The following is a 51506-nucleotide window of genomic DNA, read 5'->3' on the forward strand; positions in this document are numbered from 1 at the left end:
CGTGTCGGCGACCTTGTCGAGATCCACACCGTGCTCGATCCCCAGCCCGTCGAGCATCCAGAGCAGGTCCTCGGTGGCCAGGTTGCCGGTCGCACTCTTGGCGTACGGACAGCCGCCCAGGCCACCCGCACTGGCGTCGTAGGTGGTCACGCCGCACTGGAGCCCGGCGAGGGTGTTGGCCAGCGCCTGGCCGTACGTGTCGTGGAAGTGCAGCGCGAGGCGCTCGGTCGGGACGCCTTCTTCCTCGAATGCCTTGATCAGCGCCTTCACGTGACCTGCGGTCGCGACCCCGATCGTGTCGCCGAGGCTGAGCTCGTCGGCCCCGAGGTCGAGGAGCCGCTTGCCCGCCTCGACCACCTTCGCGATCTCGACCTGGCCCTCCCAGGGGTCACCGAAACACATCGAGAGGTAGCCGCGGACGGTCATGTTCGCGTCCTTGGCCCGGGTCATCGTCGGCTCGAACATCGCCCACTGCCCATCGAAGGTCTGGTTGAGGTTCTTGTTGGCGAACGTCTCCGTCGCGCTGCCGAAGACCGCGATGTGCCGCAGGCCCAGCTCCAGGGCGCGGTCGAGACCCTTCTCGTTGGGCACGAGCACCGGGAGCTCTCGCGCCCGGTCGCCGAGCCGGTCGACCAGCTCCTCCATGAGCTGCTTCGCGTCGGCCAGCTGCGGCACCCACTTCGGGTGCACGAAGCTCGTCGCCTCCACCGGGCTCAGCCCGGCGTCGAGCAGCCGGGTGATCAGGTCCGCCTTGACGCCGGTGTCGATCGCCGTCTTCTCGTTCTGGAGGCCGTCACGCGCACCGACCTCGTAGATCGTGATCCTGCTGGGCAGGTCGTCGTGGCGTACGACTGCGGGGAGGCGGTGTCCCGAGCCTGTCGAAGGGTCACTCATGCTTGCCAACCTAATCCTCGTCGATCTGACAGATACGAGACAGAGATCTGAGAGCGCCTTGCGAGACCGTCGATCCGACGCTCGGACAGCCAGGTCCGAGCCTGGTCGATAGGCAGGTCCTCACATGACGAACCCGACTCTCACCATGTTGCGGACGCATCGTCCGCATCGTTCTGCGGCTGTTCTCCTGGCCGCTGTGGTCACGACGATCGTCACCGCCGCCGGGCTGATCGCAGGCTTCGCCACGCCGGCGTCGGCCGCCACCCAGACCTACAAGAACCAGGCGACCGGCCTGTGCCTGGAGGACACCACGACCGAGCCGCGCACCGCGGCCTGCGCCGGCGTGTCCACGCAGCAGTGGATCGTGACGGCCTGGAACGACGGCACCCGTCGTTTCCAGAACGGCAAGACCGGCGAGTGCCTGCACGCCCAGCTCGGCACCGGCACCGGCGTCATCTTCCTGCGCAGCCTGCCCTGCAACGACAGCGAGGAGCAGAGCTGGTGGATCAAGCGCTGGGCGGACGGCACCATCAGGTTCCAGAACGAGGCCTACGGCTGGTGCATCCAGGATCCGTACGTCGGCGGCCTGGCCGAGTGCGACAGCAGCACGAACCAGAGCTGGTACTGACGGATCACTCCCCATCGGGCGACACCACGAACAGCTCCGCCCCCAGAGGCACCTGCGAGCCGGCACCAGCACCGACCACGGTGACGGTGCCGGCGAACGGGGCCTTGAGGGAGACCTCCATCTTCATCGCCTCCATGACACCGAGGACCTGGCCCTCCTCGACGGTGTCGCCGACCCGGACGCGGACGTCGATGACGGTGCCCGGCATCTTGGCCTCGACGGCTCCGTCGCTGTGGTGGGCGGCGGCGCCGGCGACGCGGTCGGGCGGCGAGAAGTCGAAGCGGTGTCCTTGGTGGACGATCTCGGCGAGACCGGGCTGGACGTTGACGACCGCCCGGTGACGTACGCCGTCGACGACGGCCACGAGGACGTGGTCGGCCGCGCTGAGCTGCCGGACGAGGTGAGTGGCGACATCGCTGGACACGCGGCCGGAGGGGCGGTCGACGGTGACGCTCCGGTCGAGATCGACGATGGTCGGGGCCGGGGAGCCGGAGAGCCGCCAGCCGTCGGCGCGGAACGGCGTCGTGGTGTCCGAGACTGCCGAGAGCATCGCGCTCACCCAGGCGACGAGCGTGCGCGGCACGTCGGAGTCCGGGACGGGCACCTCGTTGCGGTCGAGCCAGGCGGTGTCGATCTCGGCGTCGCGGAAGGCGTCGGAGGCGGCCAGCACGCGGAGGAAGCCGGTGTTGGTGGTCAGCCCGAGGACGGCGGTCGAGTCGAGCGCCTCGACCATCGCCGCCCGGGCCTCCTCACGATCGGCACCGTGGACGATGACCTTGGCGAGCATCGGGTCGTAGGCGGTGCTGACCACCTGGTCGCTCTCCAGCGCGTGCTCGACGCGTGCGCCTTCGGGCCAGCGCACGATGCTCGTCCGGCCGGCCTGCGGCAGGAAGCCCTCGAAGGCGTCCTCCGCGTAGACCCGGACCTCGATGGCGTGGCCGTCGATGCGTACGTCCTCCTGGGCGATGCCCAGCGGCTCGCCGGCAGCGACCCGGAGCTGCAGGGCGACGAGGTCGGCGGCGGCGCCGTCGATGCGCACCGCCTCCTCGGTGACCGGGTGCTCGACCTGGAGGCGGGTGTTCATCTCCAGGAAGTAGGCCTCGCCGGAGGCCTCGTCGAGGAGGAACTCGACGGTGCCGGCACCGGTGTAGTCGACCTGGCGGGCGAGCGCGACGGCGCTGGTCAGGACCAGGTTCCGCTGCTCGTCGGTCAGCGTCGGGGCGGGCGCCTCCTCGATCACCTTCTGGTGGCGGCGCTGCACGGAGCAGTCGCGCTCGAAGAGGTGGATGACGTTGCCGTGGGTGTCGCCGAAGACCTGCACCTCGATGTGACGGCCACGCTCGACGTACTTCTCGATCAGGAGGGTCTCGTCGCCGAACGCGCTCAGCGCCTCGCGGGCTGCCGCGGCGCGGGCCTCGTCCAGCTCCTCCGGCGAGCGGACGATGCGCATGCCCTTGCCGCCACCGCCGGCCGCGGCCTTGACCAGCAGCGGATAGGGGCTGTCCTCGCCCCGCGGAACGACGGGTACGCCGGCAGCGACCGCGATCTCACGGGCAGCGTCCTTGCGGCCCATCTGCTCGATGACCTCGGGCGTGGGGCCGACCCAGGTCAGCCCCGCCTTCGCCACCGCGCGTGCGAACTCGGCCCGCTCGGAGAGGAAGCCGTAGCCCGGGTGGATCGCCTCGGCACCTGCCTCGGCGGCCGCGCTGACCACCGCGTCCGCGTCGAGGTAGGACGCCACCTCGACGGCTTCGTCGGCGTCGCGTACGTGGGGTGCGTCCGCGTCGAGCGCGGTGTAGATGGCGATCGTCCGGATGCCGAGCTCGCGGCAGGTCCGGAAGACGCGGCGCGCGATCTCGCCACGGTTGGCGACCAGAACACTCTCGAACACGGCCATCACATCCTGAAGATTCCGTAGTTGGGCTCGGGCGTGGGCGCGTTCGCCGCGACCGCGAGCCCCATCGCCAGCACCCGTCGGGTATCGGCGGGGTCGATGATGCCGTCGTCCCACAGCCGCGCGGTGGCGTAGTAGGGGGAGCCCTGGGTCTCGTACTGGTCCCGGATCGGCGTCTTGAACTCCTCGTCGTCCGGCTTGCCGGCGACGGTCGCGAGAACCGATGCGGCCTGCTCGCCGCCCATGACGGAGATGCGCGCGTTGGGCCACATCCACAGGAACCGCGGGTCGTAGGCCCGCCCGCACATGCCATAGTTGCCGGCGCCGTAGGAGCCGCCGATGACGACGGTGAACTTCGGGACCACCGAGCAGGCGACGGCCGTGACGAGCTTGGCGCCGTCACGAGCGATGCCCTTGTTCTCGTACTCCTTGCCCACCATGAACCCGGTGATGTTCTGCAGGAACACCAGCGGGATGCCGCGCTGGTTGCACAGCTCCACGAAGTGAGCGCCCTTGAGCGCCGACTCGGAGAAGAGGATGCCGTTGTTGGCGACGATGCCGACCGGCTGCCCCTCGATCCGGGCGAACCCGCAGACCAGCGTCTCGCCGTAGAGCTGCTTGAACTCCTGCAGCTTCGACCCGTCGACGATGCGGCGGATCACCTCGCGGACGTCGTAGGGCGTCCGGGTGTCGGCAGGAACCACGTCGACGAGCGTCTCGGGGGACTCGGCCGGCTCGTCGTAGCCGGTCCCGGTGGTCGAGCTTGTCGAGACCTCCTGCTCCGGCAGCGTCGAGACGATGCCCCGGACGATCTCGAGGGCGTGCTTGTCGTCGTCGGCGAGGTGGTCGACCACACCGGACTTCGTGGCGTGGACGAGCCCGCCGCCGAGCTCCTCGGCGGTGACCTCCTCGCCCGTGGCCGCCTTCACCAGCGGCGGCCCGCCGAGGAAGATCGTGCCCTGGTCGCGCACGATCACGGTCTCGTCGCTCATCGCCGGCACGTACGCACCGCCCGCGGTGCACGAACCCATGACCGAGGCGATCTGCGGGATGCCCTTCGCGGACATGTTGGCCTGGTTGAAGAAGATCCGGCCGAAGTGCTCGCGGTCGGGGAAGACCTCGTCCTGCTTCGGCAGGAACGCGCCACCGGAGTCGACGAGGTAGATGCACGGGAGGCTGTTCTCCGCGGCGATCGTCTGCGCCCGGAGATGCTTCTTGACGGTCAGCGGGTAGTAGGTGCCGCCCTTCACGGTCGCGTCGTTCGCGACGATCATGCACTTGCGGCCGCTCACCAGCCCGATGCCTGCGATCACCCCCGCCGACGGCACCGCCCACTCGTCGCCGTCGTCGTACATCCCGTACGCCGCCAGCGGAGCCACCTCCAGGAACGGTGACCCGGGGTCGAGGAGTCCGTCCACCCGGTCGCGCGGGAGCAGCTTCCCGCGGTCGGTGTGCCGTTGCCGGGAGCGTTCGCTCCCTCCTTGCCGTACGCGCTCGAGCCGCTCTCGCAGCTCGAGGGTCAGCTCGCGCAGATTCGCCGCCATGGAAGGAGGTTAACGTTCATTAACCTCGTGTGACAAGCCCCACGGCGATCCCGCCCGGGCTGGCGCTACTCGGCGAGGGCCGCTCGGGCCATCTTGGTGAGCACCTGGCGCGTGGATTCCTCCGGCAGGACCCGGTTGTGCGGGGTGGAGTTGATGAGCCCGAAGACGGCGTGGGCCATGGCGCGGGCGTTGTCGCGCGTCAGCGACGGGTCGCGGTCGCGGAGCTGGTCGGCCCAGAGGTCGACGTACTTCCGCTGCAGGGTGCGCACCTGCTCGCGCGCCTCGTGCGGGAGCGACTGCCAGTCACGCTCCTGGACGACGATGAGGGCCCGGTCGCGCAGGGCGAAGTCGACGTGCCAGTCGATCAGTGCCTCGATGGCCTCGGCGGTGCCCGAGGCCCCCTTCACCCGGGCGCGTCCTTCGCGGAGCAGCTCCTGCGAGATCGAGACGAGCATCTCGGCGAGCATCGCGTCCTTGCTCGGGAAGTGCTTGTAGAGCGCCGGGCCGGAGATGCCACAGGCAGCGCCGAGCTCGGAGACGGAGACACCGTGGAAGCCGCGGGCCGCGAAGAGCTCGGCCGCGGTGTCCAGGATCTGCTCGCGCCTGGTCTTCGTCGTGGCCGAGGTCATTGCATGAGGTTATCGCGTGATCACCACAGGCATCTCACTCCTCGAGCAGGTGGCGTGCCCGGAGCACCGCGTCGAGCGCGATCTCGACGTCGTCGACCTGGTCTCGGGTCGCCTCGCCGGGCGCAGCGTTCTCGACCGCTGCGGGCCCGTCGTCGCGGTCCCCGGGAAGCTGCCTCCGCAGCCGGCCCAGCAGCTCCTCACGCTCCGCCCCACGCAGATGGAGCAGGGCGGACGCGTCGCGATCGAGCGTCCAGCAGAGCTGGTGGAGCACCGCGAGCGAGTGGCCGCACACCGCATGCCAGTGCCCGCACGTGCAGGTCACCGCGAGCTCCTCGCCGTAGGGGACCAGCTCGACCCCGGCCTCCTCGGCGTGCTCGGCCACATCCAGCGGAAGCTCGCCGACGAGGAGCGCCTCGGCCCGGGCGGCCGAGGCACCGAGGACCTCCGAGAGCGCGGCGACGTCGTCCGCGCTCAACACCGGAACCGTGCCGGCCACCGTCCACAGCCCGCGCTCGTCGTCGACCGCGGCCGCGAACCGGCCGGCCTCGACGACCAGGCCTCCGATCCGCCCCGAGCGGGCGAGCGAGCGGGCCCCGGAGAGCTGGTTGTCGTCGTAGGCCAGCTCCTCGATCGCCCGCAGGAACGCCCGCCCCCACCACGACTCGACCTTCACCATCCCGCGCCGGTGCGGCTCGCGGGCGAAGGTCAGGACGTTGCTCATGAGGCGATCCGGCGGCGTTTCCGGCGCTTCTGGGGACCGAGCTTGACCAGCTCGCGGAGCTCGGCGTTGGACAGCTCGGTGAAGGCGGCCTCGCCGGCCCCGAGGACCGCGTCCGCCAGGACCCGCTTGCGCTGCAACAGCTCGGCGACGCGCTCCTCGACGGTGCCCTGGGTGATGAGCCGGTGCACCTGGACCGTACGCGTCTGGCCGATGCGATGGGCCCGGTCGGTGGCTTGGTCCTCGACCGCCGGGTTCCACCATCGGTCGACGTGGATCACGTGGTCGGCCCGAGTCAGGTTGAGCCCGACCCCGCCGGCCTTGAGCGAGAGCAGGAAGACCGGCACCTCGCCGTCCTGGAAGCGCTCGACCATGCGCGAGCGCTCCGTCACCGGGGTGCCGCCGTGGAGGAACTGGTGCTCCACACCGGACGCGGCCCAGTGGGCCTCGAGGAGACGGGCCATCGCGACGTACTGGGTGAAGACGAGCACCGCCCCCGACTCCGCGAGCACGGTCGAGACCAGCTCGTCGAGGAGCTCGATCTTCTGCGACCGCCCGGTGATCCGGCCGCCCTCCTGCTTGAGGAACTGCGCCGGGTGGTTGCAGATCTGCTTGAGCCCGGTGAGCAGGCTCAGGACCAGACCGCGCCGCTGCGGGTCGTCGGCATCGAGCCGCTCGATCCGCGCCATCGCGTCGCGCACGTACGCCTCGTACAACACGGCCTGCTCCCGGGTCAGCGACAGCAGGTGGTCGGTCTCGGTCTTGGGCGGCAGCTCGGGAGCGACCCCGGGGTCCGACTTGCGGCGGCGGAGCAGGAACGGGCCGACCAGCGCGGCGAACTCCTTCGCCTTCCCGACGTCCGCACCGGCCTCGATCTGGCTCGCCCAGGCCCTCCGGAAGGCGAGCCGGCTGCCGAGCAGACCCGGCACGCACCAGTCGAGCAGGGCCCACAGCTCGGTCAGGTTGTTCTCCACCGGGGTGCCGGTCAGCGCCACCCGGGCGTGCGACGGGATCTCGCGGAGCGCCTTCGCGGTCGCCGAGGCGGCGTTCTTCACGTGTTGAGCCTCGTCGGCCACGACGAGCCCCCACGACATCGCGGAGAGCAGCTCGACGTCGCGCCGCATCGTCCCGTACGTCGTCAGCACGACACCCGTCGCCCCGTCGAGGTCGCGCTCGGACCCGTGATGGCGGCGCACCTCCACCTCGGGCGCGAACCGGGCGAGCTCGGCCTCCCAGTTGCCCAGCAGGCTGGCCGGGCACACCACCAACGTCGGCCCGGCGTGCTCCTTCTGGCGATGCAGGTGGAGCGCGATCGTCATCAGCGTCTTGCCGAGACCCATGTCGTCGGCCAGGCACCCGCCCAGGCCGAGCGAGGTGATCCCGGCCAGCCAGGTCAGCCCCTCGACCTGATAGCCCCGCAGCGTGGCCTGCAGCTCTGGTGGCACGTCGACCGCCGCACCGGACGTCGCCGCGATCACCTCGTCGCGCAGCCGCGCGATCGAGGCCCCGATGATCACCTTCTCGCCCGGCGCCGCCTCGGCGACCTCCGCCGGCACCTGGCCGGTCAGCGCGACCGCGAGCGCCTCGCCGCCGGTGATCCGCTTGAGCAGCCGCTTGCGCGCCCGGCGGAGCACCGAGGGATGGACGACCGCCCAGGCCCCTCGCAGCCGCAGCACCGGCCCCGCGGCAGCCGCCAACGCGTCCATCTCGGCAGCGTCGAGCGGCTCGCCGCCGAGCGCCACCTGCCACTGGAAGGCGAAGAGCCCCTTCTCTCCGAGCGGTGACTCGCGCATCAGGTCCTCGCGCGCCGCAGCGGACGTCGAAGGTGTCCGGTCGACCGCCACCGACGTCGTCAGGTCGCGCGACAGCGAGCGCGGCCAGAGCACGTCGACACCGCGCTCCTTGAGCCACTCGACCCCGTCCTCGAGGAGCCCCACGACCTCGTCGCTCGACAGCGTCAGCGACGAGGGCACCGGCAGGTCGAGCAGCCGGTCGAGCACCGGCCACGCCTCCGCGGCGCCGCGAAGAGCGACCTGCGCGTGCGTACGCGCCCGGGGGCCGAAGCCGTGATCGTCGCCCTCCGCCCACAACCGAGCCGCATCGGCCACGTGCAGCGGGTCGGCCTCGTCGTGCACCTGCGGCACCAACGTCAGCGACCCGGCGAGCAGATCCTCCTCGGGCGCCTCGACGCGGAAGGAGAGCCGCACCAACGACGGCAACGCGGCCGTCACCGGCCCCTCGTCTGTCCGATAGCGCGCCAGCCTGGTCTGCAGGGACTCCCGGAAGGCGCCCGACCCGGCCGCCTTCGGCGCCGAGGTGGGCACCGCGTCCGCCACCGCGGCCACGATCTCCCGCACCAGCTGCTCGGCCGCCTCGCCGTCGAGGTCGTCGTAGGCCCGCGACTCGGCCAGCAGCCGCACCCGCTCCTCGTCCTCGGGCTTGTAGCGGACCGCCCACGAACCATCGGCGGGCTCCAGCTGCCCCGCGGCCACGAACCGGAGACCGAGATGGGCTGCCGACGCGACCAGAGCGACCGAGGGATGCAGGTCGGAGGCTGCGTACGCCTTCTTCAGGACGGGCAGCGCGGCCCGCATCGGCAACGACACCGACCGCCGGGAGTCGACGAACTCCACGGCCGAGTCCCGCGGCGGCTGCGCCGGCCGGAAGACGGCGCGGCCGGTGACGGGTACGAAGGACATGGACACGACCGTAGCCGCCACCACCGACGGTTTCTCATCCTCGAGGATGAGAGGTTCGCTCCTCAGGGTTGAGGTGCGCCGTGCAGTCGCGCTGCCACGGTGGCTGACATGACCGCGACCACCCACCCACGCGCCGCTCTCCCGCCAGGGCAGCGGCGGATCGACTTCTTCCCGCGCTTCGGGCGACGTGTCGCCGAGCCCCCGCCGACCGTGCCCGCACACCCGACGGTCGTCTTCGACGGAGCGCTCGCGGCGCCGATCGAGATCGCCGTCGCCGAGCTCGTCGGCACCGCTCGCCGCGAGCTCCGCGCCGACTTCCACTGCGTCGCCGGCTGGTCGGTGACCGGCCTCATCTGGGAGGGCGTCGCCTTCGCCGACATCTACCACCGGTACGTCGCCCCGGCCGTCGCCCCCGGGACGATCGTGACTCACGTGATCGTCCGTGGCCTCGACGGCGAACGGTTCGTGGCCCAGCTGGACGACCTCCTGGCCGACGACGTCCTGCTCGCCGACCGCCTCGGCGGCCGGCCGCTCGACGGTGCTCACGGCGCACCGCTGCGACTGGTCAACCCGGCGCAGTACGGGTACGCCAACATCAAGCACGTGTGCCGCATCGACGTGCTCGCGGGCGCCCCGGAAGCAGGCCCACCGGCGCTGCTCGACCGGCTCCTGCAGTCCCACCCGCGGGCGCGGGTCTGGGAGGAGGAGCGCCACGGGACGCTGCCCGGTTGGCTGGTCCGGCCGATCTACCGGGCGATCAAGACCGTCATGCTCTCCGCAGCCGTGCGCCGCGGTGAGTCAGGTCACTATTCAAATGTAAATAATGGCTAGGGGACCTATCAATTCACACGTAGGCTGTCAACCCGTGACAGACATTTCTGCCAAGCCTGAGAAGGCGCCCGACGACCACCTCGACAAGAGCGTGCTGATCGTCGCCGGCGTCGTTGTGCTCGGATCGATCATGTCGATCCTCGACATCACCGTTGTCTCCGTCGCACTGGAGACCTTCCAGCGCGAGTTCGACGCCACCTCTGCCGAGGTCGCCTGGACGATGACCGGCTACACCCTCGCCCTGGCGACGGTGATCCCGCTGACCGGTTGGGCCGCCGACCGGTTCGGCACCAAACGTCTCTACATGACCGCGATCGTGCTCTTCGCGCTCGGCTCGGCGCTGTGCGCGCTGGCCACGAGCCTGCCGATGCTGGTCGGCTTCCGCGTCATCCAGGGGCTCGGTGGCGGCATGCTGATGCCGCTCGGCATGACGATCCTGACCCGCGCCGCCGGCCCCGATCGGGTCGGTCGGGTGATGGCGATCCTCGGCGTACCCATGCTCCTCGGCCCGATCCTCGGTCCCATCATCGGTGGCGCCCTGATCGACTCCGCTTCGTGGCACTGGATCTTCCTGATCAACATCCCGATCGGCGTCATCGCCCTGGTCTACGCCTGGCGCGCGCTCCCCAAGGACCACGTCGAGCCGTCGCAGTCCTTCGACTTCCTCGGCATGGTGCTGCTGTCCCCGGGTCTGGCGCTGTTCCTCTACGGGGTCTCCTCGATCCCCGAGGCCGGCACGATCCTGGACACCAAGGTGCTCTCGTTCATGGTCGCCGGCCTGGTGCTGATCGCCGCGTTCATCCCGTGGGCGCTCTCGGCTCGCAACGACCACCCGCTGATCGACGTACGCCTCTTCGGCAACAAGGAGCTCACCGTCGCGGTGATCACCCTGTCGATCTTCGCGATGGCGTTCTTCGGCGCCTCGCTGCTCTTCCCGCTCTACTACCAGCAGGTACGCGGCGAGGACGCCCTCCACGCCGGCCTGCTGCTGGCTCCGCAGGGTCTGGGCGCGATGGTCACGATGCCGCTCGCCGGCATGCTCGCCGACCGCACCGGCCCGGGCAAGATCGTGCTCAGCGGTCTCACCACGATCTCGGTGGGCATGTTCATGTTCTCGCGGCTCGACGACACCACGCCCTACTGGTATCTCCTCGTGTCGCTGTTCATCATGGGCCTCGGTATGGGCGCGACGATGATGCCGACCTTCGCCGCCGCCCAGGCGACGCTGCGCGAGCACACGATCGCCCGCGGCACGACGCTGGTGAACATCGTCCAGCAGGTCGCCGCCTCCGCGGGCACTGCGCTGTTCTCAGTGCTGCTGACCAACGCCCTGTCCGGCAAGGAGTCGATCTCCGCGGCCGGTGACCTGGCCGACAAGCTCGGGGTCTCCTCGGACGGTCTGCCGAAGTTCATGGCCGACCCGGCCAACCAGCAGAAGGTCGGCGAGGCGGCAGCGTCGCTGGGTCTCGACCCCACCAAGCTGCCGGACCTCTTCAAGGCGATCCCGGTCGAGATGGCCGAGGCCTTCTCCGCCACCTTCGTGATCGCCGCGATCCTGGTGCTCGCCACGCTCATCCCCGCGTGGTTCCTGCCCAAGAGCAAGGCCGAGCACGGAGCCGCCGCTCCGACGGTTCTCCACTGATCCGCTCGCGCGCACGTACGCAGGGCCGGGCTGCCATCGGCAGCCCGGCCCTCGTAGCACTTGCCGGGTTCGCGTTGGTCGCCTGCGGGTCCGCCACGTCACCGGCTGCGGACGTGACGCCCGATCTGCCGCCCATTGACGGCGTCTTCGACTATCAGCTCGGCGCGACCGCCGATGAGCTGTCTGACGGCACCCGGATCGACGTGGTCGCCCGCGACTCCACCGCCGCGCCCCTCGAGGGCGCCTACAACGTCTGCTACGTCAACGGCTTCCAGACCCAGCCCGGCGCCGACTGGTCCGAGCATCCCTCCGCCTTGCTGCGTGACGCCTCAGGCGATCCCGTACGCGACCCCGACTGGCCCGACGAGATCGTCCTCGACCCCTCCACCGCCTCGGCACGGGAGGCGATCCTCGAGATGGTCGGTCCGGCCATCGAAGGCTGCGCCGACGACGGCTTCGACGCCATCGAGATCGACAACCTCGACACCTGGACCCGCTTCGACTCGATCTCCCGAGAAGGCGCCGTCGCCTTGGCCTCGGCCTACGTGACCGCCGCTCACGACCTCGGCCTGGCGATCGCCCAGAAGAACGCCGCCGAAGCCGCTTCTACGGCTCACGACGACCTCGGCTTCGACTTCGCCGTCGTCGAAGAATGCGGCACCTATTCCGAGTGCGCCGCCTACACCGACGTCTACGGCCCGCACGTGCTCCAGATCGAGTACCCCGACTCCCTCGCCGAAGCCAGCCTCTCCTTCGCCGACGTCTGCGCCGACCCCGACCGCTCCCCGCTCACCATCCTCCGCGACCGCGACCTCGTCGGGCAGGAGGACGCGGCGTACGTCTTTGAGGCCTGCTGAGCTCTTCCTCACCGCATGCTGAGAAGTGGTGTGCTGTCCCCTGTGACCGATCAGAGCATGCCTCCTGTCGCGCACAACCTGTTCGCGCGTGTCCAGCAGGCAGCGGCAGACACTCCGTGCAAAGTGGTCCCAACTGCAAGGGGATTCGACGTGGAGTTGGACGTAGCTGATTCGACCTGGTTCGGCCTCTTCAACAAGGCAGGGCTCAAGCACGCCTTTATCCATCACGTCTCCATTCCAGAGACCGGCACCTACTCGGTAACAGACGACGCGAGAACAGTTGAGTGGATTGCTGGGACTCCCAGAATCCCTTACGAGGCCGGTAGAGAGGTCGGACGCATCAAGAAGGTCTCCTTCAATCGAACATATGCGTTCCAAGAACAGGGCAAGTTCGGCAAGGTCATCGACTTCACGTTCATTTCCGAGGAGGGCCGCGCGCTGATTGATTCCGCCGCAGCGGACCTCGGTTACCGGCAAGTGCGAGGCTCGATCGAGAAGATCGGTCTCCTCATCGGCCTAGGGACCCTTGCCCTGCTCGTATTGATGGGCGTGATCATCGGGGCTGTGATGCTGACCCGTTGAGGTCGGCAGACCATTTCAGTGCACGCTCACCGCAGGGTCGAACGAGCTGGCGGCACGGAGTTCGCGCCTCGGACAGTAGGGTCCCGCGCCGGCGTCGCGTTCGTATGAACCTCACAGCCGTGTCGCGACTGGGGCTGGAAGTGGCTGCCTCAGTCTCGCTTATCGTCGTCGGCTCGGGTCGCGTCCGGCGCCCAGCCGCGGGATGCGTTGGGGTCCAAGACGTCGCTTGCGGTCTCGGTCCAGTCGTCGGTGTAGTCGGCTTCCCACTCTTGGTTCTGGCTGCCGTTCTGGTCCCGCTTCTTGGCGCCACGACCGCCGGCCGCACCGGCTCCGCGGCCACCAGCGCCGCGACCGCCAGCTCCCCGGCCGCCGGCACCGCGCGCGCCGGCTCCCGTGCCACGACCACCAGCGCCGCGAGCACCGGCAGCGGATCCCGCGCGGGCCCCTGCACGGGCTGATGTAGACCTGGCCGCGGCCGACCTGGAGGTGGCGCCGGCCGTGGCTGCCTTCGCCGAGGCACCGGCTCCGAACCTGCTCGCGATCGCCTTCGCGATGCCTGCGCCGAGCAGCGCCCCACCAGCACCCACGGCAAGCGCGGTGGCACCGCCGGTTCCACCGCTGAGCGGGGCGAGGCCGTCCGCCGTCTCGACCATCGCGTACGACGTTGCGGGAGCAGGCGAACCATCAGCGTTGATCCACTGGCCGTTGTTGTTGTCCCACTCCGGACGGTTCTCGGCCTGGTACTCCTTGATCTTGGCGTCCTCGGCCGCAATCTTTTCGTAGCCCCAGCCGTCAGGGTAGGTGGCGTTGGCGTTGATCTTCGACTTCCGCGTCTGCGCCGCGGCAATGTCGCTGTAGGAGCCAGGGACCGAAGGCGAGCCCGACGGGCGCTCCTCGCGGGTGTTGTCCGGGTCGACCAGGGCGCGGACCTTCGGATCCGCATCGATCACGGCAGCATCGACCGCCTGTACCTTCGCGGCTGCCTTGCGCTCAGCGTCAGCGATAGCCGCCTCACGAGCGGCGTATTCAGCCCGGGCATCCGCCAGCGCTGACTCGTTCTCCTCAGCCTGGCGCTTACCGACCTGCTTCGCATCGGTTGGAAAGTCTGCTGGGTCAACACCTGGGTGGGAGTCAGGAAGCGAACTGTCGATCTCCGCCTTGGCGATCATCGCTTCCTTGAGGCGGAGTTGCACCACGCCCAGCGCATCTTCTGCATCTCGGATCTTGTCGCGCTTCTCGTGGGCGAACTTCGAGGAGGACACCAGGCTGTTCTTCATCGCAGCACCGGATTCCATCGTTTCTGAGAACCCGTTGCTCGCCTTGTTGGCGTTGTCGGCCATAGTCGTACCAGCACTGCCGAACGCTCGACGACCACCGTTCCAACCGTCGGTCATCGTTGTGATCGCAACTGGGTCGGCCCCGCGGACGTAGTCATCGAGCCTGAGCGCCCAGAAACCCTTGACTGACATGTAGACCCTCCCGAAGACGATGGGGGTCTCCCCGACCCCGCCTGAGTACGGTACCCAACATCGATGACGGATCTGGCCAGAGTTCGCCAACAACCGTGCTCTAGTCTCGACGCATGATGACCTCTCGGCCCCTTGCGATCGCAGCCCTGGCCATTACAACGGCCATGACGGCAGCAGCGTGCTCATCGTCGAACGACAAGCCCGCAGAGGACCCGACCTCCGCTTCGGCAAGCCCATCACCAACGACGGAGCCTAGCGCGCCAACTGTGCCTTCGGACTGGCAGACGGTGCCGCTCGAAGATGTGGCCGAGATTTCTGTCCCTCCCGATTGGAGCGTCAAGTCCAGCACCGACGCTTTGGACACGCTGTCGGCTCCGAAGGATGCGATTGGTTTCCCGCCCGGTTCAGCCACCGTTGGTGTCGGAAACCTCGCCGGGGGCAACCAAGCGGAGGAACTCGAGTGGGTGGCCAAGCATGCTATGGAAAATGACTACTCGGGATACGCCAATCTCAAGCGCCTCCCGAATGAGACCATCAACGGGACGCCCTTCTACCGGTTCCAGTACGAATCCGATGCCTACTGGTTTGATGCGTACGGCACCGTCACTCCCGACGGCGAATACAACATCGTGTTCGAATGGCAGTTCGACAAGACCATCAGCCGAAAGCAGGCAGAGGCCATCTGGCGTCCCGTGATGCCGACGTTCAAGATGCTCTGAGACAAGAGCGGTTTGCAGGTTCAGATCGGAAGGTTGCGGACCTTCGCGAGGGTGTCCTTGTTGAAGAGCACCAATGGGTTGCTCATGATCTGAGTGGCTTCCACGAACTTCCGAATCACCAAGGCCGCCGCCTCAGCCTGGGCATCGGCGCCTTCCAGCTCCTTGACCGCCACCTCGATGCCCTCATCCATCCTGGTCATCGCGGTCTCGGACTCTTTCAATGCGTCAGCGATGGCCTTATGACCGTCCTTGACCAGCCCGAACAGGTACGTACCATTCGCCGAGTCACCGAACATGCCAGCAGCTGGCGCAATCAGCGCGGCCCTCGCTGCGACCACGTTCTCCTTCTCAGCGTTCAGGTCCTTACGGACCTGGCCGAGAGCGATGTAGTCGACCGCGATCTCTTCGCCGTCACCCTTACCCATGGTCTGCCCTCCCGAGGCTTCCGATCGCACCCCCGGCGGGTGCCTCAGTAGGAGTAGTACACCACGGCTCACAGGGCGACTGGCAGGGATGCGTAGCCGCGGAGGATGCGGGTGGGGCGGCGTACGGCTTCGCCTGTGACTCGCAGGGACGGGTAGCGCTCGAACAGCAGGCGGAGACCGACGCGGGCCTCGAGGCGGGCGAGGCTGGCGCCGAGGCAGAAGTGGGCGCCGGCGGAGAAGGAGAGGTGCTGGTCGGCGTTGACCCGGGTGATGTCGTACGTGTCGGGGTCCTCGAACACGGACGGGTCGCGGTTGGCGCCGCCGAGGACGACGGCGACGGCGGTGCCCTTGACGACGTCCACGCCGGCCACGCTCGTCGCCGCGTAGGCCTGGCGGACGGTGGCCATGACGGGCGGGTCCCAGCGGAGGGTCTCCTCGACGACACCGTCGACCAGCGACGGATCAGCGAGCAGGAGAGCGCGTTGGGAAGGATGGGCATCGAGCGCCGCGACGGCGTTGCCGAGCAGGTTGACGGTGGTCTCGAAGCCCGCCGCCAGGACCAGGAGCCCGAGGGCGTGGAGCTCGATGTCGTCGAGGTCCCCGGCGATCACCAGGGCGCTGAGCAGGTCGTCGCCGGGGTCGGAGCGGAGGTGGCGTACGTGGTTCTCGAACCAGTGGTGGAGGGACCTCATCGCGGCCTCGACCCGGGAGTAGTCCCGCCACGACAACCCCGGATCGAGGATCGCGGCGGCCTGGTCGCCCCAGCGCAGGATGTCGGCCCGATCCGCCTCAGGCACCCCGAGCAGCTCGGCGATGACGGCGATGGGGAGCTTCGCGGCGTACCTCTCGATGATGTCGACCTGCCCCTCGCGCGGGTCGATCTCATCGAGGAGGTCGCCGGCGACCGCGGTCACCATCTCGGCCATCGAGCCGATCCGGCGGGCGGTGAACGCCTTCGACACGTGCTTGCGATAGCGGGTGTGGAGCGGCGGGTCGACGGCCAGCATCGACGGCGGGTCGACCGGACCCAGGGCGTCGGGCGCGCTCACCTTACCGAGCAGCCACCGCAGCGGCGCGGGCAGCTCGCCCTGGCCGTCGCCGACGCCGAAGTCGCTGCTGCGCAGGATCTCGTTGGCGGCGGCATAGGAGACGGTGCCGGCCATGAACGGGTTCGTGTGGATCGGGCCGCGCGCTCGCAGCCGGCCGTAGTCCGGCAGGTCGCGCGACCACATCAGCTCGGCGAGCGGGTCGCCGCGCCTCGACGCATAGCTCAGGACGGCGCGGTTGAGGCCCTGGGAGAGCGCCCAGCGGGCGTACGACCTCGCCCTCTCGGACGGCGCCAGCTCACGCCGAGGCATCGGCCAGCTCCTCGCTGAACTCATGGGTGCCGATCCGGCCCATCAGCGGCGCCAGATCGGCGAGCAGGTCGGCGAAGGTCGCCTCGTAGTCCTCCTGCGACAGCGTCGGGTCGAGCTGCGCCTGGAAGCGGATCCGCCACCGATGACGCAGGGCCTGAGCCAGGCGCTCGGGGGTGCCGAAGGCCTCGGCGTACGCCGGCGACCACGGCAGCCTGTGCGCGAGGCCGGCACGCAGCTCGGCCTCCGCGTCGTTCAGCAGCCGGTAGCGCTCATGGGTCTGGTTCCACGTCATCGTCCTCACCGTCTCCGTCGTCGTTGGGACCGTTGTCGATGACGCTACGGATCGGCGGCCCGGGACACATCGGACGCTGGCAGGCACCTGCGTTCCTACCCTGGTAGGAGTCCGGCCGCCTGCCACGGTCGGATGCGACCCGGGTCACGTCTTTCTAGACTGGGCGGCATGAGTGTCCAGGACTCCGCTCGCGATGTGCGTGACTTCCTGGAACGACGCTGTCGCAGCAAGGACCTCGACATCCCCTGGTGGGCGCCGCTGCTGTCGGCCTTCGGGCTCGTCGCGATGGTCACCGTGGCGGTGGTCCAGCGAAACGCCACCCTCGAGGTGATCGTGGCGGGTCTGGTCATCGTGGTCCCTTCGTTGAGCATCTTCTTCATCCCGACCACCGGTGACTGGCTCAAGAACCACATGTGGGCCGTCGACCTGCTGCCCACCCTGGCCGGCTCGGCCTGGCTGATGTCGGAGCCCGCGACGGCGTTCTGGTCCCAGCACGACTTCGCACCGGCGGTGCTGGTCCCGCTCACCCTCGAGATGGTCGTCCGCGAAGGATTCAAGACCGGCACGCTCTATGGGATCGCCTCGGCCGTGGCGATGTGGGTCTTCGCCGAGGACACACCCAGCGGCATCGGGGTCCAGTTCCTGCTGCTCGCCGTCGGCTGGATCCTCGGGCTGCTGATCCTCGCGCAGATGCGCGCCCTGCGCGCGGAGCGACAGGCGCGCGAGCAGGAGCACTCCCGCGCCACCGAGGCCGAGCGCACCCGGATCGCCCGCGAGATCCACGACCTGGTGGGGCACTCGCTCTCCATCACCCTGCTCCACCTCACCGCGGCGCGACGCTCCGTCGCCGAGGGGGACGACCCGGACGAGGCGGTCTCTGCCCTCACCGAGGCCGAGGCCGTCGGGCGCCGGGCGATGGCCGAGATCCGCCGTACGATCGGGGTGCTGTCTACCTCTGGGGCCGGAACGGCCCCGCTCCCCGGCGCCGCCGACGTGGTCCGGCTCGTGGAGGAGGGCCGCAGCGCCGGGCAGGCGATCACGTTCTCCTCCTCCGGCGACCTCTCCCGCATCGACGCCGGCGTCGGGCTGGGGATCTACCGGATCCTGCAGGAGTCGCTCGCCAACGCCATCCGGCATGCTCCCGGCGCACCGGTCTCGGTCTCATTGGCGGTCGCGGACGGCGTACGCCTCTCCGTGGAGAACCCGCTCGTCGGCACCCGGCGCGGGGTCGGCGAGGGGTCCGGACTGGCCGGCATGGCCACCCGCGCCGAGCAGCTCCGGGGCCGGTTGTCGGCCGGGGCCGAGGAATCGATGTGGAAGGTCGATCTGGTGATTCCGTCCCACTGTCTCGTACGCAAGGCCCTCGCGTGACGCCGGTCAACCCCGCCGCCGGCAACACAGCCGCGCCGATCCGGGTGATCGTGGTCGACGACCAGGAGCTCGTACGCAGCGGCCTGCGCCGCATTCTGCGCCGGCGCGACGGGCTGGAGATCGTCGCCGAGTGCGCGGACGGCTCGGAGGTGGTCGCGGCGCTCGAGGCCAACCCGGCCGATGTCGTGGTCATGGACCTGCGGATGCGCCAGGTCGACGGGATCACGGCGACCGGCCTGCTGCGGGCGCTGCCGTCGGCGCCGCCGGTACTGGTGCTGACCACGTTCGACGAGGACGAGCTCGTCTCCGGGGCCCTGCGCGCCGGGGCCGCCGGCTTCATCCTCAAGGACTCGCCGGCCGAGGAGCTGGTCATGGCCGTACGCTCCGTGGCCCTCGGCGACGCCTGGCTCGATCCCGCCATCACCGGCCGGGTCCTGGCCACCTACCGCTCCGCGGTCGCACCGTCGGCATCGGACGCCGTCGAGGTCTCCGAGCTCACGGATCGCGAGCTCGAGGTCCTCCGCGGCCTCGCCTCGGGCTGGACCAACTCCGAGATCGCCGAGCGCCTCGTCATCTCCGAGCTCACCGTCAAGTCCCACATCGGCCGCATCTTCGCCAAGCTCGACCTGCGCGACCGCGCCGCCGCCATCGTCTTCGCGTACGACCACGGCATCGTCCGGCCGGCGGTCTGATCCCTGCCGAGACGGGGGTCAGGTGGTGGTCGCGAGGACGAGGGGGTGGACGGTGGCGGCGCCGGCATCGAGGAGGGCGCGGGCGGCGAGGGTGATAGTCCAGCCGGTCGCGATGCGGTCGTCGATGAGGAGTACGTCGACACCCGGTGGCACTTCGGCGTGGAGCGAAAAGCGCCGACCGACGGCGGCGACGCGCTGGGCGGAGTTGGAGGCGCCCTGGCCAGGGCCGACGTCGGGGTCGACGATGGCCCACGAACCGAGAACAGGGATGCGGAGATAGCGCGACAGCCCTTCGGCGAAGTCGCGGGTCAGCGTGGGACGCGTCGACGACTCGACGTAGACGATGCCGCCGACCGCGGGGCGCCAGTCGCCCAGGACCTCGACGACCGCCTTCACCAGCGGCACCGGGACCGGGCCGTCCTGAGCGGGCTCGCGGAAGAGGTCACGCAGGGCTTGGCCGTAGCCGAGGTCGGTCAGTCGCGCGACCGCGCGGCCCTCCAGCGGACCCTCCTTGATCTTGCCCTTAAGCGAGATGCCGAGCCGGTCGAGGCCGGTGGGCCACATCTTCTTCGGCTCCACGACGACCCCGGGCCGCGACAACCGCGCCGAAGCCTCCTCGACCGCGCCTTCGGAGACCGACGAGGTCACCGCGAAGCCACCGCAGTTGTCGCACCGACCACAGTCGACGGCGCCGGGATCGTCGAGCTGCTCGCGCAGGAACCGCATCCGGCACTGGTCGGTCGAGATGTAGGCGAGCATGGCGTCCTGCTCGCGGCGACGAGCCTCCGCGACCCGTGCATACCGCTCCGCGTCGTAGTCCCAGGGGACCCCGGTCGCCTCCCAGCCACCACCGACCCGGCGCGCGGCACCGTCGACGTCGAGCACCTTGAGCATCTGCTCGAGGCGTGACCTCGACAGGTCGACGTACGTCTCCAGCGCCTGCGTCGACAACGCCCGCCCCGCCTCCAACAGGACCCCGAGGGTCTGGCGCACCTGCTCCTCGCGCGGGAAGGCGAGCGAGGCGAAGTAGGCCCAGATGTCGCGGTCCTCGACGCCCGGGAGCAGGACGACGGAGGCGTCGGAGGTGCCACGGCCGGCGCGGCCGACCTGCTGGTAGTAGGAGACCGGTGAGGAGGGTGCGCCCATGTTGACCACGAACCCGAGGGTCGCGTCGAAGCCCATCCCGAGCGCCGAGGTCGCCACCAGCGCCTTGATCTTCCCGGCAGCCAGCGACTCCTCCAGGTCGGCCCGCTCGGCCGCCTCGGTGCGCCCCGAATAGGCGGCCACGTCGTGGCCTCGCGAGCGCAGATAGTCGGCGATCTCCTCGGTCGCGGCGACGGTCAGGCAGTAGACGATGCCGGACCCGGGCTGCTCGGAGAGGTGGTCGGAGAGCCAGGCCAAGCGCTGCTCGGGGGTCTTCAGCGAGACCACGCCGAGCCGCAGCGACTCCCGGTCCAGCGACCCCCGCAGCACCAGAACGCCCTCACCCATCTGCTCGGCGACGTCCGCGGTGACCCGGGAGTTCGCGGTCGCGGTCGTCGCGAGCACCGGGATCCCGGCCGGGAGATCGGCCAGCAGCGTACGGATCCGGCGGTAGTCGGGCCTGAAGTCGTGCCCCCAGTCGGAGATGCAGTGGGCCTCGTCGACCACCAGCAAACCGCACTCGGCCGCCAGCCGCGGCAGCACCGCGTCGCGGAACTTCGGGTTGTTGAGCCGCTCGGGGGAGACCAGCAGGACGTCCACCTCGCCCGCGTGGATCGCCTCCTCGATCGAGACCCAGTCCTCGGGGTTGGTCGAGTTGATCGTCACCGCCCGGATCCCCGCGCGCTGCGCCGCCGCGATCTGGTTGCGCATCAGCGCGAGCAGCGGGGAGACGATCACGGTCGGCCCGAGACCGGCTTCGCGGAGCAGCAGCGTCGCCACGAAGTAGACCGCCGACTTCCCCCATCCGGTCTTCTGCACGACCAGCGCCCGGCGACGCTCGACGGCGAGCGCCGAGATCGCCGACCACTGGTCCTCGCGCAGGGTGGCGTCATCGCGTCCCACGAGGGCACGCAGATGCGCCTCGGCACGAGCACGTACGTCACTGGCCGGATCAGTCATGACCACAGGTCTATCAGGCGCCTCCGACAGGATCGCCCAGTGCCAGCCGCGGCCAGTCGGCCAGATCACTCAGCATCTGCCGATCATGAGTCGCCACCACCACCGCCGCAGCCGTCGCCCGCAGCGCGGCGGTCAGCTCGTCGACCAACCGTGCCGAGAGATGGTTGGTCGGCTCGTCGAGGATCAGAAGATGCGGGCGCGACGCCAGCCGCAGCGCCAGCTCGAGCCGTCGCTGCTGCCCCTGGGACAACAGCGACGCAGGCGTACGCCGCGCCTCGGCGTCGACCAGACCGGTCGATCGCAACGATGGGATCGACCGCTCCGAGACCACCCCGGCGGCGGCCAGCCGCCCGCAGTGCTGCGCATAGATCTCGGCCGCGGTCAGCCCGGGAGCCCACTCCGGCTCCTCCTGTCCCACCAGCGCCACCCGCGCTCCCGGCGCGGTCCGGACCGACCCCGCGCCGGCCACGAGCGATCCGCCCAGCACCTGCAGCAACGTCGACTTGCCGGCACCGTTCGGACCGGTGACCAGCAGCCGGTCGCCGGCGTCGATCCCGAGGGAGACGGGTCCGGCCAGGCGGCCGGGTACGGCCACGTCGTCGCACCGCAACAGCGTGCCGGCACCCGGCGAGAGGGAAGGGAAGCCCAACGACATCGGCGGCTCCGGGACGGAGATCCGGTGCTCCTCGAGTGCCGCGAGATCCCGGTTGAAGGACCGCACCAACCCGGGAGCCCGGGTCTGTCGCTGATGCTTCCCGGTGCCCTTCGCCGGGCGCCACCCGGTGCTCAGCCGGTCCCGAGCCGCCGAGACGGAATCCTGCAGCCGCCGGTGCTCCTCCTGCTGAGCCGCGTAGTCCTGCTCCCAGCGATCTCGGTCGCGACGCCGACCCTCCTGCCAGCCCGGATAGCCTCCGGCGTACGTCCTGGCCCTCCCGTCCTCGCTCGGATCCAGATCCAGGAACTCGATGCCGACCTCGCGCAGCAGCAGCCGGTCGTGGGAGACGAGCACGACCCCGCCGGGATGAGCCCGGACCCGCTCGGTCAGGAACGCCAGCCCCGACGCGTCCAGGTGGTTGGTCGGCTCGTCGAGCACGAGGAGGTCGTGGTGGGCCCCGAGCAGGCACGCGAGCCGCACCCGGTAGCGCTGGCCGACGGACAGGGTCGCCAGCTCCCGTGAGTGATCGGTGCACGCGCCGAGCGCCTCCAAGGCGATCTGCACCCGGCGGTCGGCATCCCAGGCATCCAGCGCGGTCGCCCGCTCCAAGGCGGCGGCGTACGTCCCGGAGGTGTCCGCCGGGTCGTCCGACAGCGCCGCGGCCGCCTCGTCGAGCGCCCGGAGGGCGTCGTGGGACTCCGCCAGGGCGGCGGAGGTGAGGGTGCCGACGGTGTCCCCTGGACGTACGGCCAGGGCTTGCTGCGCGATGCCGAGGCTGCCGTGCCGCTGGACGCGGCCGGTGTCGGGTTCGAGGAGCCCGGCCAGGACGTGCAGCAGTGTGGTCTTGCCCCGGCCGTTCTCGCCGACGACGGCCAGCCGGGACCGGTTGGTGGCGGAGACGGTCAGGGAGACGCCGCGCAGGACGGGGCGACCGCCACGGGTGACCGAGATGTCCTCGGCGCGCAGGTGGGCAGAGGTGTGATGGGTCTGTACAGACACGAAGGTGAACTTCCAGCTCGCATACGGGAGCCGGGAGCGCGAGAGCAGCTACCCGGCTGATGGCCGGACAGCGGCGTGAGTATTCCTCGCAGCGCCGCCGTCAGGCGGCGGGCCGCAGGCGCATGTGAGCGATGCCGAGATGCATGGCTCCATCGTAGAGAACGACGACCCGTCCACGCGAACCGTTATTCGCCGAGCGGGAAGAAATAAACGCCGAGCCGGCGCTGTTGGTCCTCCCCCACGGGGACCCGCAGAACCGGCCCGGCATCTCCAGTATGCGTCCTATCGACGCACCGGCATAACCACACGCCCGAATTCGTACTTTAGTTACCGAATGCGGACGACGGCGCCGTCTTTCGAAGCACGACGCCGTCGAAACAACCCGCTCGATGAAGGTGCGACCTGGTCAGTTCACCGAGACCGCGGACCAGGCGGCCTTGACCGCGGCGACCTCGGGGCTGGAGGCGCCGTAGAGGTCGGTCGCAGCCGAGATCGTGCCGGTGCGAGCAGAGGCGTAGTTGGTCGTGGAGGTGAAGTAGGTCGTCAGCGCGCGGAACCAGATCTTCTCCGCCTTCGCCCGGCCGATGCCGGCGACCGTCGAGTTGTTGCAGGTCGGGCTGTTGTGCGCGACGCCACCGATCGTCTTCGCCCCGGACCCCTCGGCCAGCAGGTAGAAGAAGTGGTTGCCGACGCCGGACGAGTAGTGCACGTCGAGGTTGCCGACCGACGACGACCAGCAGTTGACCGAGGACCCGTCGGAGTCCGGGTCGTCCATCCGGCGCAGCCCCTGGGTGTTGTTTCCCTTGAGGAAGAAGCGCTCACCGATCAGGTAGTCGCCGGCATCGCTGGAGTTGTTCGCGTAGAACTCCACCATCGTGCCGAAGATGTCCGAGGTGGCCTCGTTGAGCCCACCTGACTCGCCGGAGTACTCCAGGCCGGCGGTGTTCTCGGTGACACCGTGCGACATCTCGTGACCGGCCACGTCGAGCGAGGTCAGCGGGCCGTACGTGGTGCCGTCACCGTCGCCGTACGTCATCTTGGTGCCGTCCCAGAACGCGTTCACGTAGTTCGACCCGTAGTGGACGCGGTTGTAGGAGCCCGAGCCGTTGCCGAAGATCCCGTTGCGGCCGTGGACGTTCTTGTAGTAGTCCCAGGTGACGTTGGTGCCGTACTGGGCGTCGGCCGCCGCGGTCGCCCGGTTGGAGTTGAGCCCGTTGCCGAACGTGGTCGTCGACGAGGTCACCAGGGTGCCCGTCGAGCAGCCCCAGCCGAGCAGCTGGCACAGGGTGCTGTCGGTCGCGTTCTTCATGTCGGTGGTGTACGTCCCACCGCGGGTGGCGTCCTTGAGCTGGTAGGTCGAGCCGCTCTGGGTGACCTGCAGCGGCACAGTGCCGGAGTAGAGCGTCTGGCCGGAGCCGTCGGCGGTCTCGATGCCCTCGATGCGGCGCAGCACCTTGCCGGTGCCGGCGTCGACGTACGTCGCGAGGCGGGAGGGGGTGCCGTCGGCCTGCTTGCCCTTGGTGGTCACCCGCCACACCAGCGTCGGGGTGCCCTCGCTCGCGTCGACCACGAGCTCGGGCGCGTGCTTCTTGTCGGCCTCGAGCCCGCTGATCGCCTTGGTGACGGCGTCCAGGGTCAGCGCGGCCTTCGTGGCCGCGGTCTCGGTGAGGGTCGGCTTCACCGAGAGGTCGAGCACCTGAGTCAGCCCCTGGGAGACCGAGGTCAGGGCGCCGGCCTCGGTCTGGTGGGCGACCAGGTCGCCGCCGACGACCTCGAGGCCCTTGTAGGTCCGGTTCATCCGCACGTGGGTGGCACCGTTGGCGTCCTTCAGGGTCACCACGGGCTCGAGCTCCTGGCCCGCGCCGACCTTCCAGGTCGACGGCTTGCTGGTCAGCGCACTGATGGCCTTCTCGGCGATCGACTCGTCGTGGATGATCTTCTGGGCGGCCAGCGACTCTGGCGTGATGGAGGCGGAGTCGGCGGGGGTGGCGCCGGCGGGACCCCCGAAGGAGGCGATGAAGGCAGTTCCTGCAACAGCGGCGGCGGTGGCCGCTCCCGCTACTCGAGCAATACGCATCGTGGGGTTCTCCTCGATTGTGGGGACCGGGATGAACGGAATCCTTGCACCCGAATCGATAGCGCGAAGAAACAATTTCCTGCAATGCGTATTTATGAAGATGGCTCCCCGCGTAACCTCTTTACGTTGTTATCGAATATTAACCAATACCCCTACCCCCAGGGGTCACCAGATCCGCACGCGCTCCTCCGGATCGAGCCACAGACCGTCGCCGGGAGCGGTGCCGAAGACCTCGTGGAACTCGTCCAGGTTGCGCGCGATGTTGGCACGGAACTCCGGCGGGCTGTGCGGGTCGATCGTCAGGTACTGCTGCGCCTGCTCCTTGCGGCGCACCGTACGCCACACGTAGGCCCAGTTGAGGAAGAGCCGCTGCCGGTCGCCGACGCCGGCCGAGCCGCCGGTGGCGAGCATGTAGGCGGTGTGCGCGATCGTCAGGCCCCCGAGGTCGCCGATGTTCTCGCCGACGGTCAGCGCACCGTTGACGAACTCGCCCGGCAGGTCCCGCGGGGAGAGCTTGGAGTACTGCTCGATCAGCGCCTTGGTCTTCACCTCGAAGGCCGCCTTGTCCTCCGGTGACCACCAGTCCTGCATGTTGCCGTCGCCGTCGAACTGCGCGCCCTGGTCGTCGAAGCCGTGGCCGACCTCGTGGCCGATCACGGCGCCGATGCCGCCGTAGTTCTCCGCCGGGTGGGCGTCCTTGTCGAAGAAGGGGCGCTGCAGGATGCCGGCTGGGAAGCAGATCTCGTTGGTGCCCGGGTTGTAGTAGGCGTTGACCGTCTGCGGCAGCATGAACCACTCGTCACGGTCGACCGGCCCACCGAGCTTGCCGAGCTGCCGGTCGGTCTCGAACACGCTCGCCGCGGAGACGTTGCCGATCAGGTCGTCCTTGCTGATCTGCAGCGCCGAGTAGTCGCGCCACTTGTTCGGGTAGCCGATCTTCGGCGTGAACTTGTCGAGCTTCTCGTAGGCCTTCTCCTTGGTCTCCTCGCCCATCCAGTCGAGCTCGGAGATCGACTTGCGGTAGGCCTCCAGGAGGTTGTGGACGAGCTCGTCCATCTGGGCCTTCGCCTCGGGCGGGAAGTGCCGCGCGGCGTACTCCTTGCCGACCGCCTCCCCGATCGCGCCCTCGACCAGCCCGACCCCGCGCTTCCAGCGTTCGCGCAGCTCAGGGGTGCCGTTGAGGGTGCGGCCGTAGAAGTCGAAGTTGGTCTCGACGAAGTCGTCGGTCAGGTAGGGCGCCGCCCAGCGCAGCACGTGGAAGTAGAGCCACAGCTTCCAGTCGTCGATGTCGACCTCGCCGAGCACGGTGGCCAGGTGGGCGAAGTAGGACGGCTGCCGCACGACCACCTCACCGAGCACCTCCTCGGTGGTCAGCTTCGAGCCGGAGAGGTTGCGGACGTACGCATCCCAGTTGAAGTTGGGGGCCAGCTCGCGCAGCTCGGCGAGGGTGAGCAGGTTGTAGGTCTTCTGCTTGTCGCGGGTCTCCTCGCGCGCCCAGTGGCCCTCGGCCAGGCGGGTGTCGATCCGGATGATCGTCTCGGCGGCCGCACGCGGGTCGGGGTGCTCGGCGAGGGTGTAGAGCCGTTCGAGGTAGTCGGCGTACTTGCCGAGCACCTCGGCGAACTTCTCGTCGAAGTAGTAGTCCTTGTCGGGCAGCCCGAGGCCACCCTGGAGCAGGTTGAAGATGTAGCGGTCGGACTGCTTGTCGTCGTTGTCGACGTAGGACCCGAAGAGCCCGTGCCCACCGATCCGCTCGACCTCGCCCAGGAACGCCGCCAGGTCGTCCGCGTCGCGGAGCCCGTCCACGGCAGCCCTCAGGCCGTCGAGCGGCCGTACGCCGCGCTCGGCCACCGCGGCCTCGTCCATGAAGCTCGCGAAGAGGTCACCGATCTTCTGGGCGTCGCTACCCGGCTCGCCGCCGGAGGCCGCGAGCTCCTCGATGATCGCGCGCACGTCCTTCTCGGCCTGGTCGGCCAGCATCACGAACGGCCCCCAGCTGGACCGGTCGGCGGGAATCTCGACCTCCCGGAGCCAGGTGCCGTTGACGAACCCGAACAGGTCGTCCTGCGGCCGGATGCTGTCGTCCATGCCCGGGCGGGCATCATCAAGAATCGTCACAGGCCCCAGCGTAGATGCGGGCCCCCAAGCGCGTGGGCAACAACCCCACACATGCGGCGAAGTTGCACCACCTGGGCCAGAACCCGACGGAAGTTCCCCGCACCTGCACGGTTCTTGCCAGGCTGGATCAGGACCAACCCGGGAAGTGGGCCCGCCACGCCTCGGAGAGCGTTGCCGGTACGCCGGGCTCGCCGCGGAGTCGCAGGACGCGGTGGATCCGCTCCAGGGTCCGGCCGGGCGACTTGTAGATGTCCTTCGCGACGAAGACCAGGATGCGCCACTGGTCGTCGTCGATGCCCTCGCGACGTTCGAGGTCGGCCTCCCACTGCTCGATGCGCTCGACATGCTGGCGGCCGTCGTACTCGAGGATCGTCTTCGAGCGGCGGTACGACAGGTCGTACTTGCGGCGCTCGACCTCGTCGCCGACCAAAAGGTTGACCTCGGGTTCAGGAAGTCCGGCGAGGACGATCAGCAGCCGGAGCCGGGTCTCCATCGGAGAGTCCACCCCGCTGCGTACGTGATCGGCGGCCGTCCGCGCGAGCGCAGCGCCTGGACCGGAGGCGTCGGCGCAGAACCTCCGCAGCGTCTGCAGGTCGACCAGTCCGTTGCGCACCATGTGGTCGCCGACGATCACCAGGTCGACCAGGGTCAGCTGGGTGGCCAGCTCGACGAAGACCTGCTGGGGCGCGGAGACGCGCGCGCCAGCGATCTCGTTGACCAGACCGCTCTTCCGGAGGTGGCAGGTCACGTCCCGGCGGCTGCGGCGGCGGCGCCGCTCGACGACCGTGACGTGCTCACCGGGAAGCGCCGGGATCGGCACGCCCAGAACCCTCGCGGCCGTGGCGTGGCTCGCCCACGCGTCGTCCCCGAACGGCAGCAGCGCGGCCTCGGCCATCAGCGCCGGCGTCACCTCGACGGACGCGGAGACATAGATACCGTGCAGCAGGCGCTTGTAGGCAGGAGTGCGCAGCTCCTTCGCACTCCCCATCGCAGCAGCTGTCGCACGGACGAACGGCCGGCTCGGGTCGAACCGGACCTCGGGATCCTGACCAACTGTCATGGGAACAAACGTCGGCGACCAGCGGCGACCTGTCACCCACAATCCGTACGCCCTGTGGATAACCCGCCACACCGATGACGGAAACCGCGCACGTGCGGGATTCTCACGCCCACCGAACGCTCAGGCGCTGCAACTTCCGCACACATGCATGGAATCGCCCAACGTCCGGAGGATCAGCCCGGTTTGACGATCCGGTTCATCTCGAAGTGCATGGGATCGGTCCATCGCCAGTTGCCGCCCCAGGTGAAGCCCCAGCGCTCGAAGATGGAGACGACGGTGCGGTCCATCTCGCCGACGGTGCCGCGCTGGTTGCCGGCGGTGTTGAGGTCGACGGCGGTGCCGAAGGCGTGGTTGGAGAGCTGGGTGGTGTTGGCGATGAAGCGGGGGTAGTAGCAGCCGGCGTACTGCGACGGGTCGATCTTCTTGGACAGCCCGCGGTCGACGACCTCCTGCAGGGCCGCGCGCAGCTGCGGGATCATCACCTTGTTGCAGGTCACCGAGCCGAGGATCGGCACCTGGGCGGTCACGATGTGGGAGCTCACCCAGCTCGAGGCGGGGGTGATGGTGCCGTCGCCGTTGGCCCGGTAGGTGTAGTTGCCGACGGCCTCGGCGACGGTGCCGACGACGTACGCCTTCTGGGGAGCGTTGGGGTCGAGGCCGGCGCGGGCGACGACGTCGAGGCGCTGGACGGAGGCGTCGGCGCCGACGACCTTCTGGATCGGCTTGACGACGCGGTTGGGGGCGATGGCGGCGGTGGAGACGATGAGCGCGTTGCCCTTCTCCATGCCCATCTCCTCGCCCCACTTGTGGTTGACGACGGCGGCGGCGAGGCCCGGCGGCTGGGGCGCGTACGCACCGACGTGGACCGAGGTCGCATCCTTCTTCGAGCCGAGGCGTACGAAGCCGTCCTTGTCGGCCGGCAGCTCGTCCTGGCGCTCGGGGTCGATCGCCACCTCGCCTCCGGCCACACGCTGCCAGACCTCATCGGAGTCGGCGCTCTGGAAGGGGGCGAAGTTGCGGTAGGTCGAGGGGTCGACGGCGACGACCTTCACCAGCCGTCCCTCGACGCTCACCTGGGCCATCGAGATCTGCTCGACGCCGGAGACACCGTCGAGAGACCGGATCTTCTTGACGTCGCCGGACGAGAGGGTGTCCTCGGACAGGATCAGCAGGTCGGTGGAGTGCAGCGTGCCCTCGCGCTTGCCGGGCATCGCCACCGCGTGCGACGGGTCGGCGACAGGACTCTCGTGCTTCGCGGGGCCGCTGGCGCTGGGACTGCCGCTCGGGGAGGCCGGCTTCGCCGGCTCGCCCGCACAGGCTGCCAGGGTCACCACGAGGACCGCCCCGATCGCCGCGGCCGCCCTCATCGAGACCTGTCGCATCCAGTCACCTCCCCGCAGGAAGGTTAGGCGAGGGCTGGTGAGCACCCAACTCGCGGGTAACTCAGCCGAGGACCCGCGACACCAGCCAGGAGATGTCGTCGGCGGTCTCGTCGGGCGTCTTCGTGGGCTGCATGACGTGGCTGAGCACGACGCGCACGATCGTCTCGATGGCGACATCGGCCTGATGCTCGGTCAGCCCGTGGTCGAACCTCTTGATGTGCTCGTGGATGATCTCGGTCGCGTAGCCGAGCAGCCCCTCGCTGTGGCTGGTCAGGTAGGGCAGCAGCTCGGTGTCGGCGCCGTGCGTCGCCGAGACCACCGCGTGCAGCAGCTTGTTGTCCTGGGCGCGGTCGAGCACGCCGTACGTCGCCTGGCGGATCGCCTTGAGGAAGTCGTCCTCCTCCTCGTCGAAGGCCGCGCTCACCACAGCGAGGAACTGCTCCAGCTCGCGCAGGATCAGCGACTTGGCCAGCGCCGGCTTGGCGCCGATGTCGTTGTAGACGGTCTGCCGGCTGACCCCGCACCGCTCCGCGATGCGCGACATCGTCACGCTCGCCCACCCGGTCTCGGTCGTCATCTCGACGGCAGCGTCGAGGATCCGCTGACGGGTGTTTTCAGGTACTCCGGCCGCCATGGGGCCAGAGTCTAGTGCGCCCGGCCCCTAGGGCTCGACCGAGTCCGACGCCAGCGGCACGAAGTCGACCTTCTCCCGGACACCGCAGTCCGGGCAGCACCAGTCGTCGGGTACGTCCGCCCACGCGGTGCCAGCGGCGAAGCCCTCGGCCTCGTTGCCCTCCTCGACCCGGTAGGTGTAGCCACAACCCGGGCAGCGGGCGGCCAGCACCTCGGCCGCGATCACCCGGGCGACGGTGTCGTCGCCGGCCTCGGCCCGGTCGGCGACGGGCGGCGGGTACTTCGCCAGGATCTTCTCCCGCCTGCGCGGCAGGATGTTGGCCCGCGACATGTCGCCGTCGAAGTGCGCCAGGACCTTCGGGTCCATCACCCGGCGCCAGACCGGCGGCAGGATCGCGAGCAGGATCATCCCGGCGTACCCGGTCGGCAGCACCGGGGACTCCTTGTAGTCACGCAGGGTCTGGTAGCGGCGTACGGGGTTGGCGTGGTGGTCGCTGTGGCGCTGCAGGTGGTAGAGCAGCACGTTGGTCGCGATGTTGTTGGAGTTCCACGAGTGGCTCGGGTCGACGCGCTCGTAGCGCCGGCCCACCTTCTGTCGCAGCATCCCGTAGTGCTCCATGTAGTTGATCACCTCGAGCAGCGAGAACCCGACCACCGCCTGGATCAGCAGGAACGGGATCACCACCGGCCCGAGCCACCCGATCAGGGCGCCCCAGAGCACCGCGGACATCAGCCAGGCGTTGAGTACGTCGTTGCCGATCCGGAACGGGTGCTGGTCGCGGCGGGCGTACCTCTTCCTCTCCAGCCGCCAGGCGCTCCTCAGCGAGCCCGAGACGGTGCGCGGCCAGAAGGCGTAGAAGGACTCGCCGACCTTGGACGAGGCCGGGTCCTCGGGCGTCGCGACGCGGACATGGTGGCCACGGTTGTGCTCGATGTAGAAGTGACCGTAGAAGCTCTGCGCGAGCGCGATCTTGGACAGCCAGCGCTCGACGTCCTCGCGCTTGTGGCCGAGCTCGTGGGCGGTGTTGATGCCGATGCCGCCGATGCAGCCGACCGAGATCGCCAGCCCGACCCGATCGACCATGCTCAGGGTGTGGCCGTCGAAGGCGCCGTGGGCGGCGATGGCCATGCCGCCGATGAAGACGGCGTACTGCAGCGGGAGGTAGGAGTAGACGATCCACCGGTAGTAGCGGTCGTTCTCCAGCGCCTCGATCATGTCGTCGGGCGGGTTGGACTGGTCGAGGCCCGCGACCAGGTCGATCGCCGGCACCACGACGAGGATGATGATCGGTCCGGTCCACAGGAACGCGCCGATGTCGGTGAGATGCCAGCCGCCGATCGCGATGAAGCCGAGAATCGGAACCACCAGGCCCAGCAGCCACAGGTAGCGCTTCTTGTCGCGCCACTGCTCGGTGGATCCTTCGGGCACGGTGCTGTTGGCGGTCTCCATCGTCGGCCCCCTTGACAATTCTGGATGATCTGTCAAGTGTCGTACGTCACGTCGGTGGTTGTAAATAGGATGGCCGCATGACGACGAGCCTGCCCTTCGGCATCGACTTCGGCGGCACGGGCATCAAGGGTGCCCCGATCGATCTCGCCACCGGCGAGTTCGCCGAGGAACGCGTACGCATCCCGACCCCCGAACACTCCACCCCCGAAGCCATCGCCGAGATCTTCGTGGACCTGCTCGCGCAGTTCCCGGACTGCGACGGCAAGGTCGGCGTGACCGTCCCCGGCGTCGTACGTCACGGGGTGGTCCACTCCGCCGCCAACATCGACAAGTCGTGGATCGGCGCCGACGCGGACGCGATCTTCACCGCGGCCACCGGGCGCGACGTGCACGTGGTCAACGACGCCGACGCCGCCGGCCTCGCCGAGGTCCGCTACGGCGCCGCGAAGGGCCGTCGCGGGCTGGTCATCATGACCACCCTCGGCACCGGCATCGGCTCGGCGCTCCTCTACGACGGCGTGCTCGTGCCCAACTCCGAGCTCGGCCACCTCGAGCTCGACGGCCACGACGCCGAGACCCGTGCCTCCAACGTCGCCCGCAAGCGCGAGGAGCTCTCCTGGAAGCACTGGGCCAAGCGGCTGCGCAAGTACTACCGCCACCTGGAGATGCTCTTCTCGCCCGACCTATTCCTGGTCGGCGGAGGGGTCTCGAAGGAAGCGGCGGAGTTCCTGCCGCTGCTCGAACTGGACACCGAGATCATCCCGGCGAAGCTGCTCAACACCGCCGGGGCCGTAGGGGCCGCGCTGTACGCCGAAGAGCTCGCGACCGACTGATCCCGGCGGCGCCGGGGGCATCGTCGGCGGGGGCATCGTCGGCGGCGGCACGTTCGGCGGCATGTTCGGCGGCGGCATCGGCGGCATCGGCGGCATCGGCGGGGCCGGGCGATCCCACGGAGCGCCGGCCTTCTTGGTCTCCTCGACCTGGGCGAGGAAGGCCTTGCGGGCCGCCGCACGCTGCCCGCGAGCCTCGCGCCGACCCCGCGCCCACGGGCTACGGACCACCCGGAACCCGGCGTACGCCACGCAGGCGAGCACCAGCAGCGCGACCAGGCCGACGATCAGTGCCCAGCCGGCCCGGGCGCGAACGCCGGCCGCGGCGGCGGAGGCGTCCTCGAGATAGCCGTCGTCGAGGTCGGCTCGGGCCGTGGCCGCGCCCGCGTCGAGGAACAGCACCAGCTCGCCGAGCTCGGTCAGCGGGTCCTGCATCCCCTCGACGTCGGCCGTCGCCTCACCGACCTCGGCGATCACCTCGGCGGTGCGGGGCAGCGTGGTGGCGAGCTCGCGATAGCGCGCTTCGCCGTCGGCGCTCTCGTAGGCCGTCCGCGCCGCCGTGGGCACCGGCAGGTCTGCCTTCTCCGCGGCCTCCTGGACCGTGGCGGCGTCGGCACTCGCAGCGCCGATCTGACCGATGGCCGTGTCGGCGTCCTCGAAGTTCCACGCGGCCATGCTCTCGCGCAGTCCCTCGGGTGGCATCCACTCGCCGTCGGCGCGGTCGACCGCGGCGTACGCCTTCCGGGCCTCGGCCCTGGGCCCGAGCTGCTTGGCCTCGGCGCGGGTGAGCACCCAGGTCTTCAGCGGCTTCTCCGGGGACGCGTCGGTGTCGTAGCGCTGCACGATGTCGACGAAGGTGCGCCAGTCGACCTGACCGGCGGTGGCCCGGTCATCGGCGCCGTAGCCGCTGCGGCCGTCGTAGAGGTCGTCGACCACATGGGTCAGCTCCTCGTCGGAGAGGTCCGCGAGCATGGCGGAGACGGCGGTGTAGGCGGCCGGATAGCCATAGGCGTCCTTCTCCTGGCTCCAGTCGGCGGAGTCCCAGGTCAGCAGGGGGAACGCCGCCTTGCTGCGACGCTTCACCTTGTCGTACTCCTGGCCCTTGGCGCCGACCTTCTTCGTCGCGCGCTGGGCCACGAGCTCGGTCAGGCCCTCGCTCAGCCAGCGGCCCTCGACGAGGTCGGGGTTGATCCAGGCGTGGGTCATCTCGTGGTAGAGGATCGCCGTGTCCAGGTCCTCGGAGACGACGATCTCGTCGGCGTCGGAGTCGAACCAGGCGTAGCCGACGGCCTCCGCGGAGCCGTCCTCACGGATCGTCTCCAGGCCGCCGGGCCACTCGTTGCCGGTCAGCTCCTCCAGCACCGGCATGCCCTCGGCGACCCGCTTCTCGACGAAGTCGAGCCACTCCTCGTCCTCGGGGAAGCTCTGCAGCGACAGCTTCGTGTCGCCGACCTCGATCTTCTTCTCGTCGAAGGCCTTCGGGTCGCGGGCGGAGACACCGGCGTCGACGAAGTCACCCTCGGAGTGCCAGGTCGTCGTCCGGCCCTTGGTCTTCTTGGTGAAGTCGCCCGAGGAGGCGGTGAACGTCATCGACTTCGGCAGCACGACGTCGACGGTCACCTCGCCGTCGTCCCCGAGGCCGATCACGGGGAAGACGGCATAGCCCTCACCGATCCGGATGTGGTTCCTCTTCGCCCGGATCGGCGCGCCCTTCAGCTCGTACGTCCAGGTGATCGTGCGCGACTTGCCGTAGTAGAGGTTGGGGAAGGAGACCGACACCACCTCGAGACCGGTGCCCTTGATCTTCTCGGTGCGCACCGGCAGCTTCGCGCCGTTGCTGGTCGCCCGCACCTTCGTCGCGCCGAGCGGCACCGGGATCGCGTGGCCGGTCAGGAAGTAGTAGGTGGTGGCCGTGCTCGGCTGCAGGTTGGTGACCGTGACCTTGGACTCGACCTCGACGGTCTTCGCCTTCTCGTCGAGCACGTAGCGGGTCCGGGAGGACTCTCCGACGCCGTCCTCGGGTGCCGCGACGGCTGCCGGCGCGGTCGTCACCAGCCCAGCACCCAGCAGCCCCAGCACGAGCAGCCCTACCGCCGCGCGCCGGAGCCGTCCTGCTCCCTGACCGCTTTCCACCCGGGCACCTTAGACCGATGCCCCGCCGGGTACGACCTTTTTGGACCGCTCCCCGGACGGCCCACGCGGGAGCATCAGGCCCAGGGCGTGCCCCACGTGTCGGCGTACGCGATCTCCTCGAGCGGCCGCCGGACGCGCTCGCGCTCCTCGCGCTCGGCATCGCGCGGGTCGACCTGCGCGGGGTCGCCGTGGAGACCGACCGCGATCCCGGTCATCACCTTCCACCAGTCCGGTACGCCGAAGGCCGCTGCCACGGCACCATGGTCGAACCCGGCGAACTGGTGGGAGGACAGCCCGAGCGATGCGGCCTGGACGGTCAGGTGCGCGGCCGCCTGACCGAGGTCGTAGAAGGAGTAGTCGGCCCACTTCGGGCCGTTGCCGTCCGGGTCCTCGGCGACCTGGGCGATCGCGACGAAGACGGCCGAGGCCCGCGGCACCCAGCCGGAGTTGCCGCGGGAGAGGTGGGTCACGAAGGTCTGGTGCCCGGCAGATCCGCGGGGCAGGACCAGGAACGACCACGGCTGGCTGTTGCCCGCGCTGGGCGCCCACCGGGCCGCCTCGAGGAGCAGCCTGATCTCGCCGTCGGCGAGCTCGTGGGCCGGGTCGAAGACACTCACCGACCAGCGGTCACGCAGGTGCTCGGTCAGGTCCTCGGCCCCGGGCTGGGGCGCGCGCTTCGCGGCAGTCATGCCCCTATTCTGCAATGTCTACTGACTTGGGAGACAAACCGTCTCAGCGAGCGTCAGGCGAGGTAGCGGCCGGGCCGGTGGTTGAAGGCCAGGATGATGTTGAGGACGACCGCGCCGACCGCGGAGAGCAGGACGGTCACGGGCGAGACGACGAAGAGCGCGAGCAGGATGACGCTGATGTCGAGGCCCATCTGGACGTACCCGGCTCGCAGGTTGAGCCGCTCCTGGAGGAGCAGGGCCAGCACGTTGAAGCCGCCCAGCGAGGCGCCGTGACGGAAGATCACCAGCAGCCCGAGGCCGACGAGCAGGTTGCCGGCCACGACGCCGTAGACGGTGTCGAGGCCGTCGAGCTGGAGCAGGTCGGCGTGGACCCGGGTCATCAGGGAGACCGCGATGACGCAGCCCAGCGACCGGAGCGTGAACCCGATGCCCTTCTTGGAGAGCGCGAGCCCGAAGAAGGGCAGGTTGACCAGCACGAAGAGCACCTCGAACGACAGCCCGGTCCAGTAGCTCACCAGCAGGCTCAGGCCGGCGGTGCCACCGGTCACCGAGCCGACCGACTGGATCAGGTGGAGCCCCAGCGAGGTCACCACGATGCTGGTCGCGTAGCCGAGCGCGTCCTCCAGCAACGTGTGGGGGACGCGGATCGACTCGAGGGAGTCTGTCAACGGCTCGGACACGACACTCATTCTGGGTGCCGCGCCCGAGCCCCGGGGAATTCAGAAGGACGAGATCTGCACCACTCCCGGCGGCTTCACCGCTGCCCTGTCGGGCGCACGACGATCTCGTTGACATCGACGTCCGGCGGCTGCGCGAGGGCGAAACCGACCGCCCGTGCGATCGCATCTGCGGGGATCTGGTGGGAACGGTAGGTCGTCATCAGCTCGGCCGCCCCGGGGTCGGTGATATGGGCGGCAAGCTCGGAGGTGACCACGCCCGGCGAGATCGTGGTGACCCTGATCGACGGGTCGGATTCCTGCCGCAGGCCCTCGGTGAGCGCCCACGCCGCGTGCTTGGTGGCGGCGTACAGCGCAGCAGTCGGGCTGACCTGGTGGGCGGCGATCGAGGCGATGGTGACAAAGTGCCCGCCACCGAGCCGTCGGAAGTGCGGCAGGACGGCAGCGATCCCGTGGTGGAGGCCGCGTACGTTGACGTCGATCATCCGGTCCCACTCCTCGACCAGCAGCGCGTCGAGACGGGACAGCAGCATGACCCCGGCGTTGCCCACGAGCGCGTCGATGCGCCCCTGGCGTGCGACGACATCGTCGACAAGGGCCTTGTACGCAGCGAGGTCCGTGACGTCGAGGGCATGTCCCTCGGCCGACTGCCCGGCGCCGGTCAGGTCGGCGACGATCTCGTCGAGGCGGTCCTTGCGGCGGGCGGCGAGCACGACGTGGTGTCCCTCGGCGGCGAGCCGCCGGGCGGTGGCCTCGCCGATGCCGCTGGAGGCGCCGGTGACGAGGACGATCTTCGGGTCGCTGGTCATCGCGCGCTCACCCCGGCCGGCTCAGCCTCGCCGTGCGACCGGACGGCGAGGTGTCCCCACGCGTCCCACTCGGCGAGCCGCCGCTCGTAGATGCCTCGGATCAGCTCCGGAGCCTGGGCGCCGAACAGCACCCGCAGCGGCGGCTCGGGTGCGTCGACGATCTCCAGCAGCGCGTGCGCGGCGGCGGCCGGGTCGCCGACGCCGAAGCCTGCGCGACGCGCGGCGGCCTCCTCACGCATGGGGTCGTAGGCGTCCAACGGTGTGCTGTGACGGGCGGACGGACCGCTCCAGTCGGTGCCGAAGGCGCCGGGCTCGACGATGGTGACCCGGATGCCGAACCGGGCGACCTCGGCGGCAAGTGCCTCGCTGAGCCCCTCCAGCGCCCACTTGGAGGCGTGGTAGGCCCCGACGTTGGGAAAGGCACCGATGCCGCCGATCGAGGAGACCTGCACGAGGTGGCCGGCCCCGCGGGACCGCATGCGGGGGAGCACCGCCTGGGTGACGTGGAGGACACCGAAGAGGTTGGTCTCGATCTGGTCCCGCAGCTCGGTCGGAGTCAGCTCCTCGACCGCGCCGAAGTGGCCGTAGCCGGCGTTGTTGACGACGACGTCCAGAGGGCCGAGCCGCTCCTCGGTCTGGGCGACACCCGCCCGGACGGCGTCCCGGTCGGTGACATCGAGGGTGAGCGGGAGCAGCGTGTCCGGGTACCGCTCCCGGAGCCCGTCGAGGGCATCCGAAGCACGGACGGTGGCGGCGACCCGGTCGCCTCGGGCGAGGGCCGCCGCGGCGTACGCCTGGCCGAAGCCGCGGGAGGCTCCCGTGATCAGCCAGGTCCTGGATGTGGTGGTTCCGTTGTGGTTCATACCCTCGACGATCGGCCGGTCGCGCCCGCGGCAACAGGACGCGTTCTGCCTGGGAGCAGCACACCCAGGCATCGCGCGGATCCGCCCTCTAGCCTGGGGATATGGCCGACAACCTCCTGGGCGACTTCCTGCGGGCCCGGCGCGCCCAGATCACCCCCGCGGCGGCCGGGATCCCGGACTTCGGCCGTCGCCGGGTGCCGGGCCTGCGGCGCGAGGAGGTCGCGACCCAGGCCGGGATGAGTGTCGACTACTACGTACGTCTCGAGCAGGGCCGCGAGCGCAGCCCGTCGGCGCAGGTGCTGGACGCGCTGGCGCAGGTGCTGATCCTGGACGAGGACGCGCGGCTGCACCTGTTCCAGCTCGCCGGCGTGGCGCCGGGAGCGCGGCGTACGACTCCGACGCAGCGGGTCGACCCGGAGCTGCGGCGCCTCCTCGACATGTGGCCCGACAACCCGGCGATCGTTCTCGGTCGCGGCTACGACCTGCTGGCCGGGAACGCCCTGGCGTACGCCCTCTTCGGGGGCTTCGAGCGGGGCGCCAACCTGGTGGTGAAGATCTTCCTCGACCCGGGCGGGCGCAGCCTCTACCCCGACTGGGAGCACGTCGCCGCCTACACGGTGGCCGGGCTGCGGATGGCGTACGGCGAGGATCCCACCGAGCCGCGGATCAACGAGGTCGTCGACATGATGCTCGCCCAGAGCCCCGACTTCGCCCGGCTGTGGGAGCGCCACGAGGCCCGCCGCAAACGCATGGAGTCCAAGCGGTTCCGCCACCCCGAGGTCGGCGAGATGACTCTGTGGATGAACGCCTTCGACGTGAAGTCGGCGCCCGGCCAGGAGCTCATCGTCTACCACGCCGAGCCGGCCACGCAGAGCGCCGACGCCCTCAAGCTGCTCGGCACGCTCGCCGCCACACGGAGAACGGCCGAGGAATCACGACCGTGACCGCTCGGCCGGTCTGCCGCACACCGGTCCCATGCTGTGTGGCAAGGCGAGATCTGCGTCACGTTTCCGCTGGTCAGGGCTGGGATACCCGCCCAATGGGACGCGCGACGATCGAGGCCTAGGATCTGCGCCATGGCACACAGGCGCGCCTCCAGGGCCCTCCGTACGCTGCAGTCGCCGCGAGCGGTCAGCAACGTCGTTCTCGGCGTCGGCATCGTCACCCTTCTCGGGGTCCTCGCACCCGATCTGGCGCGGCGTACCGACCTCGTCGAGAACATGGTTCCCGACGTCTTCCCGGCGGCGGCGACGACGGGCTCGCTCGCGATCGGCGTGATCCTGCTGGTCCTGGCGCGCTCGCTGCGCCGCGGCAAGCACCGCGCCTGGCTGATCGCGACGGTGCTGGTGGCGGTGGACACCGTCTTCCAGGTCGTCCGTGCGCTGAGCCTGGTCGAGGCACTGCTCTGTGCGCTCCTGACCGCTCTCCTCATCAGCGCCCGCCGCAACTTCGCCGCACGACCGGACCCGCGCTCGCGACTGCGGCTGCTGGCCGTGGTGCTGCTCGGCCCTGTGGTCGCGACCGGGGTGGGCTACGGCTGGCTCGCGATCGCGACCCGCGGCCAGCTCGCCGACACGACCGGCTCCGAACGGCTGCTGCAGGCGCTGCTCGGGCTGGCCGGGATCCCCGGGCCGATCGACTTCGTCAGCGACATCGCCGCAGCCCGGTCGGCGGTGGGCCTGGCCGTCCTGGGCGCCGCCCTGCTGCTGGTGGCGCTCCTGGTCGCGGTGCAGCCGGCCGACGGCCCGCACCACCTCACCGATGACGAGGAGTCGCGCGTGCGCGGCCTGCTCGCGAAGTGGGGCTGGGTCGACTCGCTCTCCTACTTCGCCACCCGCGGCGACCGTTCGGTGATCTTCAGTCCCTGCGGCCAGGCCGCGATGTCCTACCGCGTCGTCGGCAGCACGTCGCTGTCGGCAGGCGATCCGGTCGGCAACCCGTCGGCGTGGCCGGGCGCGATCGGTGCCTGGCTCGACGAGGCCCGCTCCTACGGCTGGACGCCCGCCAACCTCGGCTCCTCCGAACGCGGCGCCACGGCCCTGTGCAAGGCCGGGCTCAACGTCCTCGAGCTGGGCGACGAGGCGATCGTGCACCTCTCCGAGTTCAGTCTCGAGGGACGCTCGATGCGCGGCGTACGCCAGGCGGTCTCCCGGACCCGGCGCGCCGGCGTCACCGCCGACTGCGTCCGCGTGAAGGACCTCGCCGCCGAGACCCTGGAGCTGGTGCGGGAGCGGGCGGACGCCTGGCGCGAGGGCGAGGTCGAGCGCGGCTTCTCCATGGCCCTGGGGCGCTTCGGCGACCCTGCCGACGGCGATGCGCTGCTGGTGCTCGCCCGGGACGGCGACGGCGACCTGGTCGGTCTGCTCCACTTCGTCCCGTGGGGCGACGACGCGCTCTCGCTCGACCTGATGCGCCGCTCGCGCGACTCCGAGAACGGTGTCATCGAGCTGATGGTCGCCACCCTCTGCCAGTGGGCGCCCGATCTCGGGATCTCCAAGATCTCCCTCAACTTCGCCGTCTTCCGCAGCGTCTTCGCCCACGGCGAGCGGCTCGGCGCCGGGCCGTACGTCCGGGCCTGGCGGGCGGTGCTGCTGTGGGCCTCGCGCTTCGCCCAGATCGAGTCGCTCTACCGCGCCAACGCGAAGTACCACCCCGAGTGGGCGCCGCGCTTCATCGCCTACGAGGGCCCCTCCGACATCCCGACCGTGGCCACCGCCGCCCTGCGCGCCGAGGCGTTCCTCGCCCTGCCCACGTGGCTGCGTCTCCCGGGGCGCAAGGCTCCCGAGATCGAACCCGACGCGCCGGCCGCGGGACACGAGGTCACGCGGCCGGCACCTGGCCGGTCGCCGGCAGTCAGGCGTTGACGCGGAGCAGCGCGCCGACGATCTCGTCGACCTTGGTCTTGGCGTCGCCGAAGAGCATCTGCGAGTTGTCCCGGAAGAAGAGCGGGTTCTGCACACCGGCGTAGCCCGCGGCCATCGACCGCTTGAAGACGACCACGTTCTTGGCCTCCCAGACCCGCAGGACGGGCATGCCGGCGATCGGGCTGCCGGGGTCCTCGGCGGCGGCCGGGTTGACGGTGTCGTTGGCACCGATGACCAGGACGACGTCGGTCTCGGCGAGGTCGTCGTTGATCTCGTCCATCTCCAGGACGATGTCGTAGGGCACCTTGGCCTCGGCCAGCAGCACGTTCATGTGGCCCGGGAGACGGCCGGCGACCGGGTGGATGCCGAAGCGGACGTCGACACCGCGCCCACGCAGGATGCGGGTGAGCTCGGCGACCGGGTACTGCGCCTGGGCGACGGCCATGCCGTAGCCCGGGGTGATGACCACGGAGGAGGCGCCGGCGAGGAGGTCGGCGGTGTCCTCGGCGTTGATCTCGCGGTGCTCGCCGTAGTCGACGTCACCGGACGGCCCGGCCTCGATGCCGAACCCGCCGGCGATGACCGAGATGAACGAGCGGTTCATCGCCTTGCACATGATGTAGGAGAGGTACGCACCGGAGGAGCCGACGAGGGCACCGGTGACGATCAGCAGGTCGTTGCCCAGGAGGAAGCCCGAGGCGGCCGCGGCCCACCCGGAGTAGCTGTTGAGCATCGAGACCACGACCGGCATGTCGCCGCCACCGATGGAGGCGACCAGGTGCCAGCCGAGCGCCAGCGCCACGACGGTGACGGCGATCAGCAGCGGGAGCGTCGGGTTGATGACGTAGACGACCGTCAGGATCACGAAGACGACCAGCGCGCCGATGTTGATCACGTTCTTGCCCGGCAGCATCAGCGGCGCCGACTTGATCCGCGCCGAGAGCTTCAGGAAGGCGACGATCGAGCCGGTGAAGGTGACCGCGCCGATGAAGACGCCGATGAAGACCTCGGCGTCGTGGATGGCGCCGCCGTGAAGGTGGCCCGCGGCGGCCTCGAAGTGGCCGTTCCAGCCGATGAGGACGGCGGCCAGACCCACGAAGGAGTGCAGCAGCGCGATCAGCTCAGGCATGCCGGTCATCTCGACGACCTTGGCACGCCACAGACCGATGACCGCACCGATGGCGACCGCGCCGACCAGGACCAGGATGGCGGTGCTCGTGCCCGCGTCGGCGACCTGGAGAACGGTCGCGATCAGCGCCAGCGCCATGCCGGAGACGCCGTAGACCCAGCCCTGCGAGGCGGTCTCGTGCTTGGACAGACCTGCCAGCGACAGGATGAAGAGGAGGGCGGCGACGAGGTAGGCCGCGCCGGCGATCGAGAAGATATCCATGGTTTCGTCCCTCAGGCCTTCCGGAACATCGAGAGCATGCGGCGGGTCACGGCGAAGCCACCGAAGATGTTGATGCTCGCCAGCAGCGTGGCGATGCCCGCGAGCACCAGGACCACGTTGTCGGCGACGGTGAGCTGCAGCAGGGCGCCCACCACGACGATCCCGGAGATCGCGTTGGTCACCGACATCAGCGGGGTGTGCAGGGCGTGGTGGACGTGACCGATGACGTAGAACCCGATCACCACCGAGAGCGTCAGCACGGTGAAGTGCCGGGTGATCTCGGCCGGAGCGACCGCGTTGAGCAGGAAGAGCGCGAGCGCACCGGTGCCGACGAGCGCGAGCTTCGCGCCGGCGGAGAGCGGCTTCTTCTCCTCCTTGACCGCGACCTCGGCGGGAGCCGCGGCGGCCGGAGCCGCCGAGACCTGCACCGGCGGCGGCGGCCAGAGCACGCCGCCGTCGTGCACGACGGTCAGGCCGCGCTGGACCTGGTCCTCGAGATCGAGGGCGAGCACGCCGTCCTTCTCGGGCGTCACCAGCTTCATCAGGTTGACCAGGTTGGTGCCGTAGAGCTGGCTGGACTGCGCGGGAAGACGCGCGGGCAGGTCGGTGTAGCCGATGATCGTCACGCCGTTGTCGGTGGTGATGACCTCACCGGCGACCGTGCCCTCGACGTTGCCGCCCATCGCGGCCGCCATGTCGACGATGACCGACCCGGGCTTCATGGAGGCCACGTCGGCCGCGGTGATCAGCTTCGGCGCCGGGCGCCCCGGGATCAGCGCGGTGGTCACGATGATGTCGACGTCCTCGGCCTGCTCGGAGTAGATCTCCGCGGCGCGCTGGTCGTAGGCCTCCGAGGTCGCCTTGGCGTAGCCGTCGGTCGACTCCTCGACCTCGACCTCGACCTTCAGGTATTCACCACCGAGCGACTTGACCTGGTCGGCGACCTCCGGACGGGGGTCGGTCGCGCGGACGATCGCGCCGAGCGAGCTCGCCGCGCCGATGGCGGCCAGACCGGCCACACCGGCACCGGCCACGAGCACCTTCGCCGGCGGCACCTTGCCCGCAGCGGTCACCTGGCCGGTGAAGAAGCGGCCGAAGTGGTGGGCGGCCTCGACCACGGCGCGGTAGCCGGCGATGTTGGCCTGGCTGGAGAGGATGTCCATGGACTGCGCCCGCGAGATACGCGGCACCGCATCCATCGCGAAGGCGTCGACCTTGCGGGCGGCCAGGGCGTCGAGCAGCTCACTGTTCTGTGCCGGCGCGAGCGGGGCGACCAGCGTGGCGCCGCTCTTCAGTAGCTCGACCTCGTCGATGGAGGGCGCGTTGACGCGGAAGACCAGATCGGCACCCCACGCGTCGGCGGCCGTGCCGATGCGGGCGCCGGCCTCGGCGTACGCCTCGTCCGTGAAGCTGGACGCCTCCCCGGCGCCACCCTCGATGACGACGTCATAGCCCAGACCGGTCAGCTGTTTGACCGTCGCGGGTGTTGCCGCCACCCGAGTCTCCCCAGGCTTCGTCTCTCGGGTCACTCCGATGAGCATCCTCGGCTCCTTCGTCTGCTACGCGGTGTCTTCAGTCTCCAGCATGGCGGGGTTCCGGTCAGCCGATCTGCGTGTGACCGATGGACGACCGGCAACGACCGGAACCCCACCGTGCTGGTTACTGGCCGGTAACGGTAGGGCAGATCAGCAGGTGGACACCAGGGTTGTCCGGTTGTATCGGTCCAATACCTGTGGTCTTCCTCACGGTCTCACGGGTGGCGCCCAGCCGAGTGCCGCGCCATGGCCCTGGAGCCAGCCGACCGCTCGCCCGTCGACCGCGAGAGAGAAGTGGTCCGCGGCGAGCGGGCTCGGCTCCGCGGTGGCGAGGGAGGGGATCACCCGCGGGCCCTCCAGGCTGATCCAGTGGCAGCGGCCGCCCGCGACCAGCGTACGCATGCGGTTCTCGAGCTCGACGCGATCACGCTCGTCCAGGTAGGCCGCGGCGGCGCTGTGGTGGACCACGGGCGTACCGCCCGAGGCGGCGGCGATCTCCAGCGCGCCGTCCAGCCGGTCGAGCATGTCCCCGGCGATCAGCCGGGGTGGCTCGGCCCTGGTCACCTCGATCGCCGCGGCGAGGCGGTCGTGACGCTCGTCGTGGCCGGGCCAGATCAGGGTGAGCAGCCAGCTCATGTCCTCGGGGTCGGTGACGTCGAGCGGGTCGAGGTCGATCCCGATGCGCGCGGTGATGCGTGGGTGCCGTCCGGGGACCGGGACCGGCCCGACCGACGGGACCCGGATCGTCGGCCCGCCGGACCCGCGGAGCTCGCCGGCACCGTCCCAGACGTAGTCGTAGCGGTCCGGGTAGAGACACAGGCCGGCGCTGGCACCGAGCTCCACCAGGGCGAGCGGCCCGTCCCCGAGCATGCCGAGCGCCGGGGTCAGCGCCGCCAGCCGGGCGACCTCGTTGGTCTGCGTACGCCGCGTCAGGATCGTCTCGCGCACCGCCGGCCACTCGGGGCCGAGGAGCATGGCCCGGAGCTCGGCATAGGGGCCGGGGGCCAGGCCGTGCCACCGGGCTGCGGCGAAGACGAGGTTGGCCTGCTGCTTCAGCGTAGGCAGGTCGCTGAGCACCCGGAGCACGTCCGGATCGTCGGCGACGGCGCTCGCCCAGGCGTGGTAGCAGGGCGAGGTGGACATCTCGGCGGCGTGGTAGCGGTAGTTCTCCCGGATGTCGGTCAGGTCGTTCAGCGGCAACACGGCGTCTCCTCCTGGAACGGGTCGAGAGCCCACCGTGCCGCCGCGGGGGCCGGGCACGCGATGTCGATCGAGTCGACATGGCGCCGGAGCAGGTCGATGGGCGAGAGTGACGTCGTGACGGAGTGGATCACGACCCGGGAGGCCGCCCAGCGCCTCGGGGTGAAGCGCACGACGCTCTACACCTATGTCAGCCGGCGTCTGCTCACCCGGCGCCGCAGCGGCGGGGAGAGCCTGTTCGACCGCGCCGAGATCGACGCACTGGCCAGCACCCGGCACCACCCCGGCTCCCCGCTCGGCGTGCTGCCGATGCGTTCGGTCCGCTCGAGCGTGAGCGAGGTACGCGAGGGGGAGCTGTTCCTGCGCGGCGTGCCGCTGGCCGACCTGGCCGACGAGCCGTTCGAGGAGGTGGTCGATCTCGTTCTGGGCGACGGCCCGGCGCTCGCCATCGAGGCGCCGGCTCACCTGACCGCGCTGCCGCTCGACCGCCGGCTCGCCGCGCTGGCGCAGTGGGCGGGGTCGCGCGGCGAGTGGGTGGGGCCCGCTGCGGCGGCCGGTGTCGCCAAGGGGCTGATCAGGGCAGCACCCGCCGCGCTCGGCGGCCGGACCGAGCCCCACCGGCCGATCGACGAGGCGCTCTTCGCCGCCGTCGCCGGGCGCCCCGGCAGCCCGCGGGAGGTGGCCACTCTCAACACGGCGCTGGTCGCGCTCGTCGACCACGGCCTGGCGGCCTCGGTGGTGGCGGCCCGGGTCGCGGCCTCGGCGCGGGCCTCGGCGTACGACTGCCTGGTCGCCGGCTATGCCGCGCTCGCCGGGCAGCTGCACGGCGGCATCGGCCCGTCCGCCCTCGCGGTGCTGCGGGACGGCCCGCCGGCCGAACCGAGCCTGCCGGTGCCCGGCTTCGGGCACTGGCGACACCCCGAGGGCGACCCGCGGGCCGACGCGATCCTCGCCCGCCTCGCGCTGGTCGAGGGTGCGGCGCCGACCCTGGCGCGCCTGGACGAGATCGCGTCGCGGACCGAGCGCCGGCCGAACATCGACGGCGCGCTCGCCGCGCTCGTGCTCACCTGCGGCCTGCCCGACGATGCCGCCGAGGTGCTCTTCCAGGTGGGACGTACGGTCGGCCTCGCCGCCCACATCGTCGAGGAGTCGGAGGAGGACCCGCTCCGCTGGCGCGCGATCGACCCCACCGCCTGACCCGATCCTGACAGCGAGACGTCAGTTTTCGCTGTCGAGCTGGGTCATGAAGTGGGTCGGGTAGCGGTCACCGCGCGCGGCGCCGACGGGGACGGCGGCGTCGATGCGAGCCAGGTCGGTGTCGTCGAGATGGACCGCGTTGGCGCCGGCCATGGACTCGACCTGGCTCACCCGGCGCGAGCCGATGACGGGGACGATGTGCTCGCCGCGGGCGGCGACCCAGGCGATCGCCAGCTGCGCCAGGGTGACGCCCTTGGCCGCGGCGATCTCCTCCAGGGTGACCAGCAGGGCGCGGTTGTGGTCGAGGTTGTCGCCCTGGAAGCGCGGCATGTGCGCGAGCGAGCCGCCGAGGGCACCGCTGCCGCCGATCAGGCCGCGACCGAGGACGCTGTACGCGGTGATGCCGATCCCCAGCTCCCGGCAGGTGTCGAGGATGCCGTTGGCCTCGATCCCCCGGCTGAGCAGGGAGTACTCGATCTGCAAATCGCTGATCGGGGCCACCGCGGCGGCCCGCCGGATCGTGTCGGCGCTGACCTCGCTGAGCCCGATGTGGCGTACGTAGCCAGCCTCCACCAGCTCCTGGACCGCACCCACGGTCTCCTCGATCGGCACCTGCGGGTCCAGGCGGGCGGGGCGGTAGATGTCGACGTGGTCGGTGCCGAGCCGCTGGAGCGAATAGGTGAGGGAAGACCGCACCGCCTCCGGGCGGCCGTCGAAACCGGCCGGCATCCCGACCGGCGTCAGGAGGGCCCCGAACTTCACCGAGAGCACCACGTCGTCCCGCTCCCGCTCGCGCAGCGCCCGGGCGATCAGCATCTCGTTGTGCCCGGCGCCGTAGAAGTCGGCGGTGTCGATGAGGATGCCGCCGGCGTCGAGATAGGCGTGGATGACGCGTACGCCCTCCTCGTCGTCGACCGCGCCGTAGGCGCCGGACAGGCTCATCCCGCCGAGCGCGGGGGAGGTGACCTCCGGTCCGGTGCTGCCGAGCCGGCGCTTCTGGAACTGTGTCTGGGCTGTCTGTGAGTTCGTCATGCCTCCACCGTGCGGGCTCCCCGAGACGTACGGCAGGGCCGACTCATCCAGGGACGGGGTGTCCCTGGATGAGGCTCGGCGCCGGATCGATACTGGTCGGTGTGACCGACCGCAAGGCATTCGCCGACTTCCTGCGCCGTCGTCGGGCCCTGATCCGTCCGGCCGACGTCGGCCTGCCGGAAGGCATCCGCCGGCGTACCCCCGGCCTCCGTCGCGAGGAGGTCGCGATGCTCGCCGGTGTGTCCACCGACCACTACACCCGGCTGGAGCAGGCCCGCGGGTCGGCGCCCTCGGCCTCGGTGGTCAACGCGGTCGCCCGCGCGCTGCAGTGCGACCTCGACGAGCGCGACCACCTCTACCACCTGGCCGGGATGAACCCGCCGCCCCGTCGGGGCCACGTACGCCCCGGCCTCGTCGCGCTGGCCAGCCGGCTCACCGACCTGCCCGTGATGATCTGCAACGACCTGGGCGAGGTGCTCTTCACCAACCCGATGGCCGAGCTGCTGATGGGACACCTGCGCGTCGGCGGGAGGAAGACCGAGAACATGGTGTGGCGCTGGTTCACCGACCCGGCCTTCCGGCAGATGCCCGAGGAGGACTGGGACCGGATCTCGGCCGTCCACGTCAGCGACCTGCGCGCGACCCACGCCCGTCGCGCCGGCGAACCCGACATCACCGCCCTCGTCGACGATCTGCTCGCCGCGAGCGCGGAGTTCCGCGAGCTCTGGGAGCGCCACGAGGTGGGCGTACGCCGCGCCGACCGGAAGACCTTCCTCCATCCCGAGGTGGGTGCCGTCGAGGTGCGCTGCGAGGTGCTCTTCAGCGAGGGGCAGGAGATCCAGCTGGTCGCCTACTTCCCCGCCGAAGGCACCGACGCGGCCGAGAAGCTCGACCTGCTCCGGGTGATCGGCACCCAACGGCTCACCCGCGCGGACTCATCACCCACCTGAGGGCGACGAAGCGGATCAGGGTGGCCGTGGCGTTGGCCGCCACGAGCACGACGATCTCGATCGCCCGCGCGGGCGTCGGCGCGGCCAGGTGCAGGAGCGCGAGCGATCCCGAGGTCAGCGCCAGCCCGACCCCGAAGGCCGCCAGCCCCGCCACGTGATGCTTCACCGCACCCTGCCGCGCGGTGATCCCGAAGGTCAGCCGGCGGTTGGCCGCGGTGTTGCCGACAGCGGTCACCAGGAGCGCGACCAGGTTGGCCGCCTGGGCACCGACGGCGGTGCGGAGCAGCACGTAGAGGAGCAGGTACGCCAGCGTGCTCAGCACCCCGACGGCCCCGAACCGGATCACCTGAGCCGCCAGGCTCGGGCTCCGGACGGGCCCGGGCGGACGTACGCCACCGAGGTCGATCCGGCCGCTGACCAGCCCGAACAGCAGCCTGCCGATCCCGGCGAGGTCCTCCTTGATCGTCGCGACGATGTCGACGCGGGAGTCCGGGTCGTCGACCCAGTCCACCGGGACCTCGTGGATCCGCAGGCCTGCCTCGGAGGCGAGGACCAGGAGCTCGGTGTCGAAGAACCAGCTCTCGTCCTCGACCAGCGGGAGCAGCTTCTCGGCGGTGTCGCGGCGGATCGCCTTGAAGCCGCACTGGGCGTCGGTGAACTCCGCGGAGAGGATCCCGCGCAGCAGCAGGTTGTAGCCCTTCGAGAGGAAGTCCCGCTTCGGGCCCCTCACGATCCGGCTGCCCTTCGCCAGCCGGGTGCCGATCGACAGGTCGGAGTGACCGGACAGGAGCGGCGCGAGCAGCGGCGGGAGCGCGGCCAGGTCGGTGGAGAGGTCGACGTCCATGTAGCCGACCACCTGGGCGTCCGAGGAGGCCCAGGCCGCCTTGAGCGCTCGCCCACGGCCCTTCTCGTCGAGATGGACGGCGCGTACGCGGGTCAGCTCGGTCTCCAGCCGCCGGGCGATCTGCCAGGTGGCGTCGGTGCTGGCGTTGTCGGCGATCGTGATCGTCGTGGCGTAGGGCAGGTGCCGGAGGTAGTCGTCGAGCCGGCGGACCGAGCTCTCCAGGCCCTGCTCCTCGTTGTGGACGGGGATCACCAGGTCCACCGCGGTCCTCACCTGCGCCCGCGCCGTGCTGCTCGCCGAGGCGCTCTCGCTCGTCCTCATGAGTCCGCCTTCGGCTGGGTCAGGTCGTAGACGGTGGTGCCGTCGACGTCGGTCGAGGTGAAGTTCTCCTCGACCCAGGAGCTGATCTCGGTCGAGACCGACGACTCCCGGTCGCCGCCGGGACCGGCCTGGCCCCCGGCCGGGAGCTGCGCGTTGCCCGGGAGCTCCATGCCCGCCGGCAGCTCGAACGAGCCCATGCCGCCGGGTCCACCGCCGGCGATGTAGTAGTGGATCTCGCCGTCGGCGACGTACTCCTGGAACTGCTTCAGGGTGATGCTCGGCGCCGTGCCGTTGAAGCCGCCGATCGACATCACCGACTCGCCGCTGCCGAGCTGGTAGCTCGCCGCGCTCGTGGAGCTGGTCGTCGCGGCCGCCCAGCGGTACCGACCGGCGTTCGTACGCAGCATCTCGGCCAGCTCGTCGCTGATCTCGTCGCCGCCGAACATCCCGCCTCCGCCGCCGAGCCGGAACAGCTCGGGTCCCTGGCCACCGTCCTGGCCACCGTCCTGGCCACCGTTCGGGCCACCGGCCGGACCGCCGTTCTGGCCCCCGGGCATCGCCGGCATCGCCTGGCCGCCGGGGCCGCCCTGCATCCGCACGGGGCCGCCGGGGCCCCCGAGACCGCCGGGACCACCGCCGCTGTAGGGACCGGCGGTCACGATGGAGCCGGTGTGCGGGGTGCCGATCGTCTGGATCGCGTACGCCGCCGGGCCGATGCCCACGCTCACCGCGGCCGCGGCCAGGACCGCCACCGCGACCCCGCGGCCGAACCGTTCGAGCCTTGCGACCACGGCCAGGCCGGCAGCAGCCCCGAGACCGAGGGCCAGCACGACCCAGCGGAGCGTGGCGTACGGCTGCTGGTCGGACTGCCCGAGGAGCACCCAGGCCCAGACGGCGCTGGCCAGGAGGGTGACCGCGAGCACGATCCGGGCGGCGATGCCGGCCCGGTGTCGCCAGAGCACGGTCGCACCGACGACCGCCGTCGCGGCGATCCACGGAGCCAGCGCGACGACGTAGTAGTCGTGGTAGATGCCGCCCATGAACGAGAAGACCAGGCCGGTGACCAGCATCGACCCACCGGTGAGGAGCAGGGTGGCGCGGGTCAGGTCGGTACGCGGCGCCTTGCGCAGCCACACCAGTGCCGCGACGAGCAGGATCAGCGCGGCCGGGAGGAGCCAGGTGATCATCCCTCCGGAGACACCCTGGAAGAGCCGCAGGATCCCGGCGGCGCTGCCGAACCCGGCGTTGCCGAGCCCGCCGTAGTCGCCGCCGTTGATCCGGCCGATCCCGTTGTAGCCGAAGGCGAGCTCGAGCACCGAGTTGTTCTGCGAGCCGTCCATGTAGGGCCGCCACGACTCCGGGACGAGCTCGAAGATCGCGATCCACCAGCCGGCCGCGAGCAGCATCGCGCCGAAGCAGTAGACACCGTGGAGGACCCGCTTCAGGAACGACCCGGGCCCGGCGATCAGGTAGACGGCGGCGATCGCCGGAACGATCAGGAACGCCTGCAGCATCTTCGTCAGGAACCCGAAACCGAGCAGTACGCCGGCCAGCACCAGCCAACGCGCCTTGCCGGTCTCGATCGCCCTGATGGTCGAGAACCCGGCTCCGACCAGCAACAGCACCAGCAGCGCGTCGGGGTTGTCGAACCGGAACATCAGCGCCGCCGCCGGGGTCAGCGCGGTCAGCGCACCCGCGGCGATCGCCGCCGGCCACGGCGCGACCTTCTTGACGATGCCGAACGTCAGGCCGACCGTCGCGACGCCCATCAACGCCTGTGGCGCGAGGATGCTCCACGAGGACAGCCCGAAGAGGCGTACGGACAGGCCCATCACCCACAACGAGGCGGGCGGCTTGTCGACGGTGATCGCGTTGCCGATGTCGAGGGAGCCGAAGAACCACGCCTTCCAGCTCTCTCCGCCGGCCTGGGCGGCCGCGGCGTAGAACTGGTTGGCGTACCCGGACTCCGAGAGCGTCCACAGGTAGCCGAGCGCGGTCAGGCCGAGCAGGAGGAGTAGGGACGCCCGTTCAGGGGTCGGGCGCCATGGTCGTCGGAGAGTGGCAGCCCCAGCGTCTTCAGGCGCCGAGCTCGCTGCTGGATCGAGGGTTGCGGTCATGGAGCACAAGGTTTGGCGCGGTCTCTGTGCATCACCTCCGCCGGACCTGTGGTTGGCCTGTGTCCTTGTCCGGCCGCGCGGCCTGGTGCCGTGGTCCGGTGCTGCTCCGGTCGAGCTTGTCGAGACCGCCTCTTTGCGGGGCTGCTGCTTCGCGGCTGGGGTGGGCCGCCGACCGGTCTTGAGGGGCTTCTCGTCTGGGCCGGTGCCATGGGTGTCCTGCGGGCGCTGGCTTCGCCGGGTGTTGCGGCGACCTGTGTCACTGACAAGTGATGCCCCGGTGGTCGAGCTTGTCGAGACCACCCTGTGCGGGGCTGTTCTTTGTGGCTGGTGCGGG

General features: G+C 70.1%; 41 protein-coding genes (1 of these 41 running past the window's edge). 13 read left to right on the forward strand and 28 right to left on the reverse strand.

Annotated features, from left to right (window positions below; translation table 11 throughout):
* Window positions 1–894, reverse strand: partial view of a hydroxymethylglutaryl-CoA lyase gene (locus tag UG56_RS15745; RefSeq protein WP_045548705.1) — the 5' portion only. The gene continues 69 nt to the left of window position 1, outside the view; 894 of the gene's 963 nt are visible here — the first part of the coding sequence; its start codon is at window positions 892–894; its stop codon lies off the left edge, out of view.
* A gap of 196 nt (window positions 895–1090) precedes the next feature.
* On the opposite strand from UG56_RS15745, the gene UG56_RS15750 reads away from it, so the two are divergent.
* Complete coding sequence (locus UG56_RS15750) at window positions 1091–1522, forward strand: RICIN domain-containing protein (protein WP_045548706.1); 432 nt, start codon at window positions 1091–1093, stop codon at window positions 1520–1522.
* A gap of 4 nt (window positions 1523–1526) precedes the next feature.
* Here the strand turns inward: UG56_RS15750 and UG56_RS15755 are convergent, their stop codons facing one another.
* The 5 genes from UG56_RS15755 to UG56_RS15775 all read right to left on the reverse strand — a co-directional run bounded on the left by UG56_RS15755 (window position 1527) and on the right by UG56_RS15775 (window position 9006).
* Entirely contained in the window at window positions 1527–3419 is a 1893-nt protein-coding gene (locus UG56_RS15755) for an acetyl/propionyl/methylcrotonyl-CoA carboxylase subunit alpha (RefSeq protein WP_052693522.1), read from the reverse strand.
* Window positions 3419–4960 (reverse strand): carboxyl transferase domain-containing protein, encoded by a 1542-nt coding sequence (locus tag UG56_RS15760; RefSeq protein ID WP_045548707.1) that lies wholly within the window; start codon window positions 4958–4960, stop codon window positions 3419–3421. The genes UG56_RS15755 and UG56_RS15760 overlap by 1 nt, the downstream gene beginning before the upstream one ends.
* A 65-nt stretch (window positions 4961–5025) precedes the next feature.
* Window positions 5026–5589: an SACE_7040 family transcriptional regulator gene (locus UG56_RS15765; RefSeq protein WP_045548708.1), complete on the reverse strand. Its 564-nt coding sequence runs from the start codon at window positions 5587–5589 to the stop codon at window positions 5026–5028.
* A gap of 34 nt (window positions 5590–5623) precedes the next feature.
* Window positions 5624–6310: an SWIM zinc finger family protein gene (locus tag UG56_RS15770; RefSeq protein ID WP_045548709.1), complete on the reverse strand. Its 687-nt coding sequence runs from the start codon at window positions 6308–6310 to the stop codon at window positions 5624–5626.
* The gene (locus UG56_RS15775) at window positions 6307–9006 is read right to left on the reverse strand and encodes a DEAD/DEAH box helicase (protein WP_071327123.1); all 2700 of its coding nucleotides are present in this window, start codon (window positions 9004–9006) and stop codon (window positions 6307–6309) included. The genes UG56_RS15770 and UG56_RS15775 overlap by 4 nt, the downstream gene beginning before the upstream one ends.
* Before the next feature lie 108 nt (window positions 9007–9114).
* Here UG56_RS15775 and UG56_RS15780 point away from each other — a divergent pair, with 108 nt between their 5' ends.
* The 4 genes from UG56_RS15780 to UG56_RS15795 all read left to right on the forward strand — a co-directional run bounded on the left by UG56_RS15780 (window position 9115) and on the right by UG56_RS15795 (window position 12918).
* Window positions 9115–9837, forward strand: a complete 723-nt coding sequence (locus UG56_RS15780) for a molybdopterin-dependent oxidoreductase (RefSeq protein ID WP_045551775.1) — start codon at window positions 9115–9117, stop codon at window positions 9835–9837.
* A 34-nt stretch (window positions 9838–9871) separates the two neighbouring features.
* Entirely contained in the window at window positions 9872–11479 is a 1608-nt protein-coding gene (locus tag UG56_RS15785) for a DHA2 family efflux MFS transporter permease subunit (protein ID WP_045551776.1), read from the forward strand.
* Between the two features lie 113 nt (window positions 11480–11592).
* A complete protein-coding gene (locus UG56_RS15790; protein WP_256206665.1) occupies window positions 11593–12336 on the forward strand; it encodes an endo alpha-1,4 polygalactosaminidase in 744 nt (247 codons plus the stop codon).
* Between the two features lie 150 nt (window positions 12337–12486).
* On the forward strand, window positions 12487–12918 hold the full coding sequence (locus tag UG56_RS15795) for a hypothetical protein (RefSeq protein WP_045551778.1): 432 nt from the start codon (window positions 12487–12489) through the stop codon (window positions 12916–12918).
* A gap of 149 nt (window positions 12919–13067) precedes the next feature.
* Here the strand turns inward: UG56_RS15795 and UG56_RS15800 are convergent, their stop codons facing one another.
* Window positions 13068–14387, reverse strand: coding sequence for a hypothetical protein (locus UG56_RS15800; RefSeq protein WP_143055063.1), 1320 nt, complete (start codon window positions 14385–14387; stop codon window positions 13068–13070).
* Between the two features lie 113 nt (window positions 14388–14500).
* On the opposite strand from UG56_RS15800, the gene UG56_RS27970 reads away from it, so the two are divergent.
* Window positions 14501–15106 carry a hypothetical protein gene (locus UG56_RS27970; protein WP_143055064.1) on the forward strand — a complete coding sequence of 202 codons (606 nt, stop codon included), beginning with the start codon at window positions 14501–14503 and terminating at the stop codon, window positions 15104–15106.
* Window positions 15107–15126: 20 nt separating this feature from the next.
* Here UG56_RS27970 and UG56_RS15810 read toward each other — a convergent pair whose 3' ends face one another.
* From UG56_RS15810 to UG56_RS15820, 3 genes are all read right to left on the reverse strand, one after another.
* A complete protein-coding gene (locus UG56_RS15810; protein ID WP_045550015.1) occupies window positions 15127–15531 on the reverse strand; it encodes a hypothetical protein in 405 nt (134 codons plus the stop codon).
* 68 nt (window positions 15532–15599) lie between these two features.
* Entirely contained in the window at window positions 15600–16889 is a 1290-nt protein-coding gene (locus UG56_RS15815) for a cytochrome P450 (RefSeq protein WP_045550014.1), read from the reverse strand.
* On the reverse strand, window positions 16876–17181 hold the full coding sequence (locus UG56_RS15820) for a hypothetical protein (RefSeq protein ID WP_052693814.1): 306 nt from the start codon (window positions 17179–17181) through the stop codon (window positions 16876–16878). The genes UG56_RS15815 and UG56_RS15820 overlap by 14 nt, the downstream gene beginning before the upstream one ends.
* A 168-nt stretch (window positions 17182–17349) precedes the next feature.
* Between UG56_RS15820 and UG56_RS15825 the strand changes: the two genes are divergently transcribed.
* Window positions 17350–18552 carry a sensor histidine kinase gene (locus UG56_RS15825; RefSeq protein ID WP_177191489.1) on the forward strand — a complete coding sequence of 401 codons (1203 nt, stop codon included), beginning with the start codon at window positions 17350–17352 and terminating at the stop codon, window positions 18550–18552.
* A complete protein-coding gene (locus UG56_RS15830) occupies window positions 18549–19244 on the forward strand; it encodes a response regulator transcription factor (protein ID WP_143055066.1) in 696 nt (231 codons plus the stop codon). The genes UG56_RS15825 and UG56_RS15830 overlap by 4 nt, the downstream gene beginning before the upstream one ends.
* 18 nt (window positions 19245–19262) lie before the next feature.
* On the opposite strand, the gene UG56_RS15835 is transcribed toward UG56_RS15830, so the two are convergent.
* The 8 genes from UG56_RS15835 to UG56_RS29035 all read right to left on the reverse strand — a co-directional run bounded on the left by UG56_RS15835 (window position 19263) and on the right by UG56_RS29035 (window position 31721).
* Complete coding sequence (locus UG56_RS15835) at window positions 19263–21347, reverse strand: RecQ family ATP-dependent DNA helicase (protein WP_045550020.1); 2085 nt, start codon at window positions 21345–21347, stop codon at window positions 19263–19265.
* Window positions 21348–21360: 13 nt separating this feature from the next.
* On the reverse strand, window positions 21361–23001 hold the full coding sequence (locus UG56_RS15840) for an ABC-F family ATP-binding cassette domain-containing protein (RefSeq protein ID WP_052693812.1): 1641 nt from the start codon (window positions 22999–23001) through the stop codon (window positions 21361–21363).
* A 406-nt stretch (window positions 23002–23407) separates the two neighbouring features.
* Window positions 23408–25078 carry a M4 family metallopeptidase gene (locus tag UG56_RS15845; RefSeq protein WP_045550011.1) on the reverse strand — a complete coding sequence of 557 codons (1671 nt, stop codon included), beginning with the start codon at window positions 25076–25078 and terminating at the stop codon, window positions 23408–23410.
* 165 nt (window positions 25079–25243) lie between these two features.
* A complete protein-coding gene (locus UG56_RS15850; protein WP_045550010.1) occupies window positions 25244–27196 on the reverse strand; it encodes a M13 family metallopeptidase in 1953 nt (650 codons plus the stop codon).
* Between the two features lie 127 nt (window positions 27197–27323).
* Window positions 27324–28256 (reverse strand): DUF559 domain-containing protein, encoded by a 933-nt coding sequence (locus UG56_RS15855; RefSeq protein ID WP_084101127.1) that lies wholly within the window; start codon window positions 28254–28256, stop codon window positions 27324–27326.
* 173 nt (window positions 28257–28429) lie between these two features.
* Complete coding sequence (locus tag UG56_RS15860) at window positions 28430–29638, reverse strand: M15 family metallopeptidase (protein WP_045550009.1); 1209 nt, start codon at window positions 29636–29638, stop codon at window positions 28430–28432.
* Between the two features lie 61 nt (window positions 29639–29699).
* The gene (locus UG56_RS15865) at window positions 29700–30272 is read right to left on the reverse strand and encodes a TetR/AcrR family transcriptional regulator (RefSeq protein WP_045550008.1); all 573 of its coding nucleotides are present in this window, start codon (window positions 30270–30272) and stop codon (window positions 29700–29702) included.
* Window positions 30273–30299: 27 nt separating this feature from the next.
* Window positions 30300–31721, reverse strand: coding sequence for a fatty acid desaturase (locus tag UG56_RS29035; protein ID WP_045550007.1), 1422 nt, complete (start codon window positions 31719–31721; stop codon window positions 30300–30302).
* Between the two features lie 77 nt (window positions 31722–31798).
* Here UG56_RS29035 and ppgK point away from each other — a divergent pair, with 77 nt between their 5' ends.
* Window positions 31799–32554: a polyphosphate--glucose phosphotransferase gene (ppgK, locus tag UG56_RS15875; RefSeq protein WP_045550006.1), complete on the forward strand. Its 756-nt coding sequence runs from the start codon at window positions 31799–31801 to the stop codon at window positions 32552–32554.
* Between the two features lie 2204 nt (window positions 32555–34758).
* Here ppgK and UG56_RS15880 read toward each other — a convergent pair.
* The 4 genes from UG56_RS15880 to UG56_RS15895 all read right to left on the reverse strand — a co-directional run bounded on the left by UG56_RS15880 (window position 34759) and on the right by UG56_RS15895 (window position 37722).
* On the reverse strand, window positions 34759–35373 hold the full coding sequence (locus UG56_RS15880; protein WP_045550906.1) for a nitroreductase family protein: 615 nt from the start codon (window positions 35371–35373) through the stop codon (window positions 34759–34761).
* Between the two features lie 53 nt (window positions 35374–35426).
* A complete protein-coding gene (locus tag UG56_RS15885; RefSeq protein ID WP_045550907.1) occupies window positions 35427–36062 on the reverse strand; it encodes a YitT family protein in 636 nt (211 codons plus the stop codon).
* A gap of 65 nt (window positions 36063–36127) precedes the next feature.
* The gene (locus UG56_RS15890; RefSeq protein ID WP_045550908.1) at window positions 36128–36859 is read right to left on the reverse strand and encodes an SDR family oxidoreductase; all 732 of its coding nucleotides are present in this window, start codon (window positions 36857–36859) and stop codon (window positions 36128–36130) included.
* Window positions 36856–37722: an oxidoreductase gene (locus UG56_RS15895; RefSeq protein WP_045550909.1), complete on the reverse strand. Its 867-nt coding sequence runs from the start codon at window positions 37720–37722 to the stop codon at window positions 36856–36858. Before UG56_RS15895 ends, UG56_RS15890 begins: the two co-directional genes overlap by 4 nt.
* Before the next feature lie 101 nt (window positions 37723–37823).
* Between UG56_RS15895 and UG56_RS15900 the strand changes: the two genes are divergently transcribed.
* Both UG56_RS15900 and UG56_RS15905 read left to right on the forward strand, forming a co-directional pair.
* The gene (locus UG56_RS15900; protein WP_045550910.1) at window positions 37824–38666 is read left to right on the forward strand and encodes a helix-turn-helix transcriptional regulator; all 843 of its coding nucleotides are present in this window, start codon (window positions 37824–37826) and stop codon (window positions 38664–38666) included.
* 132 nt (window positions 38667–38798) lie between these two features.
* Window positions 38799–40586 (forward strand): phosphatidylglycerol lysyltransferase domain-containing protein, encoded by a 1788-nt coding sequence (locus UG56_RS15905; RefSeq protein WP_052694018.1) that lies wholly within the window; start codon window positions 38799–38801, stop codon window positions 40584–40586.
* Here the strand turns inward: UG56_RS15905 and pntB are convergent.
* The 3 genes from pntB to UG56_RS15920 form a co-directional block, all read right to left on the reverse strand.
* A complete protein-coding gene (gene pntB / locus UG56_RS15910; RefSeq protein ID WP_045550911.1) occupies window positions 40576–41976 on the reverse strand; it encodes a Re/Si-specific NAD(P)(+) transhydrogenase subunit beta in 1401 nt (466 codons plus the stop codon). The two genes, UG56_RS15905 and pntB, sit on opposite strands and share 11 nt — an antisense overlap.
* Before the next feature lie 11 nt (window positions 41977–41987).
* Window positions 41988–43517: a Re/Si-specific NAD(P)(+) transhydrogenase subunit alpha gene (locus UG56_RS15915; protein ID WP_045550912.1), complete on the reverse strand. Its 1530-nt coding sequence runs from the start codon at window positions 43515–43517 to the stop codon at window positions 41988–41990.
* A gap of 201 nt (window positions 43518–43718) precedes the next feature.
* On the reverse strand, window positions 43719–44714 hold the full coding sequence (locus tag UG56_RS15920; protein WP_052694021.1) for a DUF2332 domain-containing protein: 996 nt from the start codon (window positions 44712–44714) through the stop codon (window positions 43719–43721).
* A 114-nt stretch (window positions 44715–44828) separates the two neighbouring features.
* Between UG56_RS15920 and UG56_RS15925 the strand changes: the two genes are divergently transcribed.
* Window positions 44829–45908, forward strand: coding sequence for a citrate synthase (locus tag UG56_RS15925; protein WP_177191490.1), 1080 nt, complete (start codon window positions 44829–44831; stop codon window positions 45906–45908).
* Between the two features lie 21 nt (window positions 45909–45929).
* Here the strand turns inward: UG56_RS15925 and UG56_RS15930 are convergent, their stop codons facing one another.
* Complete coding sequence (locus UG56_RS15930; RefSeq protein ID WP_045551939.1) at window positions 45930–46940, reverse strand: aldo/keto reductase; 1011 nt, start codon at window positions 46938–46940, stop codon at window positions 45930–45932.
* 101 nt (window positions 46941–47041) lie between these two features.
* Between UG56_RS15930 and UG56_RS15935 the strand changes: the two genes are divergently transcribed.
* Complete coding sequence (locus UG56_RS15935) at window positions 47042–47890, forward strand: helix-turn-helix transcriptional regulator (protein WP_084101131.1); 849 nt, start codon at window positions 47042–47044, stop codon at window positions 47888–47890.
* Here UG56_RS15935 and UG56_RS15940 read toward each other — a convergent pair.
* Both UG56_RS15940 and UG56_RS15945 read right to left on the reverse strand, forming a co-directional pair.
* A complete protein-coding gene (locus UG56_RS15940) occupies window positions 47862–49055 on the reverse strand; it encodes a glycosyltransferase (RefSeq protein ID WP_045551941.1) in 1194 nt (397 codons plus the stop codon). The genes UG56_RS15935 and UG56_RS15940 overlap by 29 nt on opposite strands.
* Window positions 49052–51172, reverse strand: coding sequence for a glycosyltransferase family 39 protein (locus UG56_RS15945; RefSeq protein ID WP_071327126.1), 2121 nt, complete (start codon window positions 51170–51172; stop codon window positions 49052–49054). The genes UG56_RS15940 and UG56_RS15945 overlap by 4 nt, the downstream gene beginning before the upstream one ends.
* Window positions 51173–51506: the final 334 nt, after the last annotated feature.

It is taken from the genome of Nocardioides luteus, from assembly GCF_000960475.2.
Lineage (GTDB): Bacteria > Actinomycetota > Actinomycetes > Propionibacteriales > Nocardioidaceae > Nocardioides > Nocardioides luteus_A.

Bases quoted from the DNA above. Each gene is read 5' to 3' on its own strand.
- UG56_RS15755 (WP_052693522.1), bottom strand. From the start codon at position 3,419: ATGGCCGTGTTCGAGAGTGTTCTGGTCGCCAACCGTGGCGAGATCGCG.
- UG56_RS15760 (WP_045548707.1), bottom strand. From the start codon at position 4,960: ATGGCGGCGAATCTGCGCGAGCTGACCCTCGAGCTGCGAGAGCGGCTC.
- UG56_RS15765 (WP_045548708.1), bottom strand. From the start codon at position 5,589: ATGACCTCGGCCACGACGAAGACCAGGCGCGAGCAGATCCTGGACACC.
- UG56_RS15770 (WP_045548709.1), bottom strand. From the start codon at position 6,310: ATGAGCAACGTCCTGACCTTCGCCCGCGAGCCGCACCGGCGCGGGATG.
- UG56_RS15775 (WP_071327123.1), bottom strand. From the start codon at position 9,006: ATGTCCTTCGTACCCGTCACCGGCCGCGCCGTCTTCCGGCCGGCGCAG.
- UG56_RS15780 (WP_045551775.1), top strand. From the start codon at position 9,115: ATGACCGCGACCACCCACCCACGCGCCGCTCTCCCGCCAGGGCAGCGG.
- UG56_RS15800 (WP_143055063.1), bottom strand. From the start codon at position 14,387: ATGTCAGTCAAGGGTTTCTGGGCGCTCAGGCTCGATGACTACGTCCGC.
- UG56_RS27970 (WP_143055064.1), top strand. From the start codon at position 14,501: ATGATGACCTCTCGGCCCCTTGCGATCGCAGCCCTGGCCATTACAACG.
- UG56_RS15810 (WP_045550015.1), bottom strand. From the start codon at position 15,531: ATGGGTAAGGGTGACGGCGAAGAGATCGCGGTCGACTACATCGCTCTC.
- UG56_RS15815 (WP_045550014.1), bottom strand. From the start codon at position 16,889: ATGCCTCGGCGTGAGCTGGCGCCGTCCGAGAGGGCGAGGTCGTACGCC.
- UG56_RS15820 (WP_052693814.1), bottom strand. From the start codon at position 17,181: ATGACGTGGAACCAGACCCATGAGCGCTACCGGCTGCTGAACGACGCG.
- UG56_RS15825 (WP_177191489.1), top strand. From the start codon at position 17,350: ATGAGTGTCCAGGACTCCGCTCGCGATGTGCGTGACTTCCTGGAACGA.
- UG56_RS15835 (WP_045550020.1), bottom strand. From the start codon at position 21,347: ATGACTGATCCGGCCAGTGACGTACGTGCTCGTGCCGAGGCGCATCTG.
- UG56_RS15845 (WP_045550011.1), bottom strand. From the start codon at position 25,078: ATGCGTATTGCTCGAGTAGCGGGAGCGGCCACCGCCGCCGCTGTTGCA.
- UG56_RS15855 (WP_084101127.1), bottom strand. From the start codon at position 28,256: ATGACAGTTGGTCAGGATCCCGAGGTCCGGTTCGACCCGAGCCGGCCG.
- UG56_RS15860 (WP_045550009.1), bottom strand. From the start codon at position 29,638: ATGCGACAGGTCTCGATGAGGGCGGCCGCGGCGATCGGGGCGGTCCTC.
- UG56_RS15865 (WP_045550008.1), bottom strand. From the start codon at position 30,272: ATGGCGGCCGGAGTACCTGAAAACACCCGTCAGCGGATCCTCGACGCT.
- UG56_RS29035 (WP_045550007.1), bottom strand. From the start codon at position 31,721: ATGGAGACCGCCAACAGCACCGTGCCCGAAGGATCCACCGAGCAGTGG.
- ppgK (WP_045550006.1), top strand. From the start codon at position 31,799: ATGACGACGAGCCTGCCCTTCGGCATCGACTTCGGCGGCACGGGCATC.
- UG56_RS15880 (WP_045550906.1), bottom strand. From the start codon at position 35,373: ATGACTGCCGCGAAGCGCGCGCCCCAGCCCGGGGCCGAGGACCTGACC.
- UG56_RS15885 (WP_045550907.1), bottom strand. From the start codon at position 36,062: ATGAGTGTCGTGTCCGAGCCGTTGACAGACTCCCTCGAGTCGATCCGC.
- UG56_RS15890 (WP_045550908.1), bottom strand. From the start codon at position 36,859: ATGACCAGCGACCCGAAGATCGTCCTCGTCACCGGCGCCTCCAGCGGC.
- UG56_RS15895 (WP_045550909.1), bottom strand. From the start codon at position 37,722: ATGAACCACAACGGAACCACCACATCCAGGACCTGGCTGATCACGGGA.
- UG56_RS15900 (WP_045550910.1), top strand. From the start codon at position 37,824: ATGGCCGACAACCTCCTGGGCGACTTCCTGCGGGCCCGGCGCGCCCAG.
- UG56_RS15905 (WP_052694018.1), top strand. From the start codon at position 38,799: ATGGCACACAGGCGCGCCTCCAGGGCCCTCCGTACGCTGCAGTCGCCG.
- pntB (WP_045550911.1), bottom strand. From the start codon at position 41,976: ATGGATATCTTCTCGATCGCCGGCGCGGCCTACCTCGTCGCCGCCCTC.
- UG56_RS15915 (WP_045550912.1), bottom strand. From the start codon at position 43,517: ATGCTCATCGGAGTGACCCGAGAGACGAAGCCTGGGGAGACTCGGGTG.
- UG56_RS15930 (WP_045551939.1), bottom strand. From the start codon at position 46,940: ATGACGAACTCACAGACAGCCCAGACACAGTTCCAGAAGCGCCGGCTC.
- UG56_RS15940 (WP_045551941.1), bottom strand. From the start codon at position 49,055: ATGAGGACGAGCGAGAGCGCCTCGGCGAGCAGCACGGCGCGGGCGCAG.
- UG56_RS15945 (WP_071327126.1), bottom strand. From the start codon at position 51,172: ATGACCGCAACCCTCGATCCAGCAGCGAGCTCGGCGCCTGAAGACGCT.